The sequence below is a fragment of the Thermosynechococcus sp. genome (assembly GCF_025999095.1).
Taxonomy (GTDB): Bacteria; Cyanobacteriota; Cyanobacteriia; order Thermosynechococcales; family Thermosynechococcaceae; genus Thermosynechococcus.
On the sequence record NZ_AP024678.1, the window covers coordinates 1,763,388 to 1,820,510 of the forward strand.

Sequence of the window (57,123 nt, forward strand, 5' to 3'; positions counted from 1 at the left end):
TGCAGTGCTCTGTTCTAGAGACGCTGGGCCTTCTTCGGGTGGTTCAGCAGGAGCCTCGCGGACTGGCAATTCCCCCAAAAATCCATTCAGGGTGTCGGATTCAGTGCATTCTTCCTGGAGGGAGGGCAGCTCAAGGGCGGATGGCAGTTCCTCACTGCCCAAATTGGCCTCTGGCGATTCTGAGGATGAGTTTGGGTCAAAGGCGGCAGCTAAATCTGCTAAGCTCATGTCCTCATCGGAATCAATTTCCGGGACTTCACCTAGGAAACTCTCTTGGGGCACACTGATCGGTTCTGCCCCTGTCCCCTCCTCAGCATTTTCAGCAACTTGCTCTAGGGGAGAAGCTGCTGCAGGGGCAACAATATCCCCATATTCAGGTGTCGTCTCTACTGGGATGGGCTGTTCCTCTGCTTGGGGCGATCGCGCCACGGTATCCTGACTTTCAGAGGTAGAAGGTGCCGCGGAGGTCATAAAAGCGGACATCCAATCCCCCAATGTCGGTTCAGGCGGAGATGGCTCAGGGGGTGCTGTTTCAGGGGCCCATGGATCTGCGATCGCCGGCAGCGGGGGTTGAACGGCAGGCATGACCTGTAATGCAAAATGACTTTCCCAGAGGGGGACGCCCAACACCCGTGACTCAATGAAAACCCGTTGAATCTCTGGCAAGTGCAATTTTTCTAGGGCGGTGCGGATCAGGGTTGCGGCTGCCGCTTGATTGAGCATTTTTTCTGAATGCAGGGTGATCATTAGCTCCTCGGCCTGACGCACCACCGTGGCCTTTACCCGCTTGGGCATGAGGACAGCATTCAGCAGTGTGCCAATGGCTCGGGGGTCGCCCTGCCGCGCCATATCGAGCAAACGGGAGTCACTCATAAACCGATGAATGGAATGAAATGGGGTGCCGCTCCTTCTAGCCTACTGCGATTTCAAGAGAGTGATGGCTGACTGCTCGCGATCGCTCCGTTCCTATCTCTCTATCTACCAAAGCGCAGTCCAATCCACGCCCTCAATCTAGAGCCGCTGCCAAGCTTGGAAAAAATCCCTTCGGCATCAAGGACATCCATACCCTTTTCTGAAGCGGCGGCTACAGGATCCTTGATTTGTGCGTTACCCTTTCGGCGTAACTTACCTTTTCGGGGATTTCAGTGGGGCTATGCGGGGGATAGACTAGCCCGAACCATCTTTAGTGTAGCTAAAGGATGGCTAAATGACAACCCACTAAAGCATGTAAATTGTTACAAATAATTGCGAGCGCGCACTAGACTGGGAAAAAGAGGTTCACAAGTTTCAACAGGGCATGACAGCAGCAACACGCTCCACGGATTGGCAACTTTTACAACGACTGATTCCTTACCTTACGCCCTATCGCTGGGGACTGCTGGGAAGTGGCTTGCTTTTGATTCCCTTGGCGGCAGCAGCAGCATTACAACCGATCATCATTGGTCAGGCGATCGCCCTCCTTAAGGGGGAAGAGAGTACCTACGGCTTTTTGAAAACCTTAACCCTGACCCAAGGGATTGATCTACTGAGCATGGCGCTGTTGGTGACCGTGGTGCTGCGCTTTGGGGTGCAGGCAGCTCAGGGGTACTGGATTCAAAAAATTGGCCAACAGATTACCGCCGATATTCGCTATGACTTATTTGACCACGTGCTGCGGCTATCCTCCCGCTTCTTTGACCGCACTCCCGTCGGTAAGCTCATTACTCGCTTGACCAGTGATGTGGAGGCCTTGGGGGATGTGTTTGCCACTGGCGCGGTGGGGGTTCTCAGTGATGTCTTCTCGATGCTGGTGGTCATCCTGACAATGTTTTTCATTGACCGCCTGCTGGCAACGCTGCTGCTGGCCTTGGTTTTGCCGATCGCTGCCCTGATTATCTATTTTCAACACTGCTATCGCGTTGCCAACTACAAGTCCCGCGAGGAGCTGTCGCTACTAAATGCCGATCTTCAGGAAAACATCGTTGGTATTACGGTGGTGCAATTGTTTCGCCGTGAGGCTTTTAATAGTCAACTGTTTCGGCGGCGCAATCAACGCTACATCAAAGAGGTGGATCGGACAATTTTCTATGATTCAGCGGTATCGGCGACCTTAGAGTGGATTGCCTTTGTGGCGATCGCGGGGGTTCTCTGGCTCGGCGGTGCCTTGGTGCAGCAGCGCACGATTGACTTTGGCACCTTAGCCACGTTTATTCTGTTTTCGCAGCGCGTCTTTGATCCATTGCGGCAGTTGGCGGAGAAATTTACCATCGTACAAGCGGGCTTAACCGCCATTGAGCGCATCCATGATCTGCTTTCAGAACCCATTGAAATTCAGGATCCCGAGCGCACCTTTTTGCGTTTGCCCCAGACAGAAAATACAGCTGCTGCCGTTGAGTTTCGTGATGTCTGGCTGGCCTACAAAGACGAGGACTATGTCCTCAAGCAGCTTTCCTTTCAAATTCATGCTGGCGAGAAAGTGGCCATTGTTGGCCCCACGGGTGCGGGCAAAAGTTCGATTATTCGCTTGCTCTGTCGTCTCTACGATCCAACCCGTGGTGAAGTCCTCATTGGTGGTCGCAATGTGCGCGACTTTAGCCAAGCAGAACTGCGGCAGCACATTGGCGTGATTTTGCAGGAGAGCTTTCTCTTTTCTGGCGATGTCAAAAGCAACATTGCCCTTGGCGACAACTACACCCTTGCCGAAATTCAGCGGGTGGCCGCAGAAATGAACATTGCTGAGTTCATTGCGCAGTTGCCCCAAGGCTATGACACGCCCCTGCGGCAGCGGGGCACCAATCTCTCGGCGGGGCAGCGACAACTTTTGGCCTTTGCGCGGGTCGCCCTTCGCAATCCAGACATTCTTGTCCTTGATGAGGCCACAGCCAATTTGGATGTCGGCACCGAGGCAATGATTCAGGAGGCCTTGAACCGTCTGTTGGTGAATCGAACCGCAATTATTATTGCCCACCGCCTCGCCACAATCCGCCATGTGGATCGCATTTTTGTACTCAAGCGGGGACAACTGGTGGAGCAGGGCACCCACAGTGAACTGTTGGCTCGCAATGGCGTGTACGCCCATCTCTACCGGTTGCAGGCCCTCACCGAAGAGATAGCCCCTAAACAGGAGGCCTAGACCCTTGCCTCACCCACAATAACAGCGCCAGCCCTAACAGTTGCAGCACCAGCGACACCAAGACCAACAGCCCCAAGGAGCGCTCGTAGAGCAGCCCCATCAGCAAACTTCCTAGAAACCACGCTAAGCCATAGCCCATGCTGACGAGGCCATAGGCCGACCCCCGTCGTTCCGGGGGGACAAGGTTGGCCACGATCGCCCGCATAATAGATTCTTGAGCACCCATCCCAATGCCCCACAGGACCATGCCCCAGATCACCGCAGAACTGAGGAAAACCAAGGGAGCAAAGCCCACTGACAGTGCCACAGCCAGGATCAAGGCCAGGATGCCCATCCGATCCAGCAAGTGCCCAAAAAGCAGGGCCGCCACTGCATCAACCCCCATGGCCAGAGCATAGAGCAGCGGAATTTGACTGGTTGGCAGACTGTTTCCCTGCTGTAGGTGAAAGGCAATTAAGGGGAAATCCACATAACCCCCACCCAGAACGGCCACGGCCAATAGATAAATCCAAAATAGCGTTGGTAGTCTTTTGGTATCGAGGTCTTGAATCACTGTTTCAAAATTCCGTGGCTCTGGGTACTGCCGCTGCGTTGCCAGCAAAACGACCAAACCAATCAGGGCGGGGATGGCAAGGATGGCAAAACTCCATTGATAGTGCTGGGTGAGGGCAAAGACCCCAGCCACCATCAGCGGTCCAACCACGGCACCAATTTGATCCATCGCTTCATGGAGACCAAAGCCAAAGCCACGACCCACTTGGCTAGTCCCATAGGAGAGCAAAACATCGCGGGGGGGTGTCCGAATTGCTTTGCCAGTGCGCTCAGCAATCATGAATCCCCCTAGGACTTCCCAGCGATTGGCCAAGGCCATGAGGGGCACAGCGATGGTATTGATGGCGTAACCAAGGGTGGTAATGCGCCAATAGGCACGGGTGCGATCGCTCACATAGCCAATCCCAAGACGCAGACCGTAGCCAATGAATTCCCCCAAGCCAGCCACTAAGCCGACAACGGTACCACTGGCGCCTAAAACCCCTAAATAGACCCCTGTGAGACTGCGGGCGCCTTCGTAGGTGGCATCGGCACACAGGGAGACGACTCCCAGGAGCACCACAAAACTCAGGGCCGATTCTCTTTTGCCCAACATGCTCAACTTCTCCTTGCCAGAATGTTCACAGTATAGTGATGAGGAATTGTTAACGGGCATCGCGATGGCGGATGCACTCAGCGCAACTAGCCCCTTAGTCATTTGGACAAGTCTGGGGTTCATCTGTGGCCGTTGGTTGCCGGCAGTGATTCCCCAATGGCTGGGACGCGGCCTCTATTGGGTCGGGGTACCCATGCAAATTTTTGCCTTGGTGCGGCAGACCAACTTCGCCGGACTCATTTGGTTGGCGCCGGTGCTGGCCTTTGTGGCGCTCATTGTCGGCTATATCCTTGCCCAAGGCCTCTACGATTTGCAGAAGCGCTACTTTCAACCCCAGTGGCTCCAATACACCCCTCCCTTCCTAACCAGTACAGTTCCCGAAGGAGAAAGTCGCCGCTTTCAGGGGAGCTATCTCATTGCCAGCATTCTCGGCAACACGGGCTTTGTCGGGTTGGGGGTTGCCATTCCTCTCCTGAGTACGACGGCATTGCCCTGGGCGACCTTCTACGCCATTACCCAAAATGCCCTCGGTACCTATGGCTTGGGTTCATTTCTTGGTCAGTACTACGGCAAAGGCAATGATCGACCTTGGTGGCAAGCTTTGGCAGTGATTCCAACAGTGCCGACCCTTTGGGCATCAGTGGCAGGATTTGCTACCCATGATCTTTCGTTTCCCGAAACAATCGAAAGGTTGTGTGAGATAGATATTCACTTGGTGATTCCCCTCGCCTTTGTTCTTATAGGAATTCGCCTCAGTCGGCTCCCCGGCTGGCAGAGCTTTCGTATGGGATTGCTGCCTATGCTTGTCAAGACGTTGTTGTTGCCACTGACGATGATGGCGATCGCCTATGGTTTGGGATTACGGGGGGACACCTTACTAGCGATCGCCATTATGGCCGGTACGCCCACCGCCTTTGCTGCCTTAATTTTGGCGGAGGAATACGAGCTGAATACCGACTTGCCCCCTGCTGTAATTGCCCTGAGTACCCTAAGTTTCGTGGCGGTGTTCCCCTTTTGGGTTTTCCTCTGCCGTCAAGTTTTAACATAGGGCTAACGAGCCTATGGTTTTTCTAGAACAGTGGCACACTAGAAATACCTGATCCATTCCTAGCCCTCTAACGAGTCTCCCTATGACGAATCCCCAAGGTCCTCCTCCACCGCCCCGTGTTCCCAATTCACCCCCGATGCCCCCCCGTCCACCAATGGGGGCAGCTGTTCCGCCGATGCCCCCCCAACCGGGAATGGCGCCCCCCCGTCCTGTGCCCCCCCCGCCTCCCCAAGGGATGCCTCCCCGTCCCATGCCCCCCCAACCGGGAGTGCCGCCGCGACCCATGCCGCCACCGCCGCCCCAGGCAGCACCAACCCAGCCAATGCCGGCAGCGGTAGCCCGCATTTCTGGCCCCACGATGGAGCAACTGGTGCGGGAGGCCTTTGAGCACGGCTACTCCGATATTCATGTGGGAGTTGGCGAAGCGCCACGCTTTCGCGATCGCGGAAAACTGGAAATTACTAATTACCCTGTAACTGACGAAGAAACTTTTAACTACTGGCTCAATGAACTGCTGACCCCCCAACAAATTGAGCAGTTTCGCACCCACCTGGAATACGATGGCGCCTACCAGTATGAAGGACTGTGTCGGGTACGGATCAACATCTTTGTCGCCCTCAAAGGACCCGCCATGGTGCTGCGGTTGATTCCGGTGAAGATTCTGACGCTGGAGCAGTTGAATTTACCGCCTGTGTTCAAGGACTTGTGCCACTACCACAAGGGTCTGATTCTGGTGACGGGGCCAACGGGTTCCGGGAAGTCCACAACCCTTGCGGCCATGGTGGACTACATTAACACCGAAATGCAAAAGCACATTATCTCGATTGAGGATCCGATTGAGTTTGTGCACCAAAGCCGCCGTTCCCTGATCCGCCAGCGGGAGGTGGGCATCCATACCCTTAAATTTGACAATGCCCTCAAGGCCTCCCTGCGGGAAGACCCCGACATTATCCTAATTGGCGAGATGCGCGATCGCGAGACAGTGAATACCGCCCTCAAAGCCGCCCAAACCGGTCACCTGGTCTTTGGTACCCTGCACACCAACAGTGCCGTGAAAACGATTGAGCGCATCCTCAACCTCTACAACCCCGATGAACAAGGGCCGATGCGGGTGCAGGTGGCGGAATCCCTGGTAGCCGTCATTGCCCAAGCCCTGGTGCGCACGACGGATGGCAAGCGGGCGGCCATTCACGAGATCATGATCAACACCGATGCCATCAAGGACTACATTTTACGGGGTGAAGTGGAGGAAATTGAGGCGATTATTCCTCAGTGTACCTACGACGGTATGTGCACAATGAACCAGTGCCTCTACGAGCTCTATGAGGCGGGGCGCATTGACGAGGAAACCGCCATCGAAAACTCCCCCAAACCCAACGAAATGGCGCAAATTCTGCGGGGACGTATCTAGGACAATGGTTGGCCTCAGGCCTATCCTATACAAGGGGTTGGCACTCTTTACGCCGGGGGCGGATGTGGTCTTTTGCCGTGACCCATCGAAGCAGGGACATTGGCATCAGTCACTCTGTCAAGCCCTGCAACAACTCTTGGATTTAGAGGAGCCGCCCCTTTTTCTCTCTCCCTGTTATACGGCGGCCGTAGATTACTGGTTTGATGAAGAACAGCAGTGCCTGCGGGTAGCGGCGGAGGTTTATCCTTTGGCATGGCCCCATCGTCCCCTATTAAATGCCCTCTTTGCCCCTGCTCATCAGCCCACGTTGCCGTGGCAGTTGGTACAAGATCCGCAGCATCCCTGCGATGCCCAAGCCCTAGAGGCCTACCGCAGCAGTTTTCCGCAACTGTGGGAGCACCACCAACTGATCTATGATTTGCAGGAAGCCGCGCCCCCGAGCAGTTTTGCACCGCGTCCTTCGCAACCCGATCGCTATGTCTTTCGCCTCTATGTGCGCGGGGAAACCCATGCGGCGGAGGTTGCCCTCAAAAACCTCCATGATTTGCTCAGTTGCTCCCTCAAGGTGCCCTACACCCTCAAAGTGGTGGATGTCACTAAGCAACCAGATCTGGCGGAGGAGGATCAAGTCCAAGCCACACCAACATTGGTGCGGGTGTATCCCCGGCCAGTGCGCCGCCTTGTGGGACACTTGGATAATCGCTATCGCCTGCAAGGTTTGCTCAGCCCTTAGACCGATGACCCATTCTGCCAAAGACCTTCTCGCGGCGGCGGCTGTGGAGCGAAGGTTGGGAAACCGTGATGCCTATGTGCCTTATCTGCGCCAAGTGTTTGCCGATGTCGTGGGGGAAGATGACACTGTTAGTGAAACCTATGGCGGCCTAGGAGCAGCCCAAGAGCGTTTGGCCAGGATTCAGCCCCTACGCTATGGCAAAAGTCGCAACTTTTTAACGGGGGCGGTGACGGGACTTTCGCCCTATTTGCGCCATGGGGTAATCAGTTTAGCGGCGGTGCGCGATCGCCTCCGGCAATTGGTAGATGACCCCTCTCAAGCGGCGGCGCTACTCCAACAATTGGCATGGCGAGACTATTGGCAGCGCCTCTATGCCCATTGGGGCGATCGCCTGTGGCAAGACATTGAACCCTACAAGACGGGCTGGCAGGCAACCGACTATCAAGCGCAATTGCCCCCCGCTCTCATCGCTGCGGCAACGGGGCTAGCCTGTATGGATGCCTTTAGTTATGAGCTGCAACAAACGGGCTACCTGCACAACCATGCCCGCCTCTGGCTGGCTGCCTATGTGGTGCATTGGTGTCGGGTGCGCTGGCAGGCGGGCGCCGCTTGGTTTCTGCAGCACTTACTCGATGGCGATCCCGCCAGTAATAACCTCTCGTGGCAGTGGGTGGCCAGTACCTTTAGCCACAAGCCCTACTTTTTTAACCGCCAAAACCTGGAACGCTACAGCGGCGGTCAATACTGCCGCCAGTGTTCCTTACAAGATCGCTGTCCCTTTGATGCCACCTACGAGGAATTGGCCGCCCGCCTTTTTCCCCACAAGGAATAGAGTTATTGGGGGGTCGGCTTCACAGTTTTGCGCAGAATCAAACAGTTGCCACCCTCCTCTGTGGCTTGATAGGCCAATTCATCCATAATCGTTGCCAAAAGGCGTAGACCCCGTCCTCCTTCGGCATCAATGGAAATTTGCGGCGGCAGCGTTTGCAACTTTGCCTCCAGATCAAAGGGGTCACCCCGATCCCAAATGCGCAACTCAATATAGGTTTCGGCAATCTCTAGATCAATGCGGATGGGGGTCTCAGGGGGGCGATCGCGATGGGCATGGCGAACGGCGTTGGTAAACCCCTCTGCGAGCGCCAGTTCCAATTTCAACCACTCCTCAAGGGGCAGCGTGGGGGGGCGGTACTGATTAAACCATGCCAACAGTGCCTCCAGCTGGGTCAAGTCACTGGGCAAGGCCAGGGAAACAGTCACGCGGGGAAAGGTCATAGGTTCAGTTGTAGCGCAGCGGCTGCGAGGTCAAGACTAGCTACATTTTCCGTGTTTGATGACCCAATAGGATGCTCCAGAGCGATCGCCAGCGGGGAGGCTGGCACAGGCCCCTCGGAAAAAACCGGGTGCCAAGGATAATCAGCAAGCCATAGAGCATAAGACGCCCATCACGGCAAAAAGTGGCCACTGGTGGCGGCAAGTAGGCTTGATCGGCAAGGCCCCGTAGGAGTTCTGGTAAGGCCGTAAAGAGCATACCGCCAGCGATCGCCCCCACAAACGTGCGATTGCCCCCTATCAGCACTGCCGTCAGTGCCAGCACCCCCGTATCAAACGTGCCCTGACGGGGATTCCAAGTATTCAACAGATGAGCAGCCAAAACCCCAGCCACCCCCGCCAGAATAGCCCCCAACACAAAGCCCAAAACCTTGTAGCGAGTGGTATCAATGCCCAAGGTCTGGGCCACTAATTCATCGCCACGAATGGCCTGCATTGCCTTGCCAGCACGGGTCTGTTCCAAGCGACCGAGGGCGATCGCCACCATGATCAGCAAGGGCAGCGTCAACCACAGATAGCCCAAGGGCGTACTAAAGGGTTGGGGAATGCCAAAAATACCGACCGCCCCCCCGGTAACCTCCAGATTGAGTGCCAACACCCGCAGCACCTCAGAAAAAGCGATCGTCGCAATGGCAAAATAAATGCCCCGTAACCGCAGTACTGGTACCCCCAAGCCCCATCCGACCAGACCGCAGACAAGAGCCGCCAAAACCATTTCCCCCAGCACCAAAGGCACCGGATAGGGGTGCAGTCCTGTAAAAACACGGGTGGAGAGCAAAGCAGCAATATAGCCACCAATGGCATAAAAGGCTGGACTTGCCAGGGAGAGTTGACCACTCATTAGAGGCAAATAGAGCGATAGTGCCAGCATCGCCCCCAGGGTCATCGAAACCAGCAAGAAATCGTATGTGCCCAGCCAGTCCGCCATAACCAGCGCTAGACATCCATTCCACAAGCTACCCCGGTGTCCTCAGCAAGCTGCTGCAGGTCTGCAATAATTGCTGCTTCTAGGGTCTTATCCCCAAGGCGAATCGTCAGACGCGACAGCCGCAGTGAGGCCGTAATCCGACCGCTAGGGAGGTCTAACCAGATTAACTGTTGAAACTGGCGACAGCGACCACCATAGCGTTGGGCAAGGGCCGTGAGTTCCGCAGCGGTGGGCGATCGCCCCAAATTCACATCAACCACCCATGTGCCGCCACATTCGCGGCGTTGAGAAAGTTCAATCGGCATCCCTTAGAACTAACCTATAAGCGTTGGGCATAAAATTCACACCAAGGATCGCCTTTTTCCCGTGCCTTCACCTCCGCCCCCTGAAAGACGCCACCCCGCTGAAAGAGACGATTGTAAAAGGCCTCATCCAAGACGGGCTTCTGTTGAATGCGGCCATTGTAGACAATGTTCATCATTGCGGGGACCGCCCCTTGGGCAAAATAGCAGGCCGGTTGCAGGGAATGGGGATAGGAAGCCAAAAAGTAGTTGGTTTCGTAGTTACCATCAATGGCCACACGACAGGATTGATTGCTGACTACTTCTAGGGCTTGCCAGCGACCCCACCCCAAGCTACTGGCAACGGCATAGCCCCCATGAATCCAATCGGTGTCGGTCTTCAGCATCGGGCCAACCACCGTTTCCCACTCCAAAGATTCCATGATATTGCCAAAGGTGTAAAAGACACAAACATGGCCCGATTCTCGAATCAAAGCTTGCCCCACTTCCACCAGAGAAGCATTGATCTTTTCAAGTTCATTCAAAAAACGGTACTGAATGCGGGTGTAGTAGTTAGCAGGCATCCGCGTCAGCAGCACATTAAAGGCGCGGATTTGACCCCTGTCGTCCCCCTCCAGAGGCAGTCCCCAAAGGGCTTCATTCACCGCATCGTAATCCACATTGGTCTCTGGCTGGGGTAGGGCCGCAGGGGAATCAATGAGCTTGCCCATTTGTGGACTCGGGGTTAGGGCACGGCGCACCGGGGCTTTGGCCACATGGATTATGCAGTGATCTTGCCGTGTCACCGCCATACAACTGGTTTCTTGGGCCACATAGGTGCCCAATTCGGCAAAGGTGGCATCTAGAGCTGCCGCCACATAGCCCACTGCCAAGTGATCCATTGGTTTTGTGCGGTTCACCTGCTCGCCATATTTCCCTAACCAACCCTCAGCATAGTGGGAGTGGGTCAACTCCACTTGACCGCCTTCCTCTGTCACGTCAAAGTTGAGACAGCCAAACCCCAAGAACCTAAAGATTTGGGCGGCAGTGGCAAGGCGTTCCGCTGGTGTTTGCACTGCCAACGTATTAAAGGCATTGGCAAGTAAGCTATAGAAAATCTCTTGGGCTGAGGTCTGCAAGATACTGACCCCATCAAGCCAGTCCGGGTCCTCAATGGTTTGTTGTAGAAACAGGTTGTAGTGGTGGCAGTGAAAGATGACCGGCTCATTAAAAAAAGCCACTAACTTCCGGGGGCGATCAATGCGCAGATGCTCAAACATAGGTACAAATCCTTGCTTGGGTTTCTAATTAGCTGATTAGGGAGAATACAACAGGATTAGGGAGACGCCACGGGGAGACGTTCCATACCCACGAGATCGGCGACCGCCTTGTAGAGAATGCGCACTTCCTGCTCATTTAGCTGCCCTTTTTCCAGTCGCTCTCGGTGCAAACCCGTTTTCAACGACAGCCGCAGCGTCACAAAGTTGGGATCCGGAGCATAGCGACGGGCATAGCTGAGCAGCAGTTGGGCAACCGAGCTGCTGTTGTCCTGTACCGGTGGCAGCAGAGGTTTGCCGTCGGCCAAGATAGCCTTAATGCGCTCAAACACGAGCTTCAGGTTGGTGTTAGCCTTGGTCAGAAACAGAACAAAGTAGGGGGTTTCACTGAAAGCTTTGATCACTAGCCGTACCGCTGTCGAGCCTGCCAACAGGTAATCGGCCTCTGAGGCGGCATCCACTAGTTTGCACACCCGACTGTTGGCCTGCAGCAGATCGCTAGCGTAGACGCCCAAAGAACTTAAAGAATCACTTTCAAAACTGTTGCCGCTGTAGTTAATTTCGGCGATGGTTGCCCCATCCGTCGTCCGGCCAATTAACACGGCTAACACGCCCGGCACTCCGGCAATGTGTTGTTCTAAAACACTATTGAGCGTGCGCACGAACATTTGGTCCTCCTAGGGAAGATAGATTAAACTTTGACTAATGCAAATTTTATAAACGTTACCAATAGTTGGTCATCCGTATAATTTCTGATATGATTGCTAGTTTATTAAAAATTAACATTTCTATTCTTGACTACAATTTCTTCGCCTACCCCCCATAGGAGGAAGCCATGGCCACGGCAACAGAACTGTCTATTCCTGACTTCTTTAATGCTGCCAAAGAATCATGCTAAAGTCGCTGAGGCGTGTCCCCTCCAAGAACGGGCAGCGCCGGCGCGCCAATGGGCACGGCACTACCAGATTCCGCCCGCCAGTGACGATCTACAGCGGAGATTCTCTGGTTCATTGACGTACAACACACCTTTTGCTTGCCAGAGTTAGCGCTATTTGTCCCTCCCCTCTTTTGGGTTAACCCTGCCGGCGAGCATCCACTACCTTTAACCACCATCACGCTCCAAAAGGTTGAGGAGGGATATTGGCAACCCAATCCCCAGCTGCTGTCTTCATTGCCCCTAGGGAATCTGGCGAGTCTTCGGACCTATGCCCGACACTATGGGGCACAGTTAGCTGCCAAGGGGAGGTTTCCGCTGATGATTTGGCCCTACCACTCGATGCTGGGGGGGATTGGTCATGCCCTTGTGTCTGCTGTGGAGGAAGCCTGTTTCTTTCACACCGTGGCGCGACAGCAGCAAACCCGCATCGAACTCAAAGGTAGCCATCCCCTGACGGAAAATTACTCGGTGCTGCGTCCAGAGGTCAGCCATGACCCCCAAGGACGTCCCCTAGGGGCGGTGAATAGGGCCTTGATTGAGCATCTGCTGGCGGGCGATTGCCTGATCATTGCCGGTCAGGCCAAAAGTCACTGTGTTACTTGGACAGTGGCCGACCTGCTCAGGGAAATTCAACAGCGAGATGTCCAACTGGCTCAATGAGTCTACCTCCTTGAGGATTGTATGTCCCCTGTGGTGGTGCCGGGGGTTGTGGACTTTAGCGAAGCTGCCAATGCAGCCTTTGCCCAGTTTGCCGCTGCCGGTATACACCGGATCAGCACCAGCCGTGTTCCTTGGAATCTTTAGTTGATCTAAAGACTCACCACTTCTGAACAGAGACGGTTTAGGATCGGGGCTAGAGATATCCTCATTAGGGAGGGGCAATGACCGACTACGCAGCCCATGAACAGGCCCTCGATCGGGATTGTTTGACCCTATCTCGCCACGTTCTGCAACAGCTCCAACGCTTTGATGCCGATGCCCAAGATTTGAGCGCTCTGATGAATCGCATCGCCCTTGCGGGTAAGCTGATTGCCCGCCGTTTGAGTCGAGCGGGGCTGATGGAGGGGGTCTTGGGTTTTACGGGAGCGGTAAATATCCAAGGCGAAGATGTTAAAAAAATGGATGTCTATGCCAACGAGGTCTTTATTGCTGCCTTCAAGCAGAGTGGCTTGGTATGTCGCCTTGCCTCCGAGGAAATGGAGCAGCCCTATTACATTCCTGAAAATTGCCCCATTGGCCGCTATACGCTCCTTTATGACCCCCTCGATGGTTCCTCCAATGTGGACATTAACCTGAATGTGGGATCGATTTTTGCGATCCGCCAGCAGGAGGGCACTGATCTAGATGGAACAGCTGCCGATCTGCTGCAGGATGGTCACAAGCAAATTGCCGCCGGTTACATTCTCTATGGCCCAAGCACCATGCTGGTTTATTCCATGGGCAAAGGAACCCATGTGTTTGTCCTTGACCCTAGCCTTGGAGAATTTATTCTGGCGATCGAGAACCTACAAATTCCTGCCAGTGGTGCCATTTACAGTGTTAACGAAGGCAACTTCTGGGCATGGGAAGAACCGATTCGCAACTACGTCCGCCATGTGCATCGTCAGCCCGGCTATAGCGCCCGCTACAGTGGTGCCCTTGTTGCCGATATTCACCGCATCCTTATGCAGGGGGGCGTCTTTCTCTATCCGGGTACCCAAAAGAACCCCGCTGGCAAGTTGCGGCTCCTCTATGAGGCGGCTCCAATTGCCTTCCTGGTGGAACAGGCGGGCGGTAAGGCCAGTACCGGCACTCAGCCCCTCCTCGATGTTGTGCCCGATCATCTGCACATGCGCACACCGCTGATTGTTGGCAGTCCGGAGAATGTTGCCCTCGTGGAATCCTTTATCCAGCAAACCCCTGCCCAACCAACCGTGACACAGGTGTAACCCATGGTAACCCTATTTGAAAATCCCCTGCGGGTGGGATTACGCCAAGAGCGAACCCCAGAGCCGCTAATTTTAGTCATTTTTGGTGCCAGTGGCGACCTTACTCAGCGCAAGCTTATTCCCTCGATTTATCAACTAAGACTCGAACGCCGTCTGCCCCCCGAACTTACCATTGTTGGCGTGGCCCGTCGCAACTGGAGTGATGACCATTTTCGCGAGCACCTCCGTCAAGGGGTCGAGGAGTTTGGTGGCGGCATTCAGGCGGAACCCCTGTGGCAGGAATTTGCCCAGGGTCTGTTTTATTGCTCTGGCAATATCGATGATCCCGCCGCCTACGCCCAGCTGAAAACACTGCTAGCTGAGCTAGATGAAAAACGCCAGACTCGTGGCAATCGCGTCTTTTACCTTGCAGTCTCACCGCACTTTTTCGTCGAAGCCATTCAGCAATTGGGGGCAGCGGGGCTATTGAGTGATCCCCAAAAACATCGTCTTGTGATTGAAAAGCCTTTTGGCCGTGATCTCACCTCTGCCCAAGCCCTCAATGAGGTGGTGCAGTCGGTGTGCAAGGAGGAGCAAGTTTACCGCATTGACCACTACCTCGGCAAAGAGACGGTGCAAAACCTGATGGTGTTTCGCTTTGCCAATGCCATTTTTGAACCCCTCTGGAACCGCCAGTACGTGGATCATGTGCAGATTACGGTTGCCGAAACCGTCGGGGTGGAAGACCGCGCGGGCTACTATGAAACTTCGGGCGCCCTGCGGGACATGGTGCAAAACCACATTCTCCAGTTGCTGTCTCTGACGGCTATGGAACCCCCCAATGCCCTCGATGCTGATAGTCTGCGCAGCGAAAAGGTGAAAGTCCTCCAAGCCACCCGTTTAGTGGATCTGGATAATCTCGATGCCTGTGCTGTCCGCGGCCAATACCGAGCCGGCTGGATCAAGGGCAAACCTGTTGTGGGCTATCGCGAAGAACCGGGGGTCAGTCCCACCTCCACCACTCCCACCTATGTGGCTCTAAAACTAGTGATTGATAACTGGCGGTGGCAGGGGGTGCCCTTTTATTTGCGCACGGGTAAGCGGCTGGCCAAAAAAGTCACAGAAATCTCGATTCAGTTTCGCGATGTGCCCTTACTAATTTTCCAGTCGGCGGCACGCCAAACCAATCCCAATATCCTGACGATGCGCATCCAGCCTAATGAGGGGATTGCCTTGCGCTTTGAGGCAAAGATGCCTGGTGCAGATCTACGCACACGCACGGTGGAAATGGACTTTAGCTACGGCTCTTCCTTTGGGATGGCGACGGCGGATGCCTATGCGCGACTCTTGCTGGACTGTATGCTGGGGGATCAAACCCTGTTTACACGGGCGGATGAGGTGGAAGCGGCTTGGCGGGTGGTGATGCCGGTTCTGACTGCTTGGGATGCCCCCACGGCTCCGGAGACGATTCCCACCTATGAAGCGGGGACATGGGGTCCTGATGCGGCAGAGGCAATGATTAACGGCGATGGCCGGCGCTGGCGGCGACTTTGATGTTTGCCCATCATGGGCAGAAATAGGACTCAAGGCCAAACTCGATTAACAGATTAGGTACCTAGGTATGGCAACTGAATCAACTCCCCTTGTAGCGCTCCAAAATCCCGTAGATGTCTCCCTTGATGATATTGAGCAAAGTTTGCGGCAAATTTGGCTCAGCCATGGCGGAGATGGCACGGCGCCGGCGGCGGTGCGAGCAACCACCTTTACCCTAGTTGTCTATGAGGCGGATGATACGCAGCAACTGCTGGCCGCCCTGGGCTACTATACGGGGCCACTGGATGGCATTCTTGGCCCGCGGATGCAGTCGGCAATTCGTGCTGCTGAAAAGAATCACAACTTGCCGTTGACCGGTCGGGTGACGCCCCAATTACGAGCAGCGTTGCAACAGGAGTATGCCCAGCAGCAATCCCAGGGCAAGGCTCGCAGCGATCGCCCGCCGCTGGATATGCGTGGTAGTGGCATTGCTGACGCGATCGCCAGCCAAAATCCCTGTCGGGTGATTGCCCTGTGTCCCACCCTTGGCGAAGATACAGGAATTACCGCTCAAGTGGCCGCCTATTGTCCCATTAACAAAAAGATACGCAGTTCCCTCGTCTGCTGTGAATACATTACCCTCAAGGGTACCCACAGCGCCTTCCAGCGGGTGGAAACCCTGTTGCAGTCTTTAATTATTCGCGAGTTACCCCGCTTTCTGTGGTGGAAGGGGGATTTGTTCAATAACTTTGATCTGTTTCAAACCCTTGCCCCCCAATTTAGCCGCGTGATTGTGGACTCCAGTGAATTTCTCGAGCCGCTGCGGGGCTTGCGGGCGATCGCCCCCCTTCTAGAACAGAATCTGCCCCTAATGGATTTGAACTGGCGTCGCCTTGGGGCATGGCAGGAACTGGCGGCCGAAGCCTTTGATCCCCCCGAACGCCGCTTGGCCATTAAGGAAATTGACCAGGTGGTCATTGACTACGAAAAAGGTAATCCTGCCCAAGCTCTAATGTACCTCGGCTGGCTGGCCTCTCGTCTCCAGTGGCAGCCGCGACAGATCCGCCATGAGCGCGGTGACTATGATGTATATCACGTGGAACTGGTGGCCTCCGATCAACGGTTGATCAAAGCAGAATTGGCAGGTATTCCCACGGGGGATGCTGGCGTCGTGCTGGGGGATTTAATTGACCTCAAACTCACCTCCTCCAATCTCCAAGCGGATTGCTGTACAATCATTTGCTCAGAAACCCGTGGCTGTATGCGCATGGAAGCCGGTGGCAGTGCCCAGTTGTGTCGTACTTACCACGTTAGCCCCCTGAGCGATCAAACCGCTGAGGTGCTCCTCAGTCAAGAGCTACAGCGCTGGGGACAGGACTTTCTCTACAGTGAGAGCTTTGCCGTTGTCTGCCAGCTCCTGGCTCTAATGCCCTAGCATTAGATCCTATGATGGAAGACTTTCGCCTTGTCATTGACCTCAGTGTGGTGCTGGGGGCAGCGGCAGTGGGTGGGCTGTTGGCAGCTTTGCTGCGACAACCCATCCTGCTGGGCTACCTTTTGGCCGGTATGTTGGTGGGGCCAACGGGCCTGGGACTCCTCAAGGAAGTGCCGCAGGTGGAAGGTTTGGCCCAACTGGGGGTGGCCTTTTTGCTCTTTGCCCTTGGTGTTAGTTTTTCCCTCGGTGAGATTCGAAAAGTCCAAGGGGTTAGCTTGGGGGGGAGTGCTCTGCAAATTCTCCTCACAATTGCAGTCACAATGGTGATTGCCCTTGGGGTTGGTTGGGTGAGTTCCCCCAATCAAGGGATTTTCCTCGGTGCTGTTCTCTCCCTCTCTTCTACGGCAGTGGTGCTGCGCAGCCTCATGGATCGCAATGAGTTGGAGTCGATCCAAGGGCAAATAATGCTGGGCATCTTGGTAGTGCAGGATTTGGCGGTGGGCTTGATGATTGCCGTCTTACCAGCTCTGCACAAACCCCCAGAGGAGTTGGGACTCGCCCTCGGGCAAGCAGTATTGACCATTGCCTTAATTGCCGTGGGGGCGATCGCTGCTGGTATGTGGTTGCTGCCCCCCCTCCTACGGCTACTGGCCAAAACCGAAAGTCGTGAGCTTTTCCTTTTAGGCGTCGTTGCCCTCTGCTTGGGCATTGCGCTGCTGACCCAGTATTTAGGGCTTTCAATTGAGATTGGTGCCTTTATTGCGGGTCTGATGATCTCCGAGGTGGAGTATGCCGATCAAACCCTCGATTACGTGGAATCGATCCGCGATATCTTTACAACGCTCTTTTTTGCCTCAATTGGCATGCTCATTGACCCAGTGTTTCTATGGGAGCACTTAGATCGCATTATTGAATTGGTGAGCCTAGTGATTCTCGGCAAGTTCTTGATCACCACCCCCATTGTTAAGCTCTTTGGCTACTCATGGAAAACCTCGTTGCTGGTGGGGATCGGCCTTGCCCAGATTGGCGAATTTTCCTTTGTGCTGCTGACGGCAGGGCGGGGTCTGGGGTTGGTTTCCCAACAGGTTTACCTGCTTACCCTGGGCACCACAGCAGTCACTTTGCTGGTGACGCCCTTTTTGTTAAAGCTAGTGCCAGTGCTATTGGAACTGCCCCTACTGCGCCGCCTTTTTAAGGAAGATGAAATCCTGGACCTGGATTTAACGGGATTGCCCCAGCGAAACCATGTCATTGTCTGTGGCTATGGTCGTGTCGGCAAGAGTGTGGTCAAACTCCTCCAAAAACAAAATTATCCCGTGTTGGTGATTGAGCAAAGTGAAACGGTCATCAACGAAGTACGCGCTGCTCAACTGCCCTATATTTACGGCAACGCCGCCAGTAGAACAATTCTGGCCAAAGCAGGGGTCGATCAAGCTCTTGGCATGGCGATCGCCCTCCCTGATAGTATGAGTACCCGCCTCTGTCTCAAGCGCGCCCTCGAGTTTGCCCCAGAACTGGATGTGATTGTTCGCGCCAATAGCGATCGCGACATTGAATTGCTTTATCAACTGGGGGCACGGGAGGTGGTGCAACCGGAGTTTGAAGCCAGCTTAGAGTTGGCTGCCCATCTGTTCTTTAGCCTAGGCATGGGTGAGCGCCATATTCAGCAGCAGGTACAACAGGTGCGCGACAGCCATTACGCCAATTTGCGCGGTGATACGCCACCGGAGGGGACGGCCCGTCTCCTGCGGCAAGCGGCTCAGGATATGAATAGTCGCTGGCTGAGTGTTCCCGAGGATTCCCCCATTCGCGGCATGAGCTTAGCAGAAATCGAATTGCGACAGCTGACGGGGGTGACGCTCTTGGCAATTGTGCGGGCCGATGGTACTGAAGTGGATTATCCCAGCGGTCAAACCCGCCTCCAAGGGGGCGATCGCCTCTTGATTGTGGGTCAGCCAGGGGAGTTTGCGGCTTGTGAAGCCCTGATTAATGGCCGTGTCAGTGTGCCCCAAGGGGAAACCTTGTTTCTTTGGATCATGTTGCCCAAAGAGATTGGCGAAAAACATCGCACCATTGCGGAGCTGCATTTGCCTGAGACTGTGACGATTCGTGCCCTGCGGCGAGAAGGGACACTTCTTTCTGAACCTAGCAGCGATTGTCCTTTAATGGCGGGCGATCGCCTCCTCCTCACTGGCCCTATGGATGCCCTACGGTGCATTGGCGATCAATTGCAAGCGCGATCGACGCCGCTGCCACCGTGAGCACGCAGTAGCCAGCGCAACTGATTCACATATCGCGCCGTCTTGCCACTCGGCGGGCAAGTTCTCCGCTTTCGAGAACCCCCAAAACAATGCCAAGCATGGGAATCAACTCGCCACTCCATTCTTGCTCAAGGTCACTCATGCACGACTCCACACCGCCGCCACCGTGGTGTCGCTACAGACCTGAAGGGCACTATCCGCCAAGAGGCCGGCGATCGCCCCCCGTTCGTTTTCCTCAGCAGGATGCAGCAAACTCAACAATAGAGGCTGACGTTGCTTGGCAGCGGCGGCAAAACTGAGCCGCAACGTGCCCCATAGGATGTGCTGTTAACTGGCGTCCCACTGGCAAAGCCATAGCACAAGCCCACCTCTACCACTTCACCAAGAAAGTCAAAGGAAGCAGTGATCAGGACTGCCCCGGCGGCCTTGGTCAAGGCTGCACCGAGCTTGCCGGCGATCGCCCACCTCTAGGGGTTGATCCTGAAGATCCTGCCAGGGATCGACTGGAATCTGACCGCTGCCCAATCGCTGTTTCAGGTGTTGCCAAGCGTAATCCCTATTGGCGAGTACAAGCTCCCCCAGCTTGCGCAGAGTCGCTGGTGTCCAGGGGACAACATCCGACCAAGATGGCGCTCAACTGTGGCATTGACTAGTTGCAGGACCTGTTGCAGAGGGGCGTTTCTTGCCGCCGCCAAGCACCGATTTTTCTACCGATTTTTCTAATTTGTTGCCCCTCGTAATCCCTAAGAGGAAGCTTGCGGGTCATCGTGGCCACACCCGAGGATAGCAAACAGAAGGATGAGAAGCTTGCCCCTGCCGTAGCAACTGCCAAGCCGCCACAAACCACCGCCGTAATTCCGCCATTGAGTGACCGCGATAGCGACAAACCACCCCGCGAATGAGGGCACTGACACCCATCTCCCCCTGAATCCCCATGGCTAGATCCCGCAGCCGTTGTATCTGTTCGCTGCTCACTTCCCTGCCGACCCAAGCCAATGTGCCCATGAGGGGACACCCCTGCAGGGCATTCCTTGCGGTCAGCATCGTTTTCGTACCCGCAATTCGCTGGCGATCGATCCACAGGGGCACACCCCCCTGCCACACCTCCGTATGGGAACGCCAATACCCATGATTAAAGACTTCACCGCGAGCCGTGCGGCCAAAGCGGGTCATCTCCCAAAGGCCCACCTGTGCTTGAGGGGCAAGATCAATGCGCCGGCGTTGGTGAAATTGAGCACCCGCAAAGATAATTGTTTCTTGGGGGAGCCATTCTAAAACAGCATCATCGGCAACATGGCAGTTGAGCGTTTGCTCCACCGGGATTTGGGCACGACCATAGACCTTGGCGGCGGCAGGCGTTGTCAACAGGACACGGCACTGGGCTTCAAGGGTAATCTTTTGGTGCAGGCGATCGCCCCCCACATAGCCCCCCGCCGTATGCAGGATCAGACTGTGGCAAATCGGTTTTCCCTCAGGGTAAAAGGAGCGCTGCAGCTTCAGGGGTGCTGAGGCATAAGCCCACACTGGAATCGTTTGCCCCTGCCGCCAAGCATAGGCCAGCTCCAATTCGCCTAACCAGCCGGCCACTTTACCTTAGCTCCCCACCGCCGCTAGGGATTGCCGCTGCTGTTGCATCTGGAGATAGACCAAAAGGGCATTGATGTCCGCTGGATTCACCCCACCAATACGGCTGGCCTGACCAATGGTGAGGGGGCGAATCGCGCTGAGTTTTTCCCGTGCCTCCATTGAAAGGGTGGGGATAGCAAAGTAATCCAAATCGGCAGGGAGAGGACGCTGTTCTTGGCGGGCAATCTGCTCAATTTCCCGTTGTTGCCGCTCAATGTAGCCGGCGTACTTAATGGCAATTTCAACCGCCTCTTTCTCCTGGGGCGTCAAGTCTGGATTGCCAAGGCCGTGGCGATCCAACAGCTCGTAATGTATCCCCGATCGCCGCAGCAACTCATCAAGGGCAATGGCACTCTTAATCCCTTGACCCGTTGCAGCCACAATCGCTTCGCCCATGGGTTCATGGGCTTTGATGCGGGTTGTCTGAAGGCGCTGCGTCTCCGCCGCAAGACGGCGTTGCTTGGCTTGAAACACCTGCCACTGGGCTTCGCTGACCAAGCCAATCTCATACCCCAAGGGGGTGAGCCGCTGATCGGCATTGTCCGATCGCAAGACCAAGCGATACTCCGAGCGGCTGGTGAGCATGCGGTAGGGTTCCCGCAGCTCCTTCGTACACAGATCATCAATCAAGGTACCAATGTAACTCCCTTGGCGCGGCAAGGTGAGCATCGGTTTCCCCTGGACAAAGCGAGCCGCGTTAATCCCGGCCACAATTCCTTGGGCTGCCGCTTCCTCATAGCCGGTGGTGCCATTGATTTGCCCGGCGCAAAACAACCCCTGAATTTTTTTGGTCATTAGGGTGGGAAAGCACTGGGTTGCCGGCAAGTAGTCGTATTCCACCGCATAGGCCGGACGCAGCATGATGCAGTTTTCTAGCCCCGGCAGCGTGCGCAACAGTTGCAGTTGCAGCGGTTCCGGCAGTCCTGTAGAAAAGCCTTGGATATAGAGTTCAGGCGTATTGCGGCCTTCGGGTTCAATGAAAATTTGATGGCTTTCCTTATCGGCAAAGCGGACAATTTTATCCTCAATGCTGGGGCAGTAGCGGGGGCCTTTGGCATCAACCCAGCCACCATACACAGGAGTGAGGTGGAGATTCTCACGGATGAGCCGGTGGGTTTCAGGGGTGGTGCGGGTCAAGTAGCAGTTCATTTGGGGCCTTTCCACCCATGCTGTGGGATCAAAGCTAAACCAGCGCACCTGCTCATCTGGGGGTTGGACTTCCATCTTGCGGTAGTCCACCGATCGCCGATCTACCCGTGCAGGCGTTCCGGTTTTCAGACGATCTACTTCAAAGCCAAGGCGGGCTAGGGTCTGGGAGAGTCCCTCTGCGGCAAATTCGCCAGCGCGACCGGCGGGCATGGATTTATTCCCTACCCAGATACGGCCACCGAGGAAGGTTCCCGTTGTCAGGATCACCGCTTGACAGCGAAAGGCGACGCCAAAGTAGGTTTGAACCCCAATCACTGTGTCATGGGCATCGAGGACTAAATCCGTGACCATGCCCTCGCGCAGGAGCAAATTGGGCTGATTTTCCACCACCTGTTTCATGACAGCGCTGTATTCGCGCTTATCCGTTTGCGCCCGCAATGCCCAGACCGCGGGCCCCCGTGAGGCATTCAAGAGCCGCTTTTGCAAATAGGTGCGATCGGTCACACGCCCAATTTCGCCCCCTAGGGCATCCACTTCGTGCACCAGTTGTGATTTGGCCGGGCCGCCCACCGCAGGATTACAGGGCTGCCACGCAATTTTGTCGAGGTTGAGGGTCAGCAACAGGGTACGACAGCCCAAGCGTGCCGTTGCCAAGGCCGCTTCACAACCAGCGTGCCCTGCACCGACAACAATGACGTCGAATTCATCCTGAAACGCAGGCAGCGTTGACATGGCAAGTGTACCTTAATAAGCCGAAAGTGGTTTAAAAGAATGTGGCGCTACCGGAGAACCCCGCCAACACTTGAACGATAAACTGCAAGAGGAAGAAGGCAATGATTGGCGAAAAGTCAAGACCACCGATGGGAGGAATTAGACCGCGAAAGATATTCAGATAGGGATCCGTTAACTGACTAAGAATTGAGAAGGGCGGATTGTACCAGTTAATATTAGGAAACCACGACAGAAGTACGCGAATCAGCAGAATAATTAAGTAGATCTGCAAAAAGTTCGCAATCCCCATCAACAGAATAGGCAATACAGCTGCCTCAGTCATTGGTCTTCCCCTTGCAAATTCCAGTACATTCCTTATTGTACCAATGCTATCAAGAAGCTAACCCCAGCAGTCATTCTCCCTCGCTAGACTAGGAAGTAGAAATTTCTGCATTTATTCCCAAACGTTCTCGCCCTGCGCCTGCATGGGGGAGCGATCGCCAAAGGATAAAAAGAGAAAGACCTCTCTGACAGCGGCTTTGGCTGTTTTGGGCGGGTTCCATCCTTGGGAAAAGGGCTGTATTCTGGATTGCGGCGTTTTCGTTGACATTCAACTGGAGTTCAGGGGTTCAATATGTTACAGATGTCGGCCACGGGTCATACACTGGTGGGCACCTATGCCCTGATTGGCTTTACCATCTCCGGCCTATCGTTTTTGCGGGCTTGGGTACAGCGGCAGTACAAGGGCTCTGTCCAACGTTTGAAAGAAGAGTGCGATCGCCTGCACAGAATTGTTGGCGAACAAGCCCAGCGTATCGAAGGGCTAAAGGAATTAGTCACCCGCAGTGAACAGGAGCGCGATCGCCAGCGCCAAGAAATTGAGCAATTGCGCTCAGAGGTGGAACGGCTGCAAAACCGCTGTCAAGAGCTAGAGGACCAGCACCAGCAACTGCAAACTCAAGTCAGTGATTATCGCCAGCAGGTGGCAGAATTGACGAGTGCCCTCAACAGTAGCCAAGCGGAAAATGAAGCCCTGCGGGACAATTGCGATCGCTATCGCCAAGAGCTAGAAACCGCCTACCAGCGCAGTAGCAGCCTTGAAGAGGAATATGCCAGTCAAACGTCGAGATTAACTGCTTCTTTAGCCACAATGGAGGCCACCTGTCGCGAAAAAGAAGCAGAACTGGTGGCTTGCCAAGCCACGGTGAGCGATCGCGATCGTGAAATTGAGGGGTTACACCATGAAATTGCAGGTCTCCACCAAGAAGTCGAGCAGCTTCAGCAAACCGTTGAACACCTGCAAACACGCAAGCAAGGGGCAAATATCTACTCCCAATGGCTGACATGGCTCAGCGGCACCGTGGCGATCGCGGCTTTAGTACTCAACCTGGGGCCTTGGAGTCCCCTGTGGGCAGCCCTCTATTCTCACTTGCCAATATTTTCCTAGAAATTAATCTCTTTCAGTCAACTCAGAGGGGGCTCCTTGCCCCTTTTTTACATAGAAAATCTCCTCCTCAACCAAAAGGCAACAATAATAAAGTAATAAAAGTAATAAAGGATGATTCATTGGCTCAGCGATGGCTATGTATTGGCACTTAGCCATGTGATTGCTTCCCGTAGCCATGCCTCTGGATCGCTATTTTTAGCGAGGGTGCTCCTTTGCCCGATGGCAGTAAGGGCGGCCTCAATCTCGCGATCGCTATAGCCCAAGGCCAAGAGCGTTAACTCCAGTTCTTCACGAATCGCCTCTGCGGGTAGACCAGAGGCAGTCGTTGCTAATCCCGTTTCCTGTCGCCAAGCACTCAGGACAGCTTTGAGTTCCAAAGCAATTCGCTCAGCGGTTTTGTGACCCACCCCCGGGGCGCGGCTCAGGCGACGAGTATTGCCACTCACAATCGCCTGCACTAGCTCTGGCAGCGGCAGGGTATCCAGCAGGGATAGCGCCACTTGCGGCCCTACGCCATTGACACGGAGTAAACGGAGAAACAGATCTCGCTCCGCTGCCGAAGCAAAGCCATAGAGGAGCAGCTGATCCTCACGGACACTGAGGTGGGTAAAAATCTGCACCACCTCAGCACTCGGCGGGTATTGCCGCAAAAGATGCGACGTCACCAGGAGGCGATAGCCGACCCCATTCACCTCTAGGATTAAGGCAGAGCGATGACCACCCTCCACTTGATGGGCAACAACGGTTCCTCTGAGGTAGGCAAACACAGGATGTTCCCGCGGGCAGACAGCTGTAAAGAGCTCAACCAAGCCGATGATGAGATTCGAACTCATGACCGCTCGATTACGAATCGAGTGCTCTACCGCTGAGCTACATCGGCATGCAAAGCATCATTTATGGTAGCACGATCGCCCCTAGGACGGGCAGGGCACTGGGAAAATTTTTGCGATCGCGCGCTTGTGCGCATCTGCTGCAGGGGTTACAATAGACGATTGTGTTAATTAACGAGTTAAGAAAATCACTTGGCAAACGTCGTCGTTGTTGGTGCCCAGTGGGGCGATGAAGGCAAGGGTAAAATCACCGATCTCCTGAGCAAGTCTGCCGATGTGGTAGTCCGCTATCAGGGGGGTGTCAATGCGGGTCACACCATTGTTGTCAAAGACCAGACCCTGAAATTGCACCTAATTCCCTCAGGGATTCTCTACCCCGATACCCAGTGCATCATTGGGGCGGGAACGGTGGTGGATCCCAAGGTGCTCCTTGAAGAACTCGAACAACTGGAACAGTTGGGGGTCAGCACTGAGAATTTGCTGATTGCCGAAACAGCCCATGTGACGATGCCCTACCATCGCCAGTTGGATATTGCGGCTGAGGAACGGCGTGGCTCGCGGCGCATTGGTACCACGGGACGCGGCATTGGCCCGACCTATGCCGATAAATCGGAGCGGACAGGGATCCGCATGCTAGACCTGCTGGATCGGGATCAATTGGCTGCCAAGCTGGAGTGGGCGATCGCCCAAAAGAATTTGATCCTCGAAAAGCTCTACGGACTGGCTCCCCTCGAACCGCAGCCGATCATTGAAGAGTACTCTGCCTACGGTGAGCGCCTGCGATCGCACATTGTCGACGGTTCCCTAGTCCTCGATGATGCCATCCGCCGGCGGCGCAACATTCTCTTTGAAGGGGCCCAAGGTACCCTCCTAGACCTTGATCACGGCACGTATCCCTACGTCACCTCCTCAAACCCTGTGGCCGGGGGTGCCTGTGTGGGTGCGGGGATTGGTCCAACAATGATTGACCGTGTCATTGGCGTTGCCAAGGCCTATACCACGCGGGTCGGCGAAGGGCCTTTTCCAACGGAACTGTTGGATGAGGTGGGAGAACTCTTGGGGGATCGCGGCGCCGAATTTGGTACCACAACCGGACGGCGGCGCCGCTGTGGCTGGTTTGATGCTGTCATTGGCCGCTATGCTGTGCGCATTAATGGTCTAGATTGCTTAGCAATTACCAAGCTCGATGTCTTGGATGAATTGCCAGAGATCAAAGTTTGTGTAGCCTACGATATTGACGGTGAGCGATGCGAACACTTCCCCAGCAATGCCCTCAAATTTGCCCGCTGCCGCCCCATCTATGAAACCCTGCCGGGGTGGCAGCAATCTACCCGTCATTGTCGCTCCCTTGATGATCTGCCCAAGGCAGCATTGAACTATCTGAAGTTTTTGGCTGAAATTATGTCTGTTCCCATTGCCATTGTTTCGCTGGGGGCAGAGCGCAGCCAAACCATCATTGTTGAGGATCCGATCCATGGCCCCAAACGGGCACTCCTCAAGGATGATGGCACCCAAGTCCACCCGATTTTATCTTAATTGGAGTTGCAGCGATGTCTCGTTCCTTAGTGATTGAGGGGCAACTACGCCCTGCCGATGCCAAGCCCAATGCCCTGCGGCGTAATGGCAAAATCCCTGCCGTCCTCTACGGCCCTACCATCGCGTCTGCGATTTCCCTGGTGGTGGATACCCATGCCGCCGAATTATTGGTGCGGGATGCCCGTCCCCAGAAGACTCCGATTCAGCTTTCGATCCCGGATTTGCCGTGGCAGGGAACGGTGGTGCTCCAAGAGGTGCAAGCCCACCCCGCCAAGGATACCCTCTACCACCTCTCCTTTTTAGCCAAAGCTGAAAACTAGGCTGCGAGGGGGAATTTGCTATAGTGGGGATATGTTAAGTGATTGTTAACAATGCCAGCCACGCTACTTCGTTCTGCGGATCTTGCCCACCTTAGCTATTCCCCCGAAGGTGATCGCTTTGATGGCTCTTGGGAGGCTCCCCTTGCCACCCTCCTTGGCCTTGGACGGGCGGCTGGCGCTGATTTTGTTGAGATTTTCCTCGAGCGCAGTCATTACCTCAGTGCGCTTGTCGAAGAGGATCGCCTGACGAGTGTTTCCCCTCGCTTGAGCTTAGGGGCGGGTATTCGTGTTTTTCGCGGTACTCGTGACTGCTACGTGAGCACCAATGACCTCAGCTTCAACGGGCTGCGCACGGCCCTCGAAAAAGCCCTGGGCTTAATGGGGTTCCTCTTACCCAGTCCCCAAGCCTATGTCCCTGAAATTCACCTTGAACTGCTGCGGGACTATGCCCAAGGCCATAAGGAAGGCTGGCTGACCACCTGTAGTTCCATTGCTGAAGTGGCCGATATTCTCCTAGCGGCGAGCGATCGCCTGCGCCAGAAAACCCAACATCTGCAATCCCGTCGCCTCAGTTATTTTCGCGATTGGCAAGAGGTGATGGTAGCCGCCAGTGATGGTACCTTTGGTCGGGACATTCGCCTTACCCAGTCGGCAGTGGGCTCTGTCCTCTGTGCTGATGGCGAGCACCGCGCTTCCATTGGCGAGCGCAATGGCGATACCAGTAATCCAGACTTTTTGCGCCAGTGGGACTACACCACCTTGGCCGATACCGTTGCCGAAGCGGCGGGCAAAATGCTCTATGCCGACTACGTGGAATCGGGCACTTACCCAGTGATCATGGCCAACCAATTTGGGGGCGTGATCTTCCATGAAGCCTGTGGTCATCTTTTGGAAACCACCCAAATTGAACGGGGGACGACCCCCTTTGCCGATAAAAAAGGCGAAAAAATTGCCCATGAAAACTTGACCGCTTGGGATGAGGGAGTGACCAGCGGTGCCTTTGGCAGCATTGATATGGACGATGAAGGAATGCCAACACAGCGCACATTACTGATTGAAAATGGCATCCTCAAGAATTTCCTGAGCGATCGCGCGGGTTCAATGCGCACAGGACACCCGCGCACAGGTAGTGGCCGACGTCAAAGCTATACCTATGCTGCCGCTTCGCGGATGCGCAACACCTACATTGCCCCTGGCAAGTACACTGTTGCGGATCTGATTGCCTCCATTGATCGCGGCATTTACTGTAAACGCATGGGGGGCGGCAGTGTTGGGGCCACGGGTCAATTTAACTTTGCCGTTGAGGAGGCCTACTGGATTGAAAATGGCCAAATCAAACACCCCCTCAAAGGAGCAACCTTAATTGGCGAAGCCAAAGAAATCATGCAGCGGATTTCCATGTCCGCCAACGATCTTGCCCTTGCCCCTGGTTTCTGTGGCTCGATTAGCGGTAGTATCTACGTCACCGTGGGTCAACCCCACATCAAAGTGGATGCCATTACCGTAGGTGGCCGCTAAACTGATTACCTGCGGTTATGAGTTTAAGTAGAAATACCTAAAGATTTTATATGTGAACTTTTGTGACTCTGGCTACATTATCATAGAGAGAGAAGAGAAGCTAAGGCAGTGCGGCTTTTTGATCACCCTCACCTTTTCTGTACGCCTTAACTTCTCCTCTGAGACAAAAACATTGGACTGAATGACCAGTAATTTGCTGGTCTTTTTTTTGCGTTTTTGCAGCTTCCTTAGTTAGGCAGCGGCAGGGGGTTTCACTTGAGTCAGCAGGTCGTGAAGTTCTTCACCCTCAATGACTTCTTTTTCCAAGAGTTTTTGGGCAATTGTCTCTAGGAGGTCACGGTTTTCTTTAAGAATACTGAGGGCCTGTTGGTGGGCGGTTTCGACAATTTCCTTAACTTCGCGATCGATTGCTTCAGCCGTTTCCTCACTCACTGCCCGCAACATCATGCCATTATTTGTCAAGAAACTGGACTGTTGCTGCTCAAAAGCAAGGGGGCCAAGAACTTTGCTCATGCCATAACTGCGCACCATCCGCTCGGCCAAATCGGTTGCTCGCTGCAGATCATTGGCGGCTCCAGTAGTGATTGTGCCAAAGACAATCTCCTCTGCCGATCGCCCCCCCAACAATGTGGCAATTTGGGCGCGCAGTTCCTGCTCATCAAGGAGGAAGCGATCCTCCGTCGGCAACTGCAATGTGTAACCAAGAGCTGCCATGCCACGGGGCACAATCGAGATTTTTTCTACCCGTCCACTGCCTGGCAGCGCACACCCCACAAGGGCATGACCGACTTCGTGGTAGGCAACAATTTTCTTCTCTTTGTCGTTGAGGACACGGCTTTTTTTCTCCAGACCCGCCACAATGCGTTCAATGGCTTCGGCAAAGTCCTGCTGCGTCACCCTTTCCCGCTGATTACGGGCCGCCAGTAGCGCAGCTTCGTTGACTAAGTTGGCCAAATCGGCACCGGCAAACCCCGGTGTGCGGGCAGCGATCGCGTGCAGATCCACCTCAGGGGCCAGTTTCACCTTTTTGGCATGAATTTTCAAAATGGCTTCCCGACCGCTCAAATCCGGGCGGTCCACCAAGACTTGCCGGTCAAAGCGGCCGGGGCGCAGCAATGCCGGATCCAGGGTTTCTGGGCGGTTGGTTGCAGCAAGGACAATCACCGTTGCCCCTGTGGCATCAAAGCCATCCATTTCCGTGAGCAGTTGGTTCAGGGTTTGCTCCCGTTCATCATTCCCGCCATAGAAGCCGGCACTGGAACGGGATTTGCCAATGGCGTCCAACTCATCAATAAAGACAATACAGGGGGCCTGCTTTTTCGCCTGCTCAAAGAGATCCCGAACGCGGGCAGAGCCGACGCCCACAAATAGCTCGACAAACTCCGAACCGGAAATGGAGAAGAAGGGCACATTAGCTTCGCCAGCAACAGCCTTGGCCAGCAGGGTTTTGCCAGTTCCCGGCGGCCCCACCAGCAGCACCCCCTTGGGAATGCGGGCCCCAATTTGGATATAGCGTTGGGGATTTTTTAAGAAATCCACAATTTCCACCAGTTCTGCTTTGGCTTCCTCAACGCCGGCCACATCCTCAAAGCGAATGCCAGTGTTTGCCCCCTCCACATAGACCTTGGCCCGACTTTTACTGATGGAGAGGACCCCCTGGGGGCCACCGCCCGCTTGACGACTGGCAAAGAACTGGAAAATGAGCACAAAAACAATCGGCGGAATGACCCAGCCCAAGACATTCAACAACCAACTATTGCGGGGGGGCGGGGCGGCCGCAAATTCCACTCCCTTTTCCTCGAGGCGCTTGGGTAACTCAAGATCAAAGATTGGAGTGGTTGCCAACACTTGGGGCGGTTTATTCCCTTGGGGCTTCAGTTGATAGAGAATCTCATTTTGGCCGAGATAGACGCGGGCCACTTCCCCCTCTTGCACCTGATGGATAAACATACTGTAGGGAACCTGGGGCGGGCGCGGTGCAAAGAGTTGGGGAAAGAAGAGGTTCAGGAGCAAAAACCCCAAACCGAGGAAGAGTAAGACATTGCCAATCCAACGATTGCGCGGGACTTCGGGCGAGTTCTTGATGGCCATGGGTCGCTTCCCCAGAGTTCACCTAGGGATTATGGTGACACTTGCAGGGGACCTAGGGCAAGGGCGAAACTTTTAACATTTATTGCCTGGGAGTCCGCGAGCGCCCTAGAAATAGCCAATAGCAGCGGCGTTTGCAGTGGATCTGCTTTGGTAAAATATCAATAGAATTCCTATTCTTGGCATCCTAAAATGACTGATTTAAGTACCCTTAAACGCGATTTTTCCCTGTTGCGCGATCGCCTGGGTCAGACCCAGGACTATCTTTGACCCAGCGGCACTGAAAGCCAAGATTCATGACCTTGAGCACACCGCCGCTCAGCCAGATCTCTGGAATGATCAGGCCACAGCCCAAGCCACGCTGCAACAACTCACTGAAGCCAAGGATACCCTCAGCCAGCTCCAACAGTGGCAAAAAACAATTGAACACGTGGAAACAGCCCTGGAACTGCTGGAGTTAGAACCGGATGAAGGGTTGGTGACAGAGGCAACCACGCTACTTAGGGAGTTAGACACCCAGTTAAGTCGTTGGGAACTGGAACAACTCCTCAGTGGTCCCTACGACAAAAACAACGCCATTCTCACGATCAATGCTGGGGCGGGCGGTACCGATGCCCAGGATTGGGCAGAAATGTTGCTGCGGATGTACACCCGCTGGGCGGAGCGCCACGGTTACCAAACCCATCTGGCAGAACTTTCAGAAGGGGACGAGGCGGGCATTAAGTCGGCAACCTTGGAAATTCGCGGTCGCTACGCCTATGGCTATCTGCGTTCTGAAAAGGGGACCCATCGGCTGGTGCGCATTTCTCCCTTCAATGCCAATGGCAAACGGCAAACGAGCTTCGCTGGCGTGGATGTGATGCCCGAACTGGATCAATCCGTTACGGTTGAGATTCCCGAAAGCGATTTAGAAATTACCACTTCCCGCAGTGGCGGCAAGGGGGGGCAAAACGTGAACAAGGTGGAAACAGCAGTGCGCATTGTCCATAAACCAACGGGCTTAGCCGTCCGCTGCACCCAGGAGCGATCGCAACTGCAAAACAAGGAAAAAGCCCTTGCCATTCTCAAGGCAAAGCTATTGGTGATTGCCCAAGAGCAGAAGGCCAAGGAAATTGCCGATATTCGTGGCGATGCCGTTGAGGCGGCTTGGGGCAACCAAATTCGCAACTATGTCTTCCATCCCTATCAACTGGTCAAGGACCTGCGCACAGAGGTGGAAACGACAGCCATTCAAGAGGTGATGGATGGGGATCTTGATCCCTTTATCCAAGCCTACCTGCGGCAGCAAACGGCGGAGGCCAGCTAAATAAAAAAACCTCCCCGTTGGGGAGGTCCTGAACTTCCTCAAATGAGAAAAAATTAGAAAAACCTAAATCTCAACCACCCCCCCTGCGGCCTGCAGACGAGCACGGGCACGCCGAAAGGCTTGGGTGGCTTGAATTTTAGCCTGTTTGGATTCCCCCTGTTCGGCCTGGGCGAGGGCGGCCTGGGCTGCGGCAAACTCGGCCTTGGCTTTTTCGAGGTCAATGGTATCCCCGCGCTCAGCACCGTTGACGAGAATCGTCACTTCGTTGTTTTCAACTTCGGCAAAGCCCCCCATAAGGGCGATCGCCACCCACTCGCGGTCTTGGCGCACCCGCATCACGCCCGTTTCCAAGGCAGTTAAAAGGGGGGCATGATTTGCGAGAATGCCCAATTGCCCTGTTGTGCTGGGCAAAATCACCTCCTCAGCGGGGGCATCCCAAACGGTTTTATCGGGTGCAATTACCCGGACGGTCATCACCATAATGCTTCCCTTGCCACTCAATGATCAAAGGGCGGGTTGCCCCACCCTGTATTGACACCTGTGAAACCTAGGCTTTTAGTTTTTCAGCCTTAGCTTTGGCTTCTTCGATATTACCCACCATGTAGAAGGCTTGCTCGGGCAGATCATCCAGCTCACCGCTGAGGATCATCTGGAAGCCTTTGATGGTTTCTTCGAGGGTGACGTATTTGCCGGGGGCGCCAGTAAACACTTCTGCCACAAAGAAAGGCTGCGACAAGAAACGCTCAATTTTGCGTGCCCGCGCCACTGTCAGGCGGTCTTCCTCAGAGAGTTCATCAAGACCCAAAATAGCGATAATGTCCTGAAGCTCTTTGTAGCGCTGGAGGGTGGCTTGGACTGCCCGTGCCGTTTGATAGTGCTCTTCCCCCACAATGTCCGGCTGCAACATATTGGAGGTGGAGCCAAGGGGATCCACGGCGGGGTAAATCCCTTTTGCGGCTAGACCACGGGAGAGCACCGTTGTCCCATCCAAGTGAGCAAAGGTGGTTGCGGGAGCAGGGTCAGTCAAGTCATCTGCCGGCACATAGACTGCTTGAATCGAGGTAATCGAACCTTCGGTGGTTGAGGTAATCCGCTCCTGCAGAGCACCCACATCCGTACCAAGGGTGGGCTGGTATCCCACTGCCGAGGGCATGCGCCCGAGAAGCGCCGACACCTCAGAACCGGCTTGGACAAAACGGAAGATGTTATCAATAAACAGCAGCACATCCTGCTTGTTGACATCGCGGAAGTATTCAGCCATCGTCAGCCCCGACAGTCCAACCCGCATCCGGGCGCCGGGAGGTTCGTTCATTTGACCATAGACCAGGGCGATTTTGGATTTACTGGGATCATCTTTGTCAATAACCCCCGACTCAATCATTTCGTTGTAGAGGTCATTGCCTTCGCGGGTACGTTCGCCCACCCCAGCAAACACTGAGACCCCACCATGTTGGGTGGCAATGTTGTTGATGAGCTCCATCATGATCACGGTTTTGCCGACGCCAGCACCGCCAAAGAGGCCAATTTTGCCGCCCCGGCGATAGGGCGTGAGCAGGTCAATCACCTTGATGCCCGTTTCAAAGACCGAGGGCTTAGTTTCCAGTTGCGTAAAGCTGGGGGCAGGCCGGTGAATGGGCAGGGTTTCGGTGGCATTGACGGCACCTTTTTCGTCCACGGGTTCACCCAGCACGTTGAAGATGCGACCCAGGGTGGCTGTCCCCACGGGCACGCTGATGGGGGCACCGGTATCTACAACTTCCATCCCCCGTACTAAGCCATCGGTGCTGCTCATAGCAACAGCACGGACGCGGTTATCGCCAAGGAGTTGTTGCACTTCGCAGGTTACAGCGACCTCTAAGCCGGCCTCGTTTTTGCCTTGAATCCGCAGGGCGTTGTAAATGGCGGGCATTTTGCCGCTGGGAAATTCAATGTCAACGACCGGTCCAATGACCTGAGTGATAAAGCCTACATTGGTTCGTTCTGCTGATATGACCATGGACGTTTGCCTACTGTCTAGGTAAATTCATTTGCGTTTTTCAGAGGGCGATCGCTCCCCCGGGGGCACAGCGATCAAGACTGAAAGTGGAAAGCAGCTTTTGGTGCAAGCGCACCACAATACAACGTACCACTAATGCAACCTTTTTCTATCGGATTCAGTGGGATCCTGTGGCAGAGCAAACCTGAGGTCCTATTGACCTAACTCAGTTGCTGTGAAAAAGGCAGCAGGGCAGGACTTAGCCAACGACTTCAACTTCATCCTCAAAAAACCAAGTGCTAAAGCGATCATCAAAGGTGACAATGACGCCAACGCCACTGCCGTCCGTCATCTTAAAACCAGTAATTTGACCCACTTGGCCGAGTTTTTGAATAATGTCTTGGGCGACGCGATCGCGAATTCGACAGACGCGCACTTTTTGCCCCACGTCCATAGCAACTCCCAAACTTTGTATAATCCTTGAAAATCGTACCAAGAAACCGTCACATTCACACGGGTTTGTCCTATGGGTCGTCTGCGGGTTGGGCTATTGTTTGGAGGTCGCTCACGGGAGCATGAAGTTTCGGTGGTCTCGGCGGCGGCGATCGCCCAAGCCCTTACGGCGGGGGACAATCACGATCGCTATGAGGTGATTCCCATCTACATCCAAAAAGATGGTCGCTGGCGGCCCACAGAGCGGATTGGCATCCCTGAAGGCACGGCACCAGAGAGCTCCCTATGGCAGTTTCCAGCGGTGGTCGAGACCATTAATGTCTGGTTTCCCATTGTCCATGGCCCCAATGGGGAAGATGGAACGATTCAGGGACTCTTGGAATTGATGCAGCGCCCCTATGTGGGTTCGGGGGTGGCCGCCTCGGCCATTGGCATGGACAAAATTCTGATGAAAACCGTCTTTGGGGCAATGGGCTTACCCCAAGTACGTTATGTAGCACTTCAGCGCAGTGACCTGTGGTCAGATCCCTGTCGTTACAACCATTTGTGCGATCGCATTGAAACCGAACTGGGCTATCCCTGCTTTGTGAAGCCCGCTAACCTTGGCTCCTCGGTGGGCATTTCCAAAGCCAAAAATCGCCAACAACTGACAACTGCCCTTGAGGCCGCTGCCGAACTGGATCGCCGCCTCATTGTGGAAGCGGGTGTGGTTGCCCGCGAACTAGAGTGTGCCGTGCTCGGCAATGATAAGCCCCAAGCCTCGGTCGTGGGGGAGATTACCTACAGCAGTGAGTTCTACGACTACGAAACCAAATACACCGATGGCCGCGCTCAGCTCCATATCCCTGCGGAGATTCCCCCAGTGGTGAGTGAGCAAATCCGTACGATGTCGCTGCAAGCCTTTCAAGCCCTCGATGCTGCTGGCCTGGCTCGCTTTGATTTTTTCTATGTACCAAGCACTGGGGAAATATTGATTAATGAAGTCAATACGCTGCCAGGGTTTACCGCCTTGAGTATGTACCCGCAACTGTGGGCGGCCAGTGGCGTTCCCTTCCCAGAATTAGTCCATCGTTTGGTGCAATTGGCCCTGGAGCGACACGGGTAGCTCTTGGCCTGACCCCGTAAAGAAGATAAACCCGTAAGGAACCTAAAGAGTCATGACGGCGCTGCACCTAGGCCTTGACTTTCTCTACTAGATAACTCTATACTCATATAAGATTATAAAATTGTATGGTAGCCATCCTATGAAGCGATCGTTGCGGGGCAAGCCCAGTCAGTGGGCGACCATTTGGCTGTTCTTTTTAATTGCGATCGGTGGGCTCTGGTATCCGTGGCTGGGGTACCTGATGCTGGCAATGATGCTGGGAATTCCTGTGCTGGCCTATTTTCGGAGCCGCTATTGGTGTGGCAACCTGTGTCCTCGTGGGGCATTCCTTGATATTGTCCTCTATCACTTTAGTCCCCACCGTCCCTATCCCAAACTCTTCAAAAAACAGAGTTTTCGTTGGGCTGTGTTTAGCTTTATCATGACCGTTTTTGCCATTCGCATGACGTTGGCATGGGGCAACTGGGTGGCCGTGGGTGGTCTCTTTGTCAATATGTGTGTGGTCACCTCCATTGTGGCTATTCTGTTAGGGGTACTCTTTAATCAGCGGGCGTGGTGCGCGATTTGCCCAATGGGAACGCTTCAAGAATCTTTGGGCAAACTGGGAAGTGGCCAGGCAAAGGCGAAAAAAGTCAATGCTAAAGCGACAAAATTGTTGCCACCGGTGGAGTAAGCACGCGATCGCTACAATTTAAGGTATTCACTAACCGAGGCAACCAAGGTGAATACAATGCAAGAGTGGGGCTTTAGCAAAGACTGGTGGCGCAATCAGCGGGGAGAGTTTTGGGTCATTGGTCAAACGGTGCTGGGTATTGGCTTTATTCTGCTGCCGGTCGTCCGCGTAATAACCCTGCCCTTTGCGGTGCGTCTGGGGTTAACGCTTTCTCTAGGCCTTATTGGTCTAAGCTTAGCTATCGCTGGTCTGTTGAATTTAGGAGCAAATTTAACCCCCCTCCCCCATCCCAAGGAAAACGCTCATTTAGTAACCACGGGGGCCTATCGTTGGGTACGCCACCCTATCTACAGCAGTGTTATCTTTTTAGCATTGGCCTATGGGGTATGGCAAATCAGTCTATCCCACGGGCTGGGGGCGATCGCTCTTTTCATCTTTTTTGACCGCAAGGCAACTCGAGAGGAACAGTGGCTATCGGCTAAGTTTAAGGATTACTCAACCTATCGGCAGTCGGTGAAAAAACTGATTCCTTTTCTCTACTAATTTTATTTTGACTACTAATTTTTATCCCTTTGCTGAAACACAGCTTGAGCACAACTTGCCGCAGACTAGATACAGGGTAGTTCCAGCTCACAACTATTGCTACTGCCCCCGTGCGGAAGTTCTGATGGACGTTGTTCTTTGTCATCAAATTGCTGATTTTGACACCCTTGGGGCAGCCGTTGGCCTGACCCGCCTTTATCCAGGGACGAAAATTGTCTTGACAGGGGGGACCCACCCCAAGGTGGGGGAGTTTTTGGCCTACCATCGCGATGAATACCCTCTCATTGAAGCAAGGGCCGTTGACCCCAGCCAATTGCGGCAGATTTGGGTAGTGGATACCCAATGGCGTCGCCAGTTGGGGCAAGCGGCAGGATGGCTGGATCAACCCCAAGTACAAATTGGTCTGTACGACCACCATTTGGAGATGAGGGGGGACATTGTCTCGCAACAGCAATGGTTAGAACCTGTTGGAGCCACCAGCACCATTGTTTGCGAACAGTTGCAGGCGGCAGAAATTAGCCTTAGGCCCACAGAAGCAACTGTCCTGGCCCTAGGGATTCACGCCGATACGGGTTCCCTGACCTTTGAGCAAACCACGGTGCGGGATGTGCAGGCCTTGGCGTGGCTGTTGAGCCAAGGGGCAAATCAGCGGGCGATCGCCACCTATTCCGAGGCCGGTTTGAGTGAGAACTTGCAACCCCTCCTCCGGGAGGCTTGGGCTAATCTGCAGCAAGTGACTTATCAGGGCTATCGGCTGGGCTGGGTATTGCTACATACGGCGGAGTATCTTCCTGGCCTTTCACGCTTAATTACCCAACTCGTCGAGCTCAGTGAATCCGATGCGCTGCTCCTTGGTCATCAATATCGCCAACATCATCTGGCCATTATTGCCCGCAGTCACATTCCCAATGTCAATGTTGCCCATTTACTGGCTCCCCTGGGTGGGGGTGGTCATGCCCAGGCAGCGGCAGTGACAGTGACCACACAAACGCCAGAAGCACTCCTCAAGGGTCTATTGACTGCCCTCCAGGAGCAAATCCCCCATCCCCCCACCGCTGCCGAACTCATGTCGTCGCCCGTGCGAACCGTGCGTCCAGAAACGCCCATTGCCGATGCCCACCGTGTTTTGCTGCGCTATGGCCATTCCGGTCTGTCGGTGGTGAGTGCGGACGGGGAACTTCAGGGGATTATTTCACGGCGCGATTTGGATGTGGCCCTGCACCATGGGTTTGCCCACGCTCCAGTCAAAGGGTATATGAAAGCACCAGTGCATACTGTCTCCCCGTCCACGCCGCTGCCGGAGATTCAGGCCCTCATGGTGCAGTACGATATTGGGCGGTTACCGGTGGTGAATGAGCGGGGTGAGCTCGTCGGGATTGTCACCCGTACTGATGTATTACGGCACCTCTATGCCCTCAACCGCGAAAGGGAAACAGTGTGCCCCTTGCCGACCCTAAACCTTTATGAGGCCCTACGACGACGGTTGCCGGAGCAACTGTGGGCACTGCTACAGCGGGCGGCAGCGATCGCCAGGGAGCGTGGCTGGCAACTGTACCTCGTGGGCGGAGCGGTGCGAGATCTGCTCTTGGCGATCGCCCAGGGGAATCACCATTTACCCACACGGGAATTTGACTTGGTGGTAGATGGGGTACAGCAGGAGGAGGCCGCCGGGGTGCATTTGGCGCAAGCACTCCATGAACTTTACCCAGAAACCGATTTACAGATTTACGGTCAGTTTCAAACGGCGGCGCTCCATTGGCCGAAGGCATCACCCTTGGCAGGGTTTGCCGTGGATATTGCCACTGCCCGCAGTGAGTTCTACCCCTATCCGGCCGCGCATCCAGAAGTGGCCGCCAGTTCGATTCGCCAAGATCTCTACCGCCGCGACTTTACCATCAACGCCCTCGCCATGCGCCTCACTCCACCGCGCCACGGGGAGGTTCTGGATTTTTTTGGTGGGCAGGAGGATTTAGAGCGGGGACTGATTCGGGTTCTGCACCCCAATAGTTTTATCGAAGACCCAACGCGGATTTTTCGGGCCGTGCGTTTTGCGGTGCGCCTGGGATTTGAACTGGAGCCGCAGACCCGCCAGTACATTGAATATGCCCTCACCAGCGGTGTCTTTGCCACCCGCGATCGCCCCACCTCAAAACGGCCTTCCCTACAAAGTCGGCTGCGCAATGAACTGCGCCACATCCTTGAACTGCCCCTTGCCCCAAACGAACACTTTGGCGGTGAGCGGGCCTTGACGTTACTAGCGGAGTTGGGTGCCCTTGGCTGTTTAGATCGCCAAGTCACCTTTGATGAGGCGGCGAAGGTGCGCTTGCAGTTGGTTTGGCAGTGGTGGCCAGAGATCCCAGAGCGGCGGCAGTGGCAAACCTTTCCCCTCTGGGAGCTAGAACTGTTGGCCTTGATTGTGACCGTGCCCACAGCGGGGGCGATCGCCCGCCAACTGCAATTGGGGGAGCACCTAGGGGAGTGGTTAGACCACTTTCCTGAGCTGCAAGAGCAATGGCACAGACTGCGGCAGACAACACAACAGCCCAGCCATTACTGGGCGTTTTTGGAGACTCACCCCCTACCGCTCATTGTGCTCTTGGCAGCAGTGCTCAAGGCAATAGGGAATCAGGCAGCCTTAGCGGAGGTGGGTTTACTGCGGCAGTATCTCTGGCAGTGGCGCGTGCAAAGGCCACCTTTGAATGGCCATGATCTGCAACAGTTGGGCTACGCCCGGGGACCACAATTGCGGCAAATACTCCTGGCTTTGCGATCGGCGATGCTCGATGGCCTGGTGAGCGATCGCGCCAGTGCCATTGCCTATGTTGAAGCCCATTTCCCCAAGCCATGAATTGGTTTCGTCCTGTCATTGGTCAACCAACGGCTGTGCAACTGTTGACCCATGCCCTTAATCGCCAGCGACTGGCACCGGCCTATCTCTTTGTTGGCCCTGAGGGGGTTGGCCGTGCCCTCACTGCCCGCTGTTTTCTGCAAGCGATTCTCAATGAGGCAAGCAATCTGAGCAACCACCCGGATGTCCTGTGGATTGAACCCACCTACAGTGTCCAGGGAACGCTCTACACCCGTCGCCAACTGCTGGCGGCCGATAGGGAGATTCCCCGCAGTGCCCCCCAGATTCGCCTAGAGCAAATTCGCCAACTTAGCCGTCACCTTAGCCAACCACCTATGGCGGCGCCGCGATCGCTGGTGGTCTTGACCCAGGCTGAAACCATGAACGAAGCCGCCGCCAATGCCCTGTTGAAAACCCTCGAAGAACCAGGGCGTGCCACCTTGATTTTAATTGCCCCGAGTCCGTCGGCACTCCTGAGTACAATTGTTTCCCGCTGCCAGAAAATTCCCTTTTATCCCCTGAGTCGTCAGGATGTCGAGCAGGTCCTGCGACAGGTGGTGCCCCCTGACTTTTGGCATCAAGTCACTCCCGCCCTCCTGGAGTTGGGAGCAGGATCTCCGGGGGCAATTTTGCACGCGTGGCAAACATGGCAAGAGATTCCTGAGGCGTTTCGCCACCTCGGTGAACAGTTGACTGCTCCCCTACCTCTGCAAAGGGCTTTGGAATTGGCACGGGACATTACTCAATCCCTGGATGTGGAACGGCAGCTCTGGCTCCTCAGTCTAATGCAGCAACAAATTTGGCAGGAAAGAGGATTGCCTCAGTGTGTTGGGGTGCTTCAGCAATTGGAGCAGGCCCGCCAGTATTTGCAGCAGTACGTTCAACCTCGCCTTGTCTGGGAAGTGTTACTGATGCAGTTGGGGACCCTGTGATAGGCTGGCGGCAGCAGTTGCGAAGATGGTCAGACAGATGATGGCAAGACAAGAATGGCTAGGGGCGCTGGCGATCGCCCTTCTTGTGGGGGGCTGTCAGTCAACTGCAACGCGTTTGGAATCAGCCGCTGTGGCCCGTCCAGAGGCCAAAGGGATCGCAGTGGATGTGGCCGTGGCCCGCTTGGAGCAACCGGCAACCGTCTCAACCCTGACGGGCACCACTCGCCCCTACCGGGAAGTCTTGGTGCGATCGCAGGTGGAAGGTCAAGTGATTCGCCTCGGTGTGGATGTGGGCGATCGCGTTCAAGTGGGGCAACCGTTGGCAGAGGTGGATGCCATTGTGCTCAAAAATGCCCTTTTTCAAGCAGAGGCAGAACTCGCTGCCCGCCGCAATGAAGTGCACCAAGCCCAAGCGGCTGTCCAGCGGGCCCGGACTGCCGTCGCGGAAGCACGCCTCACCCTCCAACAGGCCGAAAGTGACGCCCAACGCCTGCAAACCCTCCTCCAGGATGGGGCAGTGCCAGCTCAAGCCGCAGAACAGGCACGCACAACAGCGCAAACAGCACGGCAGGTACTGCGTTCCCGCGAAGCAGAGGTGGTGACGGCCCAACAGGGGGTGGCCGTTGCTCAGGGTCGGCTACAAGCACAAATGGCCTTTGTTCAACAGGCACGGGCACGGTTGAATCAAGCTCTCCTGCGATCGCCCCTCAATGGCGTGGTGCTAGAGCGACTCACCGAAGTGGGTAACCTACTGCAACCCGGGGGGGAAGTTCTCCGTCTGGGGGATATACGTCAGCTCAAAGTGGTTGTGGAGGTCTCGGAACGGGAATTGGCTAGACTAGCCCCCGGCCAAGGGGCAACAGTCACGTTTGATGCGGTGCCCAACCGTATCTATGAAGGGCGGATTACCCGAATTTCACCTGCTGCTGCCGCGGCCCGTCTGATTCCTGTGGAAGTGGTGATTGACAATGCCGATGAACGCTTGGGCAGTGGCTTACTGGCACGGGTGGCTTTCCAAGGAGCGAAGGCGCCGCGCTTGATGATTCCCGAGTCTGCCCTGAGGGGGTTTGAAGAGGGGCAACTCTCCTCACGGCAGGGGAGCGTTTTTGTGGTCGTGGGCGATCGCGTGCAGGAGCGGCAGGTCACCCTCGGCCAACGGCGGCAGGGCCAGGTGGAAATCCGCAGTGGCCTCAAGGCCGGCGATCGCTATGTCGTGCGCTCTAGTCGCCCCCTGCGGCAGGGGGATAAGATTCGCCCCAGCATTTTCTCTGAGGGTTAATCCTAGGTTTATTGGCGCCCAATGGTCTCGTAGGGGTGCCAAGAGTGCAGTGCCCGCAGTTGCGGCGTTTTCTTCTGCTGGTGCGCTTCCATGCGGGCAAGGACATCATCGAGAATATCCACTGCTAACCCCACATAGGGGCCTTTGTTGAGCATGACACACTCCGCTCGCTCCGCCATGGCTGCATCGGTGATTTCGGCACGGGAGGGCACGCCTTTTTTCACTAAGTTCTCCAGGACTTGGGTGGCCCACACCACAGGCACGTGGGCAGCCTCACAGATCCAGAGGATTTCCTCCTGCATTTCCGCCAAGCGTTGGTAGCCAATTTCAACAGCGAGATCGCCCCGCGCAATCATGACACCAAAGGGTTGTTGACCTGCCGCCTGGATGATCAGTTCTGGCAGTGCCCGAATGGCTTTGGGGGTTTCAATTTTGGCAATGATGCCTATCTGATTGGCGCGATCGCCACAATGATGCGCCAGTTCCCGTTGCAGTAGGGCAATATCCTCAGCGGACTGAACGTAGGAGTAGCCAATGATGTCAGCATGGCGGCAAGCAAAGGCCAGATGCTCGCGATCGCTCGCGGTCAAAGGACACAGGCGCAAATCACTGTCGGGGAAGTTCAAGCCCTTGGCCACCTTCAGCCGCTGCCCTTCCTTGCAGTGGGTAATGGTGAGTTCTACCCCTTGGGCATCTTTGCTGAGAATGCGACCGCCAATGTGGCCATCATCAATCCAAACCCGCTGCCCCACCTCTAATTGGGGCAAAATTTCTGGCAAGGAGCAGGTGAATTGCGGTATCTCTGCGCCATCAGAGCAAATTTCCGTTGTCAGTCGCAGGCGATCGCCCCTGTGGACGCGCACCGTTTGCGGAAAAATGTCGGCAATGCGGGGTTTGGGCCCCCCCAAGTCCATGAGAATTTTGCAGGGTTGACCCGTCATGTGACTTGCCACACGCAGATGCTCAATCATCGCTTCCCAAGTAGCGGGGTCATCGTGGGCACAGTTGATGCGGGCACAGTTCATTCCCTTGCGCAGGAGCGTAATACCCCATTGCCGGTCAGTGGCCGCTTCAGTGGGGAGGGTCACCATAATCCGCACATGGCGTTGGCCACGAATCGGGCCAAAGAGTTCCTCCGTTTGGCGGCGCAGTTGGCGATCGCCCGCAAAAAAAGCCTCAAGGGGTGGGCGCGGCGGCAGAGCCTCATGGGTATGACAAAGGGCACCCAAGGTATTGATCACCGCATCCAAATTGGGGAGCACCCGTGACTCAATCCGTCCTAGGGACGACAACCCCCAAGGCATCAAGGCCATTTGCATTGCCCGTAGATCCCGCCAGCGCAAGGCCAAATAGTAGGCAAGATTGCGCGCACTAGGTATAAATTCGGATCGCTTAATTTTTGATTGCCATTCTTGAAAACGGGCGTCCCCCTCCTTAGTAATTTCCTGCCGCAGTTCTAACAGGCTATGGAGCAGGGCAGCAGGGGAAATGGGTACAGTTGGCACCTCCAGCAACATGACCGCCTCCTAGATAACTTTTAAGGGATTGGATGATTGGGCTGGATTTACGGCAAATCAAGATTTCATAGGGATTTGGGAGAAATTTAATAATCCTTGAAAACCATAAATTAATGGCTTAACAATACCCCTCACGGCAAAACATAAATAAACATTTCTTTACATCAATGGGCTGCAACGATCAGTTGCGCCTAAACCGTATTTCTTTCTGACACAACTCTATCTATCTTTCAGTATATCTGCCGCCTTCATTTGGGGAATCTTAATTTTCTCCCAAGCAAAAGGATTAAGAGTTACTACAGGCGTTCCAAACAGATTTCCCAGTTCTGTTATGTTCTCAATAGAGATGTTGATTGTCGTGCCCTTACCAGTGCCCCTATGGATCGTCATCCTTCGTTGCAGCTACTCAAATACTCCTATCAGTCCGCAGTGGCCTGGTGCCAAGAACACGGCTGGACCGATCTCTTCATTGAGCAGTACCAGTATTGGGCGTTTCCACCGGGGGGAGTGATGCCCCTACCCTTGCCCACGGAGGGGTTGCAATTCATTGAACTGCCGGTTGCCCTCTCGCCGCAGCAACGACGCCTACAGATGTTGGCCCTGGCGATCGCTCTAGTCACCACGGGCTTGAGTGGCTGGCTTCAGTCTTTGTTTCCACTTGTCATCGGCTTTAGCTGCTGTGCGCTCTTGATTGCAGCCCAAGAACCCTAAGGTCAATGCCTGATCTGCTGATACACTGGAGAACTGGTCTGCACTCCGGTGTATTTCCTTGATTGCCTCCTCCGTAATCAGAGAACTCCCACCCCTTTGGCCTAGCGGCACGCGTTTTCACAGTCCGGGTTGTTCCTTTAGCTATGAAGTCGTGGGGGCCTGTTGTCGCCTTTTTGATCGGGAACAGTTACCGTGGCCCTGTTGTCGCATTGCTTGGCGCAGCAAAGAACCCAGTTGGCGACGCATTGGCCGGCGGCTTGTCCTCGATAGGGCGACAAAACGGCATCCCAGCTATTGGGTGCGCCACATTGAAACAAACACCATGATGGTCATAACCCTCTATTGGGTAGAGCTGGCGGCGAGCGATCGCCAGTGGTGGTACGGCAAAGGCTAAACTTATTGCGAAATAATTGCAAAATTACCCGTCTAATCCTAGAATATTCCACGGGTTGATTTTAGGAGAGATTCTCAACTATGGAGAAAGTAGGTCGCCGTGTATTCCTGGGCATGGGCGCCGCAGCAACAGCTTATGTAACCCACTACCTCTGGAACCAAAATACTGAGTCAAGCTATGCGCAACAGTCCTCAGGGGGTGTGATCAATGTTTATTCGGCACGGCACTACGACACAGATAAAGCCCTCTACAACGGTTTTACGCAGCAGACGGGGATTCGCGTCAACATTATTGAGGCTGAAGCTGATGCCCTCATTGAACGGATTCGCAGTGAAGGGAGTCGCACTCCTGCCGATGTGCTGATTACTGTGGATGCCGGTCGCTTGTGGCGAGCACAGCAAGCCGGCATTTTGCAGCCAATTCAGTCAAGGGTACTCAACAGCATTGTGCCAGCAAACCTACGGGAGCCTCAAGGCCACTGGTTTGGTCTCTCACGGCGGGTGCGGGTGCTGATTTACAACAAATCAAAGGTAAATCCAAGCCAACTGTCCACCTATGAAGACCTAGCCAATCCCAAGTGGCGTCGCCAGATTCTCACTCGCAGTTCCAGCAATATCTATAATCAATCCCTCACCGGGTCTTTGTTGGCGATTCATGGCGAACCGAAAACAGAAGAATGGGCACGGGGATTAGTGCAAAACTTTGCCCGCCCGCCGGAAGGAAACGATACGGCGCAAATTCGAGCCTGTGCTGAGGGAGTTGGCAGTGTAGCAATTGCAAATCACTACTACTTGGCACGGTTGATTGCCTCCAATAAAGCAGAAGACCGTGCAATTGCTGAGAAGGTGGGCCTATTCTTCCCGAATCAGCGCGATCGCGGTGCCCATGTAAATATCTGTGGCGGCGGTGTCGTAGCCGGCGCCCCCAATCGTCAGGCGGCAATTCGCTTTTTGGAGTATCTGGTGAGTCCGAAGGCACAAGAAATGTTTGCGATGGCCAATTTTGAATATCCAGTGCGCTCGGGGGTACCCGTGCATCCGATTGTGAAGCAATTTGGCAACTTCCGCGGTCAGAATGTCAATGCTGCAGTGTTTGGTCGCAATAATGACGCGGCCCTGCGGATTATGGATCGGGCGGGATGGCGCTAACGTCCTAAAATAAGCGATCGCTCCCCTTAATCGTTCCTGTGTCTTGCCCACTCATTGCCTACACGATTCTTCTGGCGGCGGCCCTCCTTGACTTTGGTTTTGGCGATCCCTGGGGCTGGCCACACCCGGTACGCTGGATGGGAGCCTATATCCAATTCCTCAGCCATTGGTTCAACTATGGCCAAGGCTGGCCAGTTTGGGGACAGCGGTTGGGGGGGGCACTGCTTACCCTGAGCTTAATCCTAGGTTCTGCCCTAATCAGTTGGGGCTTAGTGATACTGGGGATGGCAATTTCACCCCTCCTCGGTTGGGGAATTGCTGTGGTGGGTACCGCCAGTGGCTTTGCGGGTCGTAGTCTACGGGATGCAGCGGCAGAGGTATTGGCACCTTTGGCAACTGGCAATCTTGAAGGGGCACGCCAGTCCTTGGCCAAGTATGTGGGTCGGGAAACTGCCGAGTTAGAGCCCCCTGAGATTCTGCGCGCTGTTCTAGAAACGGTCAGTGAAAACGCCACTGATGGAATGGTGGCGCCCCTCTTTTATGGGGCGATCGCCACCCTTATCGTGCCGCAAGTGAGTCCCTTGCCGCTGGTCATGGCCTATAAGGCCGCCAGCACCTTGGACTCGATGATCGGCTACCGTGAGCCACCCTACACCCATTGGGGGTGGTTTGCCGCCAAAACTGATGATGTCCTCACATGGTTGCCCTGTCGGTTGTTGGTCTTTCTCGTTGCCCTCTGTTCTGGGCAGTGGCGGCGAGTGTGGCAGTGGTGTTGCCGCGATGCCCCTAAGGATCCTAGTCCCAATTCTGGTTGGAGTGAGTGTGCCTATGCAGCCGCTTTGGGGGTACGTCTGGGGGGCACGAATATCTACCGCGGCACGGTGAAGGTGAAACCCTTTTTAGGAGAACCGTTACACTCCCTTGATCAAAAAACGATCTGGTCTGCGCTTGACCTTAGCCGCCAGATTTACCTCATGGCCTTAGGATTGACAGGAATACTTTTATTAATTTCTTGCAAATTATTTTCTATTTAGCAATAGAGCTAAGACGTTCTACTGGTCAATTCCTCCATTCAACGGTTGCAATGGTCACCGCCCTTGGTGATGAGCATCATCAGTTAGGGGTGAGAAATACCACCGGTGCTCTTAGTCAACCCATCTAGGATAAGAGTATTCACCCCGGAGGGGCTAGATAAAACCGTTCTCTCCACTTACACAAAAGGACACCCAATGCTGAATCAAAAAGGCTTACTTCTCGCTTGTCTCGCCGTTGCCCTCAGCCCCGCTGTGAGCCGTGCTGTACCTCTAGCTTCCACCCAGACCCTGCAATCGCAACGACCAAGTAATAATGTGGAACTCAAAATCCCAAGCAATCTGCAGGTGCGCCCTACCATCATCGGGAAGGTTACTAAATCTCATTCCATCTCCTGCAATGAGATTGTGATTAATGCTACACTGCATCCTCCCGGCAGCTTTCCAGTAGGAGGTGCTACCGCTACTTTGTCACCTACTGGTAGCAATGGTTGTAGTTACAAAATTACCGTTCCACCAGAGCTACTCGGTAAGAAGGTTTATCTCTGGGGAACGTTCAAAGTCCCTTCATCCCTGTTGTCAATTGAACCCGTGGGCTGGCAAAGTCCCATCTCTGTGCCTCAACAGTTAGGGATTTCCCAAAGCTACGACTTTGTTGCTAAGGAAACACTAATTCATTAAGGCTAAATAAATAAAGGAATCCTGAGAGCGCCCCTAGGGCTGACTAGCTTCTAGCCAATCGAAGATGCGGTCAAGCTGCTCAAGGCTCACCAAGCCATACTGCCAAAGAACAACCGGCAACAGATTCACCTGCTCATCGCAGTGCTTGAGGCCAAAGTCAATGGCCGCGGTGGGCAGTGCCATCTCCCGCTGTAGGAAGTCAATGAGTCGTGTCCAACGTGGCGTTTTCATGATTCCTATAACTACCACACCTTACTCTCTATCCTAGGGATTAATCTGAGAAAATGCAACATTTCGTTACAAAACCACAGACAATGAAATAATCAGCCTGCTATTTGGTATGATGCCTGCTATTTTCGGGGACACTTTCCCCAGAGCCTTCCCCCACCAGAGGGAGTTTCTAGAAGCAAAGGCTGAATGATTCGTCTTGGGCAAAACGTTCTAAGTAAAGATACTCAAGCGTAGCTCGTTATACTAAACTCTGATGGGTGTTGTTCAAGCTCAGCCTAGAGAAAACAGCAACCTATTCAGTTGTTTTAAGGATGTGTTCATGACCCAAGCGACCGTTGCCAAACCCCCCATTGCCTGGCCTACGGCGACCTTTATTATTTTTGTCCACCTCGGTGCGCTTCTTGCTTTTTTGCCCAGCATGTTTAGCTGGAAAGCAGTCCTGCTGGCCCTTGTGCTCCACTGGTTGACCGCTGGTATCGGTATTACCCTTGGTTGGCACCGTCTGGTCTCCCATCGTAGTTTCCAAGTTCCTAAGTGGCTGGAGTATTTCCTGGTTTTTTGCGGCACGCTCTCAATGCAAGGGGGGCCGATTTGGTGGGTTGGGCTGCACCGCCATCACCATCTGTACTCCGATCAACCAAATGATCACCACGATTCCCGTAAGGGCTTTTGGTGGAGCCATATTGAATGGATGTTTCGTGAGGTGCCGGCGGAGGCAGAAATTCCCCGTTTCACCAAAGATATTGCCGATGACCCCGTCTATCGATTTCTTGACAAGTACTTTCTTCCCATCCAGGTGGTCTTGGCCATTGTCCTTTATCTCTGGGGGGGCTGGCCATTTGTGGTTTGGGGAATTTTTGTGCGGCTTGTAACGGTCTATCACACCACTTGGCTGGTCAATAGTGCTACCCATACCTTTGGCTATCGCACGTTTGAAACTACGGATCACTCAACAAATTGCTGGTGGGTAGCTCTGTTAACCTTTGGTGAGGGCTGGCACAATAATCACCACGCCTATCAATATTCGGCACGCCATGGTTTGCAGTGGTGGGAATTAGATCTGACGTGGCTCACCATTCGCTTCTTGCAATTCCTGGGCTTGGCTACGAAGGTGCGTTTGGTGGAGGCACCGGCAGCTTCTTCCCAAAACTAGCGCGCAATGCGGGTTCTGATTCTCGGTTGTGGTTATACAGGAACTTGGTTGGCGCGATCGCTCCAAGCCCAAGGCATTGATGTGGCCATTACCAACCGGCGGGGGAAGCTGCCCCCAGAACTCAGCACCATTCCCTGTTTTCCTTTTAAATGGGAGCAGCAGGGGGAGCAATTTCCCTTGGCACCAGCCGCCCTTGAGGGGGTAACCCACGTCCTTAATAGTATTCCCCCCGATCGCCAAGGGGAGGATGCGGTTGCGCTAGCACTGTTGCCTCAGCTAGAAAAACTCAATCTGCAATGGTTTGGCTATCTTTCAACAACGGGGGTCTATGGCGATCGCCAAGGGGACTGGGTAGATGAAGCGACACCCGTCAACCCTCAAAATTTGCGTTCACAACACCGCGTCAGGATTGAGCAAATCTTTCTCAACGCCAATCTGCCTACCCACATTTTTCGCCTCCCCGGCATCTATGGCCCCGGAGAAGGACGCAATCCTATCGCTCGCATTCTCAAAGGCGATGTTCAACTCATTGAGAAGCCGGGGCACTACTTTTGCCGTATCCATGTGGCGGATATTGTCCAAACCCTGGAGCGATCGCTGGCCCAGCCTACCCCGCAGGAAATCTATAACCTGAGTGATGATCAACCCTCAGAGTCACTCCCTGTTCTACTCGAGGCCTATCGTCTTTTGGGTCGCCCAGCACCGCCGGCAATCCCCTTGGCGGCTGCCAATCTCAGTCCTATGGCTCAATCTTTTTGGCGGGAATCTCGCCGAGTGCGCAATGATAAAATCAAGCAGGTTTTGGGGGTCAAGCTCCGCTATCCTTCCTACCGCGAAGGGCTAGGGGCGATCGCCCGTGAATTGGGTCTTTGAGGTCAACTGCCGCCCCGGCTGAAGGATCGGTGCCTGGCATCTAGGGGGTTGGTCGCCGTCGCTGGAGAAACTCAGGAATGTCCAACTTGGGTTTGGCTTCAACCTCTGGGGCAGGTGCTTCAGGAGTGGGAGATGCTGTTGTTAGGGGGCGGTTCGTCAGGGGTGTTGTCTTGGTTGTGGCACGGGTGCGGCCCATGGGTTCACCACTAAAGCCAGTAGCGATAACGGTGATTTGAACTTCCCCTTGCATTTGGGGATCAATCACAGCACCAAAGATGATATTAGCGTTGGCATCAGCCACATTGTAAATGACCTCTGCCGCAGCATTGACTTCATGGAGGGTGAGATCTGTGCCCCCTGTAATGTTAAAGACAACGCCCTTGGCCCCCTCGATAGACCCCTCCAGTAGAGGTGAAGAAATGGCACTGAGGGCGGCTTCAGTGGCTCGTGACTTTCCAGAGGCAATACCAATGCCCATCATGGCAGAACCGGCATCGGCCATCACCGAGCGAATATCGGCAAAATCCACGTTAATCAGCCCCGGCAGGTTAATAATGTCGGAAATGCCCTGAACCCCTTGGCGCAGCACATCATCGGCAACGCGAAACGCATCCTGAACCGATGTTTGCTCAGAGATCACCGAGAGAATCTTGTCATTGGGAATCACGATTAGGGTATCAACGCGACTTTGCAGGGCTTCAATCCCTTCATCGGCTTGACTTGCTCGACGACGACCCTCAAAGGTAAAGGGACGGGTCACCACTGCCACAGTTAGGGCTCCCTGTTCCTTGGCCACTTCCGCCACAATTGGGGCAGCACCAGTGCCAGTACCGCCACCCATGCCACAGGTAATGAAAATCAAATCAGCATCCTTGAGCGCGGCAGCAAGGTCTTCGCGGGATTCTTCAGCCGCCTTTTGACCAATGGCAGGGTTGCCACCTGCACCAAGACCACGGGTGAGTTTCTGACCAATTTGCAGGCAGCGGTGGGCTTGGGATTGGGCGATCGCCTGCGCATCAGTATTGACGCACCAAAACTCAACACCAGCCACATTACTGGCAATCATGCGGTTGACTGCATTGCCACCGCCACCACCGACACCAATCACTTTGATGCGCGCCGCTGAAGTTTCCACCAAGCTGTCATAACTCCTTAACACATCGGCTGGTGCGCCATGGTCATTGTTGCCAGATGCAATGCCTACCTCTCCCAGGACAAAGGGGGCGCGGACTTCAGAGGGAACAGGTTCCGTAGGCCACTGTTGATCTGACTCCATAACGCAACTATCTTCACCCATGATAAATATGGGGCAACTATATCATGAACTCTAGCAAAGGTATCGGCAACACCTCAGAACAATGATCTAGTCCTTCAGCCTAACTCAGGGGAGAGCGGGCTTTGGCCAAAAGACCGTGCTTGGGGGCAAAAATCATCGTCAGCAAAAAAATCACTGCTTGCAGGACAACAATACAGCCACCCGTTGACACATCAAGATAGTAACTAATGTAGGTGCCCAGTAAACTGCCGAGACCACCCACGGCTAGGGCAATCAGTACCATGATGCCAAAGCGATCGCTCAGCAAATAGGCGGTTGCCCCCGGTGTAATTAGCATCGCCACAACGAGAATGATGCCCACGGTTTGCAGGGCAGCCACAGTGGTTAGGGATAGCAATGCCAGCAGGAGATAGTACAGCAGTGTTGTATTCAGACCAATGGTGCGGGCATGGGTCGGGTCAAAGCAAAAGAGGATGAAGTCGCGATGCAGTAGGGCGATCGTGATCAGTGTTATGAGGCTAACAACGACCGTCTGCCAGAGGTCGCGATCGCTAATGCCCAAGACATTCCCAAAGAGAATATGCATCAAGTCAACACTGCTGGCGGTCTTCGAGAGCAACACCAACCCCAAAGCAAAAAAGCCCGTAAACACCAAGCCAATAACGGTATCCTCCTTCACCCTTGTCTGCTGCTGAATGAAACCAATCAGAGTTACGGCCATCAGACCAAAGACAAAAGCTCCCAAAGCAAAGGGTAACCCTAGCCAGTAGGCCAAAACCACACCAGGTAAAACTGCATGGGACACGGCATCCCCCATCAGGGCCCAGCCTTTCAGGGTCAAAAAACAAGACAATACGGCACAAACGCCACCCACAAGGGTGCTTACTCCCAGTGCCTTGACCATAAACGCGTGTTGCAGTGGCTCCAATAGCCAGGTGATCATCATCTGTCCTCTATGCCTGAAGAGTATGATAAGGTACTGCCAGTACAGTCGGCGTGCGGTTCTCGTGGATGGCATCCTGTTACTGAACCCTTGGTGGATGGGTATTTTGCTAAATACCGTCCTTGGCGCGATCGCCCTCCTGACGCGGCAAAAATTACTCACCCGAGCAGGACTCTTCCATGGGTGGCTCCTCGGCGTGCTGATTTGGGGCACCTTGAGCTGGCAAGGCTATTTGATTGTCATGGTCTATTTCCTTGTCGGTTCAGCTGTCACTCACCTCGGCATGACCGAAAAAGAGGCCGCTGGTATTGCGGAAAAACACTCAGGGGCACGCGGACCGGAGAACGTCTGGGGATCAGCCTTTACAGGGACTGTCTGTGCACTCCTTGCAGTTTTACTTCCCCAATGGCGGGCGTTATGCTTAGTGGGGTTTGTTGCCAGCTTTAGTACTAAGCTGTCGGACACCTGCGCCAGTGAAGTAGGCAAAGCCTATGGCCAGCGCACGTTTCTGATCACCACATTGCAAGCGGTGCCGCGGGGGACTGAAGGTGCCGTGAGCTTAGAGGGAACACTGGCGGGGCTAGTTGGTGCGACTATAATTGCTCTGCTAGGCTGGCGTGTGGGCTTGATGGGGGCGATCGCCATTCCCATTTGCATCCTTGCTGCTTTCTTCGCCAATCTTGTGGAGAGCCTAGTGGGAGCAACGCTTCAGGGACGCTACCCTTGGCTGAGCAATGAACTGGTCAATGGTATTAACACAACGGTGGGTGCGGTCCTTGCCATGGGGGCGATCGCTCTTTTGCGGTTTGCTGTCTAGTGAACCTCTGTTATTGAGCAGCAGGTAATCGCTTGAGGATTTCTTGGACCACGGTTTGAGCAAATAACTCCACTGAGAAGGCTTGAGCTGCCTCTGAAGCAAGAAAATGGCAAATTGCCCTTTGATAGTCAATGTAAGTTTCCTCTGGCATGCCTCGAATAAATTCATAGAGTTCATTGTAGGATTTAAATTGGCGGCGGTCAATCATACACTCTGCCGGGATATAGTCTGTCACATCCTCCGCTCCCCAATAGATAGGCACATTTCCCGCACAAAAAGCATCAAATATTTTCTCTGTGATATATCCCTGTAGTCCTTTAACATTCTCATAAACAATAGAGAAACGGGCCTTCTCTAAGACTTCTCGCTTCGTTGGAATCACCCCTCGCCAAGACGATGGCTGCCAGTAAAGCCAACGAGGAATAACTTTCTCAAGAGGATGCGTAATAAAAGAAAGTTGCTTTGGGAACTTAGATGAAAAAGTCCACAGATGTCCATAGAGTTCAAAATCCGCTGGAGCATGCTCCTCAAACCAGCGAATTGCCCGAATACGCTCAGGATAAAGGTTCTGAGGAGACCACCATTGAGCCAGACGTTTATTTGAAGCAATCATTACAACAAGCTGGGGTCTGTTTTTATAGCCATCAACCACTCCTTCGCCCAAAGAATGGGGTAACTGAATTTTCGTAGCAATGCCAAGATGAGCCAGTTGCGGATCCCATGAGAAACACCACCGGTACTGACGGCGCAGCCAGTTTAAGTTTCCATTGGGCGGATATACCAATGAATTTTCATTTAACACAACAAATAACGGTACATTATAACTTCGAGCATGAACGTCAAGATGTAGCTCAAAGTCAGGCTGTTGTGAGCCAATAACATCTTCGGTTAGAAGATGGCACCCAACCTGTTCAAAGGCGTTCTTGAGGGCAACCCAAACTATATTTTTTGCATCAAAGATGCTTGACAGTGGTATAGTATAGTTGTGCTTTAGGAGGCCTATCATAAAATCCTTGATTGATCCCTAGGTGTTGAATTAGAACTTTCAGAAATTTATTTTGCCATGAATCTTATTAAAAAACCACTTATTTCAGTTATTTTACCTGTTTATAATTCCGAAAAACATATCCAGCTGACTATAGAGTCCATTATTAATCAAACGATTCATGATTTTGAGTTGATTATAATTAATGATGGTTCCTCAGATAAATCATTTGAAATAGTGTCGAATTATGCAAAAATTGATTCTCGTATTTGCTTAATCAACCAATCTAACCAAGGTTTAGCTAAAACACTGAATAAAGCAATTGAAATTGCCAGGGGTGAATATATCGCCAGAATGGATGCAGATGACGTAGCTCTACCTTACAGATTGGCATATCAGCTTACCCTTCTTCGGGAGAAGAAATTAGATATTTGTGGCGCATCGGTTCAACTCATCGGCGCAGCAACTGGTTACTGGCACTATCCCTATTCCCATGAAGGTTGTGAAGCAGAGCTGTTGTTTGGTGTACCTTTTGCCCATCCATCTGTGATGGGTTACTCTAGGGTCTTCAGAGAGCTGAAATACTCGTCTGTTTTATCTGTTGTGGAAGACTATGATCTGTGGCAGCGGGTATGGGCAGCAGGGTTCAAGATGGGCAATGTACCAGAGGTCCTTCTTCAGTATCGAGTACATCGAAAACAAATTTCAGCCCTTTACCGACGCCAACAAGCCCAAAATAGTCGGCAGATTCGTTCCCGTCATTGGCAGCAACTGCTGAGGTCAAAGCTAGGAATTTCAGAAACTGAGGCTCAAGAGGCTGAAAAAAATCCATGGAAAACCATCCAACTTCTAAGGGAGCTACAGCAATGTTATAAAGGAACAGAAGCAGAAAAAATCCTGCGCTACGCCTTCTTGCGCCTTTGTTCCCATCGCCTCCACAGCTGGGTTCTAAGTCAAACAAGTTGAGTCAGCCCCTCAATAGAAGTTTTTAGGAGCAATCATGTTTTTCAGTGTTGTCATCCCTACCTATAACCGCCTGCCGATTTTAGAAAAGTGTCTGCGGGCGATCGCCCATCAAAGATGGCATCCTGATCTGGGCATCAAGGGCTATGAAGTCATTATTGTTGACGATGGTTCAACGGACAATACGGTTGAGTGGCTCAAAGCGCATCAGCCTGAATTCCCCTGTGTGCAATGGTTGCAACAGGAGCATCTTGGCCCTGCAGCTGCTCGCAATCTGGGTATCCAAGCGGCTCAGGGTGACTGGATTATCTTTATTGATAGCGACTTAGTTGTGACTTCAACCTTCTTAGCAGCCCATGCTCGGTGCTTAATGCGAGAACAAAAACGCCTTGGAATAGAGGATGTGACTCAGGTCCCTGCCTTTTCCTATGGGCGTGTGATCAATACCTGTAATTTTGAAGATCCAACTTCAGAGCCATATAAGATCACTGATTTTTCAGCTGCCTATTTTGCAACAGGAAATGTGGCGATCGCCCGCCACTGGTTGGAAAAGGCAGGCCTCTTTGATACCCAGTTTCAACTCTACGGCTGGGAAGATTTAGAACTAGGGGTGCGCCTAAAAAAATTAGGTTTACGATTACTGAAGTGCCCTGAAGCCGTTGGCTACCACTGGCATCCCTCCTTTTCCCTCAGCCAAGTGCCTGCCCTCATTCAGAAAGAGATTGAAAGGGGGAGAATGGGGGTCTTGTTCTATAAAAAGCATCCGATTTGGGAAGTGAAGCTCATGATTCAAATGACCCCTTTTCATTACCTTCTTTGGGCAATCCTATCCCTCGGTGGTATGCTCAATGAAAAAACACTGGCGCCCCTGTTGCAATGGTTGATTAACATCGGTCGCCCCCAAGATGCCCTTGAAGTGGCTCGCATCTTTTTGAACTGGTACAATGTTCAAGCGGTTTATGCAGCCTATCAAAATGAAATTAAAGCGATGTAAGGAACCAGTGGCAAATTGACGGGCAAGCTTTTGATAGAATTAATTAGCTTCCCTCCATATTTGAGTTTCCAAGTAGCGGTTGTTAGGCTAGTAATTTTTTATGAGCAGGCCAACCCTGTCACCAGCACTCAAAGCCCGTTTAGCGACGCCATTGCAGATTGGCTCTGTTACGGTCAATAGTCGGGTATTGCAGTCCCCTTTAGCAGGTGTGACCGACCTAGTCTTTCGGCGCTTGGTGCGCCGCTATGCCCCTGAGTCAATGATGTACACCGAGATGGTCAGTGCTTCGGGGCTGCACTATCTGAAAACATTACCCCGGATTATGGAAGTGGATGCGCATGAGCATCCCATTAGTATTCAGCTTTTTGACTGCCGGCCTGATTTTCTCGCAGAAGCCGCGATAAAGGCAGTGGCTGAAGGGGCGGATACCGTGGACATCAATATGGGCTGCCCCGTGAATAAAATCACGAAGAATGGCGGTGGTTCTTCCCTGCTGCGGGATGTGCAAACAGCAGTAACGATTGTGCGTACGGTCTCAAAGGCGGTGCCTGTGCCAGTCACGGTGAAAACTCGCATTGGCTGGAGCGATGAGGAAATCAATATCCTTGACTTTGCCAAGGCGATGGAAGATGCTGGCGCAGCCATGATTACGGTGCATGGGCGTACCCGTGCCCAGGGCTTTAATGGCCCAGCCCGCTGGGAGTGGATTGGGCGGGTGAAGGAGCGCGTCAGTATTCCCGTGATTGCCAATGGCGATATTTTCTCGGTAGAGGCGGCAGTCCGCTGCTTGGAGCAAACTGGGGCAGATGGGGTGATGTGCTCGCGGGGAACGATGGGATATCCCTTCTTGGTGGGAGAAATTGATCACTTTTTGAAAACAGGGGAATTGCGGCCGGCGCCAACGGTGGTTGAGCGTCTGCAATGTGCGCGGGATCATCTGATTGCCCTCTGGGAGTACAAAGGGGAACGGGGGATTCGCCAAGCGCGTAAGCATTTGACGTGGTACGCCAAGGGCTTTGCCGATGCAGCGGCACTGCGCAGTGAATTGTGTCGCATTGAAACCCTAGGGGCTGGTTTAGCTCTCCTGGATGCAGCAATTGAGCGCTTGCAAATGGCCTCCGAAACAGAGGCGATCGCAGCCTAAACAAATGAAAAAAAAAGATTAGAAAAAAAGATTAAAGATTTGTGTTTTGCAACAAAAGATTTGTGTTTCGCAACATTTGCACAAAAATTTCGTAAAAAAACTCCTAGAACCGACAGGTTATACGGGTTATAATGAAACTGTAGGTGTAAGCAGGCTAGAAAATAGTAATCAGGCTGGGCCTACAAAAAGTTCGTTTGCATTTGTAGATTGAGCACAATTTTTTAATCTCTTACCCATTTTCTAGCATTTACAGTTAGCAGGTTCTGACTGGTTGGAAGGGGCGATCGCTATCGGTTACAGGCGATCGCGAGAAATTGCTGCCCACTTGATGAGGAACATGGACTATGAACTGTACACGCCACACTACCCGCTACACAGAATTGCCCGAAGCGGCATGGCAAGGATTTACAGGGGGTGACTGGGTTGAGCACATTGATGTGCGCGACTTTATTCAGCGCAACTATACCCCCTACACTGGAGATGCTTCCTTCCTCGTAGGCGCCAGCGATCGCACCCAGCAACTCTGGGCAAAAGTGCGTGCGCTGATGGCTCTCGAGCGCGAAAAAGGCGTCCTTGATGCCGAT

At 53.9% G+C, this 57,123-nt stretch carries 55 protein-coding genes and 1 tRNA gene (2 of these 56 running past the window's edge); 34 read left to right on the plus strand and 22 right to left on the minus strand.

Annotated features, from left to right (window positions below):
- Positions 1-873: the 5' portion of a hypothetical protein gene (locus Q0W94_RS08635; protein WP_297757859.1), read on the minus strand. Its footprint begins 762 nt before the window's first position; only the first 873 of its 1,635 coding nucleotides appear in the window; it begins with the start codon at positions 871-873; its stop codon lies off the left edge, out of view.
- A gap of 424 nt (positions 874-1,297) precedes the next feature.
- Here Q0W94_RS08635 and Q0W94_RS08640 point away from each other — a divergent pair, with 424 nt between their 5' ends.
- Positions 1,298-3,112, plus strand: coding sequence for an ABC transporter ATP-binding protein (locus Q0W94_RS08640; RefSeq protein WP_297757863.1), 1,815 nt, complete (start codon positions 1,298-1,300; stop codon positions 3,110-3,112).
- On the opposite strand, the gene Q0W94_RS08645 is transcribed toward Q0W94_RS08640, so the two are convergent.
- Positions 3,096-4,256 (minus strand): MFS transporter, encoded by a 1,161-nt coding sequence (locus Q0W94_RS08645; protein ID WP_315863119.1) that lies wholly within the window; start codon positions 4,254-4,256, stop codon positions 3,096-3,098. The genes Q0W94_RS08640 and Q0W94_RS08645 overlap by 17 nt on opposite strands.
- A 67-nt stretch (positions 4,257-4,323) precedes the next feature.
- On the opposite strand from Q0W94_RS08645, the gene Q0W94_RS08650 reads away from it, so the two are divergent.
- The 4 genes from Q0W94_RS08650 (at position 4,324) to Q0W94_RS08665 (ending at position 8,283) form a co-directional block, all read left to right on the plus strand.
- Positions 4,324-5,307 carry an AEC family transporter gene (locus Q0W94_RS08650; RefSeq protein WP_297757868.1) on the plus strand — a complete coding sequence of 328 codons (984 nt, stop codon included), beginning with the start codon at positions 4,324-4,326 and terminating at the stop codon, positions 5,305-5,307.
- Between the two features lie 82 nt (positions 5,308-5,389).
- The gene (locus Q0W94_RS08655; RefSeq protein WP_297757870.1) at positions 5,390-6,718 is read left to right on the plus strand and encodes a type IV pilus twitching motility protein PilT; all 1,329 of its coding nucleotides are present in this window, start codon (positions 5,390-5,392) and stop codon (positions 6,716-6,718) included.
- A gap of 4 nt (positions 6,719-6,722) precedes the next feature.
- Entirely contained in the window at positions 6,723-7,451 is a 729-nt protein-coding gene (locus Q0W94_RS08660; RefSeq protein ID WP_297757872.1) for a circadian clock KaiB family protein, read from the plus strand.
- Positions 7,452-7,455: 4 nt separating this feature from the next.
- Entirely contained in the window at positions 7,456-8,283 is an 828-nt protein-coding gene (locus Q0W94_RS08665) for an FAD-binding domain-containing protein (protein WP_297757879.1), read from the plus strand.
- Positions 8,284-8,285: 2 nt separating this feature from the next.
- Here Q0W94_RS08665 and Q0W94_RS08670 read toward each other — a convergent pair whose 3' ends face one another.
- From Q0W94_RS08670 to Q0W94_RS08690, 5 genes are read right to left on the minus strand one after another with little or no spacing between them, the layout of a single operon-like run.
- Positions 8,286-8,723 (minus strand): ATP-binding protein, encoded by a 438-nt coding sequence (locus tag Q0W94_RS08670; protein ID WP_297757882.1) that lies wholly within the window; start codon positions 8,721-8,723, stop codon positions 8,286-8,288.
- 40 nt (positions 8,724-8,763) lie between these two features.
- Positions 8,764-9,708 carry a branched-chain amino acid ABC transporter permease gene (locus tag Q0W94_RS08675; RefSeq protein WP_297757885.1) on the minus strand — a complete coding sequence of 315 codons (945 nt, stop codon included), beginning with the start codon at positions 9,706-9,708 and terminating at the stop codon, positions 8,764-8,766.
- A gap of 8 nt (positions 9,709-9,716) precedes the next feature.
- Entirely contained in the window at positions 9,717-10,013 is a 297-nt protein-coding gene (locus Q0W94_RS08680; RefSeq protein WP_297757888.1) for a hypothetical protein, read from the minus strand.
- A 14-nt stretch (positions 10,014-10,027) separates the two neighbouring features.
- On the minus strand, positions 10,028-11,269 hold the full coding sequence (locus Q0W94_RS08685; protein WP_297757891.1) for a hypothetical protein: 1,242 nt from the start codon (positions 11,267-11,269) through the stop codon (positions 10,028-10,030).
- A 56-nt stretch (positions 11,270-11,325) separates the two neighbouring features.
- On the minus strand, positions 11,326-11,934 hold the full coding sequence (locus Q0W94_RS08690) for a hypothetical protein (protein ID WP_297757893.1): 609 nt from the start codon (positions 11,932-11,934) through the stop codon (positions 11,326-11,328).
- Positions 11,935-12,299: 365 nt separating this feature from the next.
- Between Q0W94_RS08690 and Q0W94_RS08695 the strand changes: the two genes are divergently transcribed.
- From Q0W94_RS08695 to Q0W94_RS08720, 6 genes are all read left to right on the plus strand, one after another.
- Positions 12,300-12,863: a hypothetical protein gene (locus tag Q0W94_RS08695; RefSeq protein WP_297757896.1), complete on the plus strand. Its 564-nt coding sequence runs from the start codon at positions 12,300-12,302 to the stop codon at positions 12,861-12,863.
- Between the two features lie 21 nt (positions 12,864-12,884).
- The gene (locus Q0W94_RS08700) at positions 12,885-13,007 is read left to right on the plus strand and encodes a hypothetical protein (protein WP_297757899.1); all 123 of its coding nucleotides are present in this window, start codon (positions 12,885-12,887) and stop codon (positions 13,005-13,007) included.
- Between the two features lie 77 nt (positions 13,008-13,084).
- A complete protein-coding gene (gene fbp / locus Q0W94_RS08705) occupies positions 13,085-14,131 on the plus strand; it encodes a class 1 fructose-bisphosphatase (RefSeq protein WP_297757902.1) in 1,047 nt (348 codons plus the stop codon).
- Between the two features lie 3 nt (positions 14,132-14,134).
- Entirely contained in the window at positions 14,135-15,664 is a 1,530-nt protein-coding gene (gene zwf, locus Q0W94_RS08710) for a glucose-6-phosphate dehydrogenase (RefSeq protein ID WP_297757905.1), read from the plus strand.
- Positions 15,665-15,731: 67 nt separating this feature from the next.
- Positions 15,732-17,078 (plus strand): glucose-6-phosphate dehydrogenase assembly protein OpcA, encoded by a 1,347-nt coding sequence (gene opcA, locus Q0W94_RS08715; RefSeq protein WP_297757908.1) that lies wholly within the window; start codon positions 15,732-15,734, stop codon positions 17,076-17,078.
- An 11-nt stretch (positions 17,079-17,089) separates the two neighbouring features.
- Entirely contained in the window at positions 17,090-19,339 is a 2,250-nt protein-coding gene (locus Q0W94_RS08720) for a cation:proton antiporter (RefSeq protein ID WP_297757909.1), read from the plus strand.
- A 138-nt stretch (positions 19,340-19,477) separates the two neighbouring features.
- On the opposite strand, the gene Q0W94_RS08725 is transcribed toward Q0W94_RS08720, so the two are convergent.
- From Q0W94_RS08725 to Q0W94_RS08740, 4 genes are all read right to left on the minus strand, one after another.
- On the minus strand, positions 19,478-19,645 hold the full coding sequence (locus Q0W94_RS08725; protein WP_297757912.1) for a hypothetical protein: 168 nt from the start codon (positions 19,643-19,645) through the stop codon (positions 19,478-19,480).
- A gap of 456 nt (positions 19,646-20,101) precedes the next feature.
- Positions 20,102-20,926: an urease accessory protein UreD gene (locus Q0W94_RS08730; protein ID WP_297757915.1), complete on the minus strand. Its 825-nt coding sequence runs from the start codon at positions 20,924-20,926 to the stop codon at positions 20,102-20,104.
- A 6-nt stretch (positions 20,927-20,932) separates the two neighbouring features.
- The gene (gene mnmG, locus Q0W94_RS08735) at positions 20,933-22,846 is read right to left on the minus strand and encodes a tRNA uridine-5-carboxymethylaminomethyl(34) synthesis enzyme MnmG (RefSeq protein ID WP_297757918.1); all 1,914 of its coding nucleotides are present in this window, start codon (positions 22,844-22,846) and stop codon (positions 20,933-20,935) included.
- Positions 22,847-22,877: 31 nt separating this feature from the next.
- Positions 22,878-23,168, minus strand: coding sequence for a YggT family protein (locus Q0W94_RS08740; protein ID WP_297757921.1), 291 nt, complete (start codon positions 23,166-23,168; stop codon positions 22,878-22,880).
- A gap of 291 nt (positions 23,169-23,459) precedes the next feature.
- On the opposite strand from Q0W94_RS08740, the gene Q0W94_RS08745 reads away from it, so the two are divergent.
- Positions 23,460-24,272, plus strand: coding sequence for a hypothetical protein (locus tag Q0W94_RS08745; protein WP_297757923.1), 813 nt, complete (start codon positions 23,460-23,462; stop codon positions 24,270-24,272).
- 134 nt (positions 24,273-24,406) lie between these two features.
- On the opposite strand, the gene ruvA is transcribed toward Q0W94_RS08745, so the two are convergent.
- Both ruvA and Q0W94_RS08755 read right to left on the minus strand, forming a co-directional pair.
- On the minus strand, positions 24,407-25,039 hold the full coding sequence (ruvA, locus tag Q0W94_RS08750; protein ID WP_315863120.1) for a Holliday junction branch migration protein RuvA: 633 nt from the start codon (positions 25,037-25,039) through the stop codon (positions 24,407-24,409).
- Positions 25,040-25,080: 41 nt separating this feature from the next.
- Positions 25,081-25,152, minus strand: a tRNA-Thr gene (locus Q0W94_RS08755).
- 142 nt (positions 25,153-25,294) lie between these two features.
- On the opposite strand from Q0W94_RS08755, the gene Q0W94_RS08760 reads away from it, so the two are divergent.
- Genes Q0W94_RS08760 through Q0W94_RS08770 form a run of 3 tightly spaced genes read left to right on the plus strand, consistent with a single transcriptional unit; the run spans position 25,295 to position 28,476 of the window.
- Positions 25,295-26,638, plus strand: coding sequence for an adenylosuccinate synthase (locus tag Q0W94_RS08760; RefSeq protein ID WP_011056381.1), 1,344 nt, complete (start codon positions 25,295-25,297; stop codon positions 26,636-26,638).
- A gap of 14 nt (positions 26,639-26,652) precedes the next feature.
- Entirely contained in the window at positions 26,653-26,958 is a 306-nt protein-coding gene (gene rplY / locus Q0W94_RS08765) for a 50S ribosomal protein L25 (RefSeq protein WP_297757929.1), read from the plus strand.
- A 51-nt stretch (positions 26,959-27,009) separates the two neighbouring features.
- Positions 27,010-28,476: a TldD/PmbA family protein gene (locus Q0W94_RS08770; protein ID WP_297757932.1), complete on the plus strand. Its 1,467-nt coding sequence runs from the start codon at positions 27,010-27,012 to the stop codon at positions 28,474-28,476.
- A 231-nt stretch (positions 28,477-28,707) separates the two neighbouring features.
- Here the strand turns inward: Q0W94_RS08770 and ftsH4 are convergent, their stop codons facing one another.
- A complete protein-coding gene (ftsH4, locus tag Q0W94_RS08775) occupies positions 28,708-30,567 on the minus strand; it encodes an ATP-dependent zinc metalloprotease FtsH4 (protein WP_297757934.1) in 1,860 nt (619 codons plus the stop codon).
- A gap of 189 nt (positions 30,568-30,756) precedes the next feature.
- On the opposite strand from ftsH4, the gene prfB reads away from it, so the two are divergent.
- A protein-coding gene (gene prfB, locus Q0W94_RS08780; RefSeq protein ID WP_297757937.1) for a peptide chain release factor 2 occupies positions 30,757-31,870 on the plus strand; the annotation gives its coding sequence in 2 pieces (ribosomal slippage) (positions 30,757-30,831 and positions 30,833-31,870; 1,113 coding nt in all).
- Positions 31,871-31,933: 63 nt separating this feature from the next.
- On the opposite strand, the gene atpC is transcribed toward prfB, so the two are convergent.
- The 3 genes from atpC to Q0W94_RS08795 all read right to left on the minus strand — a co-directional run bounded on the left by atpC (position 31,934) and on the right by Q0W94_RS08795 (position 34,299).
- Positions 31,934-32,350 (minus strand): ATP synthase F1 subunit epsilon, encoded by a 417-nt coding sequence (gene atpC, locus Q0W94_RS08785; RefSeq protein ID WP_297757939.1) that lies wholly within the window; start codon positions 32,348-32,350, stop codon positions 31,934-31,936.
- Positions 32,351-32,417: 67 nt separating this feature from the next.
- Entirely contained in the window at positions 32,418-33,866 is a 1,449-nt protein-coding gene (gene atpD, locus Q0W94_RS08790) for a F0F1 ATP synthase subunit beta (protein ID WP_297757941.1), read from the minus strand.
- 238 nt (positions 33,867-34,104) lie between these two features.
- Entirely contained in the window at positions 34,105-34,299 is a 195-nt protein-coding gene (locus tag Q0W94_RS08795) for a DUF2862 domain-containing protein (RefSeq protein ID WP_297757944.1), read from the minus strand.
- A 72-nt stretch (positions 34,300-34,371) separates the two neighbouring features.
- Between Q0W94_RS08795 and Q0W94_RS08800 the strand changes: the two genes are divergently transcribed.
- The 6 genes from Q0W94_RS08800 (at position 34,372) to Q0W94_RS08825 (ending at position 41,678) form a co-directional block, all read left to right on the plus strand.
- Positions 34,372-35,403: a D-alanine--D-alanine ligase family protein gene (locus Q0W94_RS08800; protein ID WP_297757947.1), complete on the plus strand. Its 1,032-nt coding sequence runs from the start codon at positions 34,372-34,374 to the stop codon at positions 35,401-35,403.
- A 139-nt stretch (positions 35,404-35,542) separates the two neighbouring features.
- The gene (locus tag Q0W94_RS08805; RefSeq protein ID WP_297757950.1) at positions 35,543-36,076 is read left to right on the plus strand and encodes a 4Fe-4S binding protein; all 534 of its coding nucleotides are present in this window, start codon (positions 35,543-35,545) and stop codon (positions 36,074-36,076) included.
- A 48-nt stretch (positions 36,077-36,124) separates the two neighbouring features.
- Positions 36,125-36,619, plus strand: a complete 495-nt coding sequence (locus Q0W94_RS08810; protein ID WP_315863056.1) for an isoprenylcysteine carboxylmethyltransferase family protein — start codon at positions 36,125-36,127, stop codon at positions 36,617-36,619.
- 124 nt (positions 36,620-36,743) lie between these two features.
- Entirely contained in the window at positions 36,744-39,467 is a 2,724-nt protein-coding gene (locus Q0W94_RS08815) for a CBS domain-containing protein (protein ID WP_297757953.1), read from the plus strand.
- Complete coding sequence (locus Q0W94_RS08820) at positions 39,464-40,399, plus strand: DNA polymerase III subunit delta' (protein ID WP_297757957.1); 936 nt, start codon at positions 39,464-39,466, stop codon at positions 40,397-40,399. The genes Q0W94_RS08815 and Q0W94_RS08820 overlap by 4 nt, the downstream gene beginning before the upstream one ends.
- 37 nt (positions 40,400-40,436) lie before the next feature.
- Positions 40,437-41,678 carry an efflux RND transporter periplasmic adaptor subunit gene (locus Q0W94_RS08825; RefSeq protein ID WP_297757960.1) on the plus strand — a complete coding sequence of 414 codons (1,242 nt, stop codon included), beginning with the start codon at positions 40,437-40,439 and terminating at the stop codon, positions 41,676-41,678.
- Between the two features lie 8 nt (positions 41,679-41,686).
- Here the strand turns inward: Q0W94_RS08825 and Q0W94_RS08830 are convergent, their stop codons facing one another.
- Positions 41,687-43,195: a pyruvate kinase gene (locus tag Q0W94_RS08830; RefSeq protein ID WP_297757963.1), complete on the minus strand. Its 1,509-nt coding sequence runs from the start codon at positions 43,193-43,195 to the stop codon at positions 41,687-41,689.
- Between the two features lie 378 nt (positions 43,196-43,573).
- Between Q0W94_RS08830 and Q0W94_RS08835 the strand changes: the two genes are divergently transcribed.
- From Q0W94_RS08835 to Q0W94_RS08855, 5 genes are all read left to right on the plus strand, one after another.
- A complete protein-coding gene (locus Q0W94_RS08835) occupies positions 43,574-43,906 on the plus strand; it encodes a hypothetical protein (protein ID WP_051372858.1) in 333 nt (110 codons plus the stop codon).
- Positions 43,907-44,057: 151 nt separating this feature from the next.
- Positions 44,058-44,300, plus strand: a complete 243-nt coding sequence (locus Q0W94_RS08840) for a hypothetical protein (protein ID WP_297757967.1) — start codon at positions 44,058-44,060, stop codon at positions 44,298-44,300.
- Between the two features lie 80 nt (positions 44,301-44,380).
- Positions 44,381-45,448, plus strand: coding sequence for a Fe(3+) ABC transporter substrate-binding protein (locus Q0W94_RS08845; RefSeq protein ID WP_297757969.1), 1,068 nt, complete (start codon positions 44,381-44,383; stop codon positions 45,446-45,448).
- A gap of 38 nt (positions 45,449-45,486) precedes the next feature.
- On the plus strand, positions 45,487-46,482 hold the full coding sequence (cbiB, locus tag Q0W94_RS08850) for an adenosylcobinamide-phosphate synthase CbiB (RefSeq protein ID WP_297757970.1): 996 nt from the start codon (positions 45,487-45,489) through the stop codon (positions 46,480-46,482).
- A gap of 195 nt (positions 46,483-46,677) precedes the next feature.
- Positions 46,678-47,160, plus strand: a complete 483-nt coding sequence (locus Q0W94_RS08855; RefSeq protein WP_297757973.1) for a hypothetical protein — start codon at positions 46,678-46,680, stop codon at positions 47,158-47,160.
- A gap of 33 nt (positions 47,161-47,193) precedes the next feature.
- Here Q0W94_RS08855 and Q0W94_RS08860 read toward each other — a convergent pair whose 3' ends face one another.
- Complete coding sequence (locus Q0W94_RS08860) at positions 47,194-47,391, minus strand: DUF2949 domain-containing protein (protein WP_024125917.1); 198 nt, start codon at positions 47,389-47,391, stop codon at positions 47,194-47,196.
- A 319-nt stretch (positions 47,392-47,710) separates the two neighbouring features.
- On the opposite strand from Q0W94_RS08860, the gene Q0W94_RS08865 reads away from it, so the two are divergent.
- Together Q0W94_RS08865 and Q0W94_RS08870 are read left to right on the plus strand one after the other, a co-directional pair.
- On the plus strand, positions 47,711-48,544 hold the full coding sequence (locus Q0W94_RS08865; RefSeq protein ID WP_297757977.1) for a fatty acid desaturase: 834 nt from the start codon (positions 47,711-47,713) through the stop codon (positions 48,542-48,544).
- Positions 48,545-48,550: 6 nt separating this feature from the next.
- Positions 48,551-49,417, plus strand: coding sequence for an SDR family oxidoreductase (locus Q0W94_RS08870; protein WP_297757981.1), 867 nt, complete (start codon positions 48,551-48,553; stop codon positions 49,415-49,417).
- Between the two features lie 40 nt (positions 49,418-49,457).
- On the opposite strand, the gene ftsZ is transcribed toward Q0W94_RS08870, so the two are convergent.
- Together ftsZ and Q0W94_RS08880 are read right to left on the minus strand one after the other, a co-directional pair.
- A complete protein-coding gene (gene ftsZ / locus Q0W94_RS08875) occupies positions 49,458-50,693 on the minus strand; it encodes a cell division protein FtsZ (RefSeq protein ID WP_297757984.1) in 1,236 nt (411 codons plus the stop codon).
- 100 nt (positions 50,694-50,793) lie between these two features.
- Positions 50,794-51,639, minus strand: a complete 846-nt coding sequence (locus Q0W94_RS08880; RefSeq protein WP_297757987.1) for a metal ABC transporter permease — start codon at positions 51,637-51,639, stop codon at positions 50,794-50,796.
- Between the two features lie 22 nt (positions 51,640-51,661).
- On the opposite strand from Q0W94_RS08880, the gene Q0W94_RS08885 reads away from it, so the two are divergent.
- Entirely contained in the window at positions 51,662-52,453 is a 792-nt protein-coding gene (locus Q0W94_RS08885; RefSeq protein ID WP_297757990.1) for a TIGR00297 family protein, read from the plus strand.
- A 10-nt stretch (positions 52,454-52,463) separates the two neighbouring features.
- Here the strand turns inward: Q0W94_RS08885 and Q0W94_RS08890 are convergent, their stop codons facing one another.
- Positions 52,464-53,459 carry a glycosyltransferase family 10 domain-containing protein gene (locus tag Q0W94_RS08890; protein ID WP_297757994.1) on the minus strand — a complete coding sequence of 332 codons (996 nt, stop codon included), beginning with the start codon at positions 53,457-53,459 and terminating at the stop codon, positions 52,464-52,466.
- 57 nt (positions 53,460-53,516) lie between these two features.
- On the opposite strand from Q0W94_RS08890, the gene Q0W94_RS08895 reads away from it, so the two are divergent.
- From Q0W94_RS08895 to pflB, 4 genes are all read left to right on the plus strand, one after another.
- A complete protein-coding gene (locus Q0W94_RS08895; RefSeq protein WP_297757997.1) occupies positions 53,517-54,404 on the plus strand; it encodes a glycosyltransferase family 2 protein in 888 nt (295 codons plus the stop codon).
- A gap of 34 nt (positions 54,405-54,438) precedes the next feature.
- On the plus strand, positions 54,439-55,395 hold the full coding sequence (locus Q0W94_RS08900; RefSeq protein WP_297758000.1) for a glycosyltransferase family 2 protein: 957 nt from the start codon (positions 54,439-54,441) through the stop codon (positions 55,393-55,395).
- A 100-nt stretch (positions 55,396-55,495) separates the two neighbouring features.
- A complete protein-coding gene (dusB, locus tag Q0W94_RS08905) occupies positions 55,496-56,539 on the plus strand; it encodes a tRNA dihydrouridine synthase DusB (RefSeq protein WP_297758004.1) in 1,044 nt (347 codons plus the stop codon).
- A gap of 344 nt (positions 56,540-56,883) precedes the next feature.
- Positions 56,884-57,123 carry the 5' portion of a formate C-acetyltransferase gene (pflB, locus tag Q0W94_RS08910; RefSeq protein WP_297758007.1) on the plus strand. The gene runs 2,028 nt beyond the window's last position, so only the first 240 of its 2,268 coding nucleotides appear in the window; it begins with the start codon at positions 56,884-56,886; the stop codon falls past the right edge of the window.

Coding starts and splice junctions, on each gene's coding strand:
- Q0W94_RS08835 (WP_051372858.1), top strand. CDS start 43,574: ATGGATCGTCATCCTTCGTTGCAGCTACTCAAATACTCCTATCAGTCC.
- Q0W94_RS08650 (WP_297757868.1), top strand. CDS start 4,324: ATGGCGGATGCACTCAGCGCAACTAGCCCCTTAGTCATTTGGACAAGT.
- Q0W94_RS08670 (WP_297757882.1), bottom strand. CDS start 8,723: ATGACCTTTCCCCGCGTGACTGTTTCCCTGGCCTTGCCCAGTGACTTG.
- Q0W94_RS08685 (WP_297757891.1), bottom strand. CDS start 11,269: ATGTTTGAGCATCTGCGCATTGATCGCCCCCGGAAGTTAGTGGCTTTT.
- Q0W94_RS08675 (WP_297757885.1), bottom strand. CDS start 9,708: ATGGCGGACTGGCTGGGCACATACGATTTCTTGCTGGTTTCGATGACC.
- Q0W94_RS08740 (WP_297757921.1), bottom strand. CDS start 23,168: ATGACTGAGGCAGCTGTATTGCCTATTCTGTTGATGGGGATTGCGAAC.
- Q0W94_RS08640 (WP_297757863.1), top strand. CDS start 1,298: ATGACAGCAGCAACACGCTCCACGGATTGGCAACTTTTACAACGACTG.
- Q0W94_RS08805 (WP_297757950.1), top strand. CDS start 35,543: ATGAAGCGATCGTTGCGGGGCAAGCCCAGTCAGTGGGCGACCATTTGG.
- Q0W94_RS08745 (WP_297757923.1), top strand. CDS start 23,460: ATGTTACAGATGTCGGCCACGGGTCATACACTGGTGGGCACCTATGCC.
- Q0W94_RS08815 (WP_297757953.1), top strand. CDS start 36,744: ATGGACGTTGTTCTTTGTCATCAAATTGCTGATTTTGACACCCTTGGG.
- Q0W94_RS08825 (WP_297757960.1), top strand. CDS start 40,437: ATGATGGCAAGACAAGAATGGCTAGGGGCGCTGGCGATCGCCCTTCTT.
- Q0W94_RS08795 (WP_297757944.1), bottom strand. CDS start 34,299: ATGGACGTGGGGCAAAAAGTGCGCGTCTGTCGAATTCGCGATCGCGTC.
- Q0W94_RS08900 (WP_297758000.1), top strand. CDS start 54,439: ATGTTTTTCAGTGTTGTCATCCCTACCTATAACCGCCTGCCGATTTTA.
- Q0W94_RS08855 (WP_297757973.1), top strand. CDS start 46,678: ATGCTGAATCAAAAAGGCTTACTTCTCGCTTGTCTCGCCGTTGCCCTC.
- opcA (WP_297757908.1), top strand. CDS start 15,732: ATGGCAACTGAATCAACTCCCCTTGTAGCGCTCCAAAATCCCGTAGAT.
- Q0W94_RS08865 (WP_297757977.1), top strand. CDS start 47,711: ATGACCCAAGCGACCGTTGCCAAACCCCCCATTGCCTGGCCTACGGCG.
- Q0W94_RS08665 (WP_297757879.1), top strand. CDS start 7,456: ATGACCCATTCTGCCAAAGACCTTCTCGCGGCGGCGGCTGTGGAGCGA.
- Q0W94_RS08660 (WP_297757872.1), top strand. CDS start 6,723: ATGGTTGGCCTCAGGCCTATCCTATACAAGGGGTTGGCACTCTTTACG.
- Q0W94_RS08870 (WP_297757981.1), top strand. CDS start 48,551: ATGCGGGTTCTGATTCTCGGTTGTGGTTATACAGGAACTTGGTTGGCG.
- Q0W94_RS08895 (WP_297757997.1), top strand. CDS start 53,517: ATGAATCTTATTAAAAAACCACTTATTTCAGTTATTTTACCTGTTTAT.
- Q0W94_RS08890 (WP_297757994.1), bottom strand. CDS start 53,459: ATGATAGGCCTCCTAAAGCACAACTATACTATACCACTGTCAAGCATC.
- Q0W94_RS08880 (WP_297757987.1), bottom strand. CDS start 51,639: ATGATGATCACCTGGCTATTGGAGCCACTGCAACACGCGTTTATGGTC.
- atpC (WP_297757939.1), bottom strand. CDS start 32,350: ATGGTGATGACCGTCCGGGTAATTGCACCCGATAAAACCGTTTGGGAT.
- Q0W94_RS08830 (WP_297757963.1), bottom strand. CDS start 43,195: ATGTTGCTGGAGGTGCCAACTGTACCCATTTCCCCTGCTGCCCTGCTC.
- Q0W94_RS08680 (WP_297757888.1), bottom strand. CDS start 10,013: ATGCCGATTGAACTTTCTCAACGCCGCGAATGTGGCGGCACATGGGTG.
- atpD (WP_297757941.1), bottom strand. CDS start 33,866: ATGGTCATATCAGCAGAACGAACCAATGTAGGCTTTATCACTCAGGTC.
- ftsZ (WP_297757984.1), bottom strand. CDS start 50,693: ATGGAGTCAGATCAACAGTGGCCTACGGAACCTGTTCCCTCTGAAGTC.
- Q0W94_RS08700 (WP_297757899.1), top strand. CDS start 12,885: ATGTCCCCTGTGGTGGTGCCGGGGGTTGTGGACTTTAGCGAAGCTGCC.
- ftsH4 (WP_297757934.1), bottom strand. CDS start 30,567: ATGGCCATCAAGAACTCGCCCGAAGTCCCGCGCAATCGTTGGATTGGC.
- Q0W94_RS08770 (WP_297757932.1), top strand. CDS start 27,010: ATGCCAGCCACGCTACTTCGTTCTGCGGATCTTGCCCACCTTAGCTAT.
- Q0W94_RS08655 (WP_297757870.1), top strand. CDS start 5,390: ATGACGAATCCCCAAGGTCCTCCTCCACCGCCCCGTGTTCCCAATTCA.
- Q0W94_RS08845 (WP_297757969.1), top strand. CDS start 44,381: ATGGAGAAAGTAGGTCGCCGTGTATTCCTGGGCATGGGCGCCGCAGCA.
- dusB (WP_297758004.1), top strand. CDS start 55,496: ATGAGCAGGCCAACCCTGTCACCAGCACTCAAAGCCCGTTTAGCGACG.
- Q0W94_RS08720 (WP_297757909.1), top strand. CDS start 17,090: ATGATGGAAGACTTTCGCCTTGTCATTGACCTCAGTGTGGTGCTGGGG.
- Q0W94_RS08860 (WP_024125917.1), bottom strand. CDS start 47,391: ATGAAAACGCCACGTTGGACACGACTCATTGACTTCCTACAGCGGGAG.
- Q0W94_RS08885 (WP_297757990.1), top strand. CDS start 51,662: ATGATAAGGTACTGCCAGTACAGTCGGCGTGCGGTTCTCGTGGATGGC.
- mnmG (WP_297757918.1), bottom strand. CDS start 22,846: ATGTCAACGCTGCCTGCGTTTCAGGATGAATTCGACGTCATTGTTGTC.
- Q0W94_RS08820 (WP_297757957.1), top strand. CDS start 39,464: ATGAATTGGTTTCGTCCTGTCATTGGTCAACCAACGGCTGTGCAACTG.
- zwf (WP_297757905.1), top strand. CDS start 14,135: ATGGTAACCCTATTTGAAAATCCCCTGCGGGTGGGATTACGCCAAGAG.
- fbp (WP_297757902.1), top strand. CDS start 13,085: ATGACCGACTACGCAGCCCATGAACAGGCCCTCGATCGGGATTGTTTG.
- Q0W94_RS08800 (WP_297757947.1), top strand. CDS start 34,372: ATGGGTCGTCTGCGGGTTGGGCTATTGTTTGGAGGTCGCTCACGGGAG.
- rplY (WP_297757929.1), top strand. CDS start 26,653: ATGTCTCGTTCCTTAGTGATTGAGGGGCAACTACGCCCTGCCGATGCC.
- Q0W94_RS08690 (WP_297757893.1), bottom strand. CDS start 11,934: ATGTTCGTGCGCACGCTCAATAGTGTTTTAGAACAACACATTGCCGGA.